This is a genomic window from Streptomyces sp. NPDC031365 (genome assembly GCF_055569765.1).
In genome coordinates, this window is sequence record NZ_JBVIIM010000007.1 from 115,344 (window position 1) to 165,412 (window position 50,069).

Below are 50,069 nucleotides of genomic sequence, written 5' to 3' on the forward strand. Positions count from 1 at the left end.
TGAAAACCACGCTGGGGCTGCTGCGCTACAACAGCGCCCCGGCCTCGGCATCACTGGAACCCTCTCCCGGCCTCGCCCGCCTGCCCGAGCTGGTTTCGACGTGTTCATCCGCAGGGCTCACCGTCACGGTCACCACGAAAGGCGAGCCCCGTCCGCTCACCTCCGGGGGAGACCTGACCGCGTTCCGGATCGTCCAGGAGGCACTCACCAACGCCACCAAGCACGCCGCCGCGGACTCGGCACACGTACATCTCGCCTACGAAGAATCCCGTTTGCTGATCACGGTCACCAACGACGAGCCGTACGGCACCGCCGATGTTGCCGCAGCCGCGCCGGGCCAGGGCTTCGGCATCATGGGGATGCGCGAACGAGCCCACACCGTCGGCGGCGAGTTCCGCGCGGGACCCCGCCCAGGAGGCGGCTTCGAAGTCTCCGCCTGCCTGCCGCTGCCACCCACCACACCCGAGGCGCCTTCGGAGGCCACGGATAATGCGACAGGAGAAGAAGCATGACCATCAGGGTGTTGCTCGCCGACGACCAGACCTTGCTACGGGCAACCTTCCGGATGCTGGTCGACTCCTGTGCGGACATGACCGTGGTCGGTGAAGCCTCCGACGGCGCGGAGGCGGTGGCCCTGACGCGCACCCACCACCCCGACATCGTCCTCATGGACATCCGTATGCCGGGCACGGACGGCCTCTCCGCCACGTCCGCCATCTGCGCCGACCCGGAACTGTCCGCCACCCGCATCCTCATCCTGACCACCTTCGAGACCGAGGACTACGTCGCCCAGGCCCTGCACGCCGGTGCCAGCGGCTTCCTCGGCAAGGACGTCACCACCGACACCCTGCTGGCCGGCCTGCGCACGGTGGCCTCCGGCGAGGCCCTTCTGTCCCCCACCGCCACCCGCACCCTCATCGCGAACTTCCTGCTGACACCCGCCCCCGACGCGCAGCTCACATCTGCCCACCACCTGTCGGAACTCACCGCTCGCGAACGCAAAACGATGGCCATGGCCGCCGAGGGCAAGTCCAATACCGAGACCGCCGAGACACTCACCCTCAGCCCGCTGACCGTACGCACCCACATCTACCGCGCGATGGCGAAACTGGGCGCCCGGGACCGCGCCCAACTGGTCGTGATGGCCTACCAGACGGGCCTGGTGCAGGTGAATCCGCTCACACCCTGACCCGCGACCGGCACCCGGTCGAACACCGGGCGGGCAAGCCCGAATGGCGTTGTTCACGAGTTTGGGCAGCATTTGTTCACCACTTAGGACGGCACCTGCCTTGGCACTGTTCGATTTGCCGCTTGGGCCTTGGTACTCCTTTACGGACGGAAGGTGCGGCGGTAGGTGTCGGGTGGGACACCGACGCTGCGGTGGAAGTGGCGGCGCAGGGTGGTGGCGGTGCCCATGCCGGTGGCCGCGGCGATGGTGTCCAAGGTGGCGTCGGTGGTCTCCAGCAGTTCCTGGGCGTGGCGAATGCGCTGGGTGTGGAGCCATTGCAGTGGCGTGGTGCCGGTGAGGTACTTGAAGTGGCGGCCGAGGTGACGCGAGCTCATGCGCGCCTGACGGGCCAGGTCCTCCACGGTCAGCGGCTGGTCCAGCCGCTCCAGCGCCCAGGGGAAGAGCTCGCCCAGGGGGTGGTTGCCCGGGGCGGGGAGGGGGGTGGAGATGAACTGGGCCTGGCCGCCGTCGCGGTGGGGTGGGGTGACCAGGCGTCGGGCGATCTTGTTGGCGTTGGCCGAGCCGTGGTCGAGGCGGACCAGGTGCAGGCACAGGTCCATGGAGGCGGCTTTGCCCGCGGAGGTGAGGACATCGCCGTTGTCGACGTAGAGGACGTCCGGATCGACGGTGGCCGCCGGGTGGCGCCGGGCCAGTTCCCGCGTGTGGGCCCAGTGCGTGGTGGCGCGCCTGCCGTCGAGCAGTCCTGCTGCGCCCAGGACGAAGGCGCCCGTGCACAGTGAGGCCACGCGGGCGCCGGCCTCGTGGGCCGCACGCACCGCCTCGACCAACTCGGCGGGCGGGTCGCGGTCGGTGTCGGCCCAACCGGGGACGATCACTGTGTCTGCGTGCGCGAGGTGGTCGAGTCCGTGGTCGGGTTGCAGGCGGAAGCGGTCGACGAGCACCGGACCGCTCCCGCAGAGGGAGAAGTCGTACCAGGGGTCCACGATGTGGGTCAGGTCGGCTCCGAAGACCTCGACGGCCACGGACAGTTCGTAGTGGAGCATGCCGTCGGTGACGGCCAGTGCAACAGCGGGCATGTCCGAAACTGTACGGGACATGTCGTTTCCGACGCTCGTGCGGGGCGTTGCCGGAGGGACAGGATGTGGATGTCAGGCCGCAGCGGATCGACCTCGCAGCGGGCGTTCGAGTACACGGGAGAGTTTCATGGGGTCAGGTCAGCTGGTGACGGTGTTCGGCGCCTACGGTCACACCGGGAGATTCGTGGTCGCGGAGCTGGTCGCGCGTGGGTTCGTCCCGGTGCTGTCCGGGCGCAACATACAGATTTTGGAGGAGATGGCCCACGAACACGGGCTGGAGGCCCGGGTGGCGTCGGTCGAGGACCCGGCTTCGCTGGAGCGGGCCCTGGCGGGCACGGCGGCGGTCATCAACTGCGCCGGCCCTTTCGCATCAACCACCGGCCCCGTCATCGAAGCCGCGCTCCGCGCGAAGATCCCCTACCTGGACGTGGCCGCCGAGCTCGAGGCCAACCTCGACACCTTCGCCCGCTACCGCGAGCGGGCCCGGGACGCGGGAGCGGTGATCGTCCCGGCCATGGCCTTCTTCGGCGGCCTCGGCGACCTGCTGACCACCGCGGCGATGGGCGACTGGACCGAAGCCGACGAGGCACACATCGCCTATGCGCTCAGCAACTGGCACCCCACCGCCGGTACCCGACTCTCGGGCGCGGTCTCCCGCGAGCGGCGCGGCGACCACCGCCTGCGCTACAGCGGCGGACAGTGGGAGCGCCGCACCGACGCCGCGCCCACCCTGGAGTGGACCTTCCCGGAACCGGTGGGACCCCGGCCGGTGATCGGGGAGTTCACGATGGCGGACGTCGTCACCGTCCCCCAGCACCTCTCCATCCCCGATGTGACCACCTACATGAGCGCCGAGGCGGCCCGAGACGTCGCCGCCCCTCACACGCCGGCCCCGGCCGCCGCCGACGAGCGCGGGCGCTCGAATCAAACCTTCCTCGTCGACGTCGTCGTCCGCTCCGGCGGAGCCGAACACCGGGCCACGGCCAGTGGCCAGGACATCTACGCCGTCACCGCGCCCCTCGTCACCGAGGCCCTCGAGCGCGTCCTGACCGGCCGCACCAAGACCGTCGGCGTCGTCTCCGCCGGCGAGATCTTCGACGCCCTCGACTTCCTGCACGCGCTCGACCCGCACATCACACTCGACCTGCACCCGCAGAAGCAGAACGCCTGACCCAAGCCGACCATCCTGCCGGGCACGTGCCCTCAGCGAGCCGCGGCATTGGTGTCGGAGTCCTCGTTCGATTGCCTCACCTGCACGGGTGCTGCCCGAAATCCTGAAACGCTGCCTGAACTGGTGAACAAAGCCACCCGAAGACGACGCACCCCGCCCGAGAAGCCGACCTCACCTCGCTACGTCTTCGCAGCCGGCTCCAGCCCTGAGAGCGCGCAACACGATCATGACCGGCACGTTAGCCGGTCATACACCCGGACCGGACCGGCTGACTCGAGCAGACCGGGCGCGGCCGATACGCGGCGTCTCCGGCCACAAGGCGTCACCCTTCCGGTGGCGGATCAGCCCCTACGGCCCGTGGCGATGGTGATGGTGATGGTTCACCGCCGCAGACGCTCGTCGCTGTCCCCCGCAGCCGCCATGCCCCGGGATACACTGCTCCACCCTGACTGGAGGTCACCTGAGTGTTCCCCGCACGGGTACTTGCCGGTGCTCCGTCGGCCCTGGTGATTCTCGCCCTGACCGGCTGCTCTTCCCACTGGGGCTGCACCGACACGACTGCGGAGCGCGGTGAGGCCGGTTTCAGGGTGCAGGTCGAGGACACATCCGGGCGTCCTCTCGGCGTCACCGCCGAGGTCGTTGACTGGCGCCTCGAACCCCACCCGCAGGTACCCTCCGAAGGTGACAAGGTCCGCTTCCACTACCGCTTCGACGGCGCCGATGAGGGATTGGACCCCGCAGTGGACGCCTGTGCGGTCGATAAGGAGCGCGTGGCGCTGGGGTGTCGGACGGTCCATTCGTCCCAGGCGTTCTGGCCGGACGGTGACCGCACGGGCGACGACTGGCTCGCCGTCGAGCACCCTGAGCAGGTCGCCGGAGTGCTATTGATCCCCAATGACCAGTCCCACAGCAGACGAACCTGCGCGCAGGACATCAAGGACGGTGGCGGGCCGCATCCTCCGGAACCAGCCGGCAGGGGAGACCAACTGTGAGCCGTCATTCATTTGGTGAGCCGACGAGGGCTGCGTCAGGTCGTACGGGTCCACCCCGACCTGGTCACCGGCATCAGGTGTGACCGGCCCCGGTGGCACGCCCAACCGTGAGAACGCGATGTGGCCCCGGCATGGCGTCCGCGAGCAGTGCCGCCAGAATGGGCCCGGGACCAGGACAGGCCGGTCTTCTGGTCCGTGCGGTCCGAGAGGACCGGCGTCGGGGCGTCCCCGGCCCGCAGACCGGACACTCCCTCGGACCGCACATGTTCGGCAGTCAGTCGGCGAGCCTCCCGATGCGGACCTTCCACACCTCCGGGCCCTCCTCCAGGTACTCCCAGGTGAACTGGCCGGCGTGCTCGGCGGCGAGCTGGTAGTACAGCGGCTTCGGGTCGTGATCGTTGACCAGGACGAACTGCTCGTCGGCGGCGAGCGCGCCGTAGGTGGTGAAGATCAGTTCGTGTCGGCGTGCGGGGATCTCCTGGCGGACGTCCAGTACGGCACTGGCCATGTTCTTCTCCTCGATTGACGGGACGGAAACAAACGGGACTTCGCCCCCCGGCAGGCGGGCGAGGTAGTGGAGCAGACCGTTGATCCGGTCGGCGGCGCGTGGGTGGTCGGTGTGCAGCGCCGCCCACGCGTGGCCGGCCAGCCGGCCGGCGGGTTCGACCTGGCCGGCTTTGCCGAGGGCCCGCAGTCCGCGCACCAGCAGGTCGACCGCCTCGGCCACCTCCGCCTCCGCACTCCCGCTCCGGGGCGCGGACGGCCCGGCGGCCGTCCTGGCGTGCTGGGCGGGCACCTTCGGTCCGGTCATCGTCGGCTCCCTCTTGGCTTTGCACAGCTCCAACTTGTTTTTACAATATCACCTGTCAAAACTAACCACGCCGGCCGGCGTCATGGAACGACGGCAGAAGACAGGAAGGTGCCGCCCGATGAGTGTGGAGACCGTGGCCGAGGCGCTGGAACGCGAGCATCACGAGATCGACGAGGGCATCGAAAGGTTCGCCGCCGGGCTCGCCGCCGGCAAGCCCGACCTTCGACCGCTCACTCGCGCGGTGGCGGCCCTGCGCCGGCACATCTATCTGGAGGAGGAGTTCCTCTTTCCGCCGTTGCGGGCGGGAGGTCTGGTCATGCCCGTGTTCGTGATGGTGCGTGAGCACGGGCAGATGTGGAACATCCTGGACGCGCTCGGCGGCGAAGCGGGCGACGGCCCCGTCGCGGACCTCCTGCGGGAGCTCCAGGAGCAACTGGACGCTCACAATCAGAAGGAGGAGCGGATCCTCTACCCGCAGACCGAGCGGGTCCTGACCGAGACGGAGAAGGCCGGGTTGCAAGAGCTGCTGGAGACGGGGCGAACCCCCGAGGGATGGGTCTGCGAGGCGCTCCGGCCCTGACCACGCACCACGCCGTGGGGGGGGGGGGGGGGGGGGGGGGGGGGGGGGAGAGGGAGGGGGGGGGGGGGGGAGCTCTCCCCCCCCCCCCCCCCCCCCCCCCCCCCCCGCCCCCCCCCCCCCCCCCCACCCCCCCCCTCTCCCCCCCCCCCCCCCCCCCCCCCCCCCCCCCCTCCTCCCCCCCCCCCCCCCCCCGCCCCCCCCCCCCCCCCCACGCAGGCTCACATCCCCTTCACTCCCCCTGTGGCGGAAGGGCGGCGATCAGAGGATGGTCGCGCTCGATCAACCCGATTCCTGCCGCACCGCCCGGCGACCCGAGAGCGTCGAAGAACTCGACGTTCGCCTGGGTGTACTCCTGCCACTCGGCCGGCACGTCCTCTTCGTAGAAGATCGCCTCGACCGGGCAGACCGGCTCGCACGCCCCGCAGTCCACGCATTCGTCGGGGTGGATGTACAGCGACCGCTGCCCCTCGTAGATGCAGTCAACCGGGCATTCCTCGACGCAGGCCTTGTCCTTCACGTCCACGCACGGCTGCGCGATCACGTAAGTCATGGGCGCACCTCCTCATGGCCTGAGGCCACTAGTTTTTACCAATGATATCTGTAACAAATAAGATGGCCCGTTCGGGGCACGATCAAGAGTGTCCGATCGATCCGATGTCGGCACCCCAACAACGGATCGTCCTCGTTTACACCACATACGTTGGGTAGAATCGATCTCATGAGTGAGCGGACGTTGCATGATCCAGTAGGCGCTCCCGCCGTGGGCGACAGCCGGGGCCGCGTACTCGACGTGCTGCGCGCCACGCCCGGAGGGGTCGGGGTCCGGGAGATCACCGAGCAGACGGGGCTGCATACCAACACGGCCCGGTTCCACCTCGACACCCTGGTCAAGGAGGGACTCGCCGAGCGCGACACCGGGGCGCGGGGCCGGCCGGGCAGGCCCCGCAGCGTCTACCGCGCCACCACCTCCCCTCAGGCTCCGGCAGGCCGCCGCAGCTACCGGCTGCTCGCCCTTATGCTCACGGGCCTCGTTACCGAGGCGCTCCCGCAAACGGCGGAGGCCGGGGTCAACGCCGGTGAGGCATGGGGCCGTTATCTCGCCGACACACCCTCGCCCACCCAGCCCGTCGACACCGGGGAGGCCCTCCGGCGGCTGACCCAAGTGCTCGCGGACGTCGGCTTCGCCCCCGGCCCCGTCGAGGACCGTCCGGGCCCCGTGCTCCCGCTGCACCACTGCCCGTTCCGGGAAATCGCTGTGGAACACCGCGACGTTGTGTGTTCCCTCCATCTGGGCCTCATGCGAGGTGCGCTGAAGGAAGTACGTGCCCCCCTGGACGTGGACCGGCTGGACCCCTTCGTCGAGCCCTCACTGTGCCTGGCCCACCTCACTCCCACGAAGCAACGCCGGCCGGATCAGGGTGCCTGACCACACGTGGGGCGGCTGCCCTGCGGCCCTACGCACACGCCTCCCGCGGGAGCGCTGTCCTCGGCCGAACCCTCCTCGTCAGGCCTGAGCGGGCCGCCCTCCCACTCAAGGACACGCCACCGCCTGGCGAAGGGAAGCGGAGAGGACGACAACACCGGTGTCTGCGCAGCGCACAGCTCGATGCGCAAGCCCCGTCGAGGTTGACCGCTCGCGCGGCCACCCAATGCGGAGGGCCGCGCCATGACCGGCCATCGCCACTGTCGCCGCTCCCGTATCGGCGACCACGGCCATCACGAGGATGTCCACCGTGTGGTGGAGAAGGGCTGGACCCCGGCCGAGCATCGTTCGCGCTCCTCCGGGCCCGGACACCCAGCCGTGATCGCGGAGTCCGGGCACCGACTCACGACGGCATTCCGGTGAGCAGTGGATCTGGTGGAGTCGGGGGTTCACGGTGAAGGTGCCCTCGCAGATCGGGCAGGTGTGGGCAGCCAGGCCGCCGGTGGGCGGCGCTCTTCTCTTGCAGCGGGGAGAGCAGTAGATCCGTCTCGGGCTCGGCATGACGTCGCCTTCGGAGACTGGGCGGTTGGCGGGTCTGAGGGCGAGCTGTTCGTCGTTGTGGGTGGGGTCAGGAGACTCGTGCGTTGACTCCCGTGCTCATGGCGGCGGCCTGGTTCCGGGAACTCGACCCGCGCCACGGTGCCGGACCTATCGGCCGGTACGAGGGCGCCAACGGCACGCAGCACCTGCGTGCTCGGCCGACGCGGGTCGCCTTCCCGGTCCAGCCGGACACGGCCATCCCCCTCGCGACTGGCCGGGAAGGCACGGGCACGACGGTGCCGGAGCCGACCCTCCGGGTGGATACAGCTGAGGAAGCCGTGTCCGGTTTCTCGAGCTCGGATGAACCCGCGGCGCCCGCTTCACGTCATGGGGAAAGGACAACTCGGTACCTGGGAGGAACTTCCGGCATGACGGAACCACTTACGATCGTGATCACCGGTGCGAGTTCGGGCATCGGGCTCGCCGCCGCGGAACAACTCGCCGCCCGGGGTGACCGGGTCGTCCTGGTCGGCCGCGATGAGCGTCGTCTGGCGGTCGCCGTCGAGCGGGTTCGGGCAGCCGGGCGCGGGCCCGAGCCGGGGCATTTCCAGGCCAACTTCGAACGGCTGGCCGACGTACGGGCACTCGCCGATCACCTGCTGTCCACGTACCCGAAGATCGACGTGCTGGCTAACAACGCCGGCATGGTCGCGATGTCCTATCGGCGCACCGTGGACGGCTACGAGGCCACCATCCAGGCCAACCATCTCGGACACTTCCTGCTCAGCAAGCTGCTGCGGGAAAGGCTGCGCGGGGGCAGGATCGTGAACACCTCGGTGCGTCCCGGCCCCCAAGTGCGGCTCGAACCGGATCAGTTGGACCGTGACGGGCAGCGTTACCGCGGCATAGCCGCCTACCAGGCGTCCAAGGCGGCCAACGTGCTCTTCGCGATGGAGGCGGCGCAGCGTTGGCCCGACATCCTGAGCCTCAGCCTGCATCCCGGCCTGGTCCGGACCGACATCGGCCGCGACACGGCACTGCGCTTCGTCTTCCGCTACGCGCCGTTCCTGATCAGCCCGGAGAAGTCGGCCCGACGCCTGCTACGACTCGCCACGGCGCCGGCCGACCAGCTGAGCAACGGTGCACTCCACGGCCCAGGCGACCCCATCCGGCCGAACCCCCGTATCTTCAACGCGGACAACGCGGCGCGGCTCTGGAAAACCTCGGAAGCCGCCATCGCCGATTCGGCACCGTAGCCGTCTCGTACCGGACGATTCCCGGGCACCGGGAGGCCGACCTCATCCTTGGCAGGGTCCACAGGTCCTCCCATCGGCAGGCTCGTCGAGCGATCCAGCATTTCTCCTCCCTCGTGCACCTGCCCCTTCCCCCGGACATGAAGAACTGGACGCTCCGGCCGCCGATCTGAACTGCCGACCACGCAAAACACTCGGCGGGGAAAGCCCCGGCCGAGCGCCTTGCCGAGCTGCTGGTCACCGCCAGTTGATCACTTGTGTTGCGACGACCCTGGAACGCACCCAGGAGACACAGGGGCCGAACGCTGCGTGGGCGGAGGTCAGTCGTCGTACGACAGGCCGTGCCCGGAGCGGAAGAGGACCCTGGTCGGGTCGTCGACCCGCTGGATGGGCACGGGCAGTTTGCCGCGCGGCTCGACCCGGCCGGCGATCACCCGGGCGGCGGCACGCAGTTCGACCTCGGTCCAGCAGTAGGAGACCAGTGAGGCCGGGACGTCGCCGAGGTGTGCGATGTCGTAGGGGTTGCGCACCGCGAGGTGGACGACGGGGATGCCCGTCGCGAGCAGGCTGGACACCAGGGTGCGCTGGGCGCTGGTGGCGCCGACGTTGTCGGTGGTGACCACCACCGCGTCCCGTCCCCGTGCGGCGGCCACGGCCTCGTCGATCTTCGCCGCGTCGGGCGTCCGGCCGGTGGCGAGGTGGGTGGTGCTGTAGCCCAGTTCGTCGAAGGCCTTGGCCAGCTCGGGCACCGTGGTGCGGGTGTCGTCGGTCGGGAAGGCCGGGCTGGCGCCGACCACGAGCAGCTTCCTCTGCCTGCGGCGCAGCGGGAGCATCTCGTCCTCGTTGACCAGCAGGGTGGTGGTGCGGGCGGCGATCCGGGCGGCGGCGAGCCGGTGCCTGCGGGCGCCGACGACCCGGTCGACTTCCTTCGGGGAGACGTAAGGGCTGCCGCCGAGCAGGCCGACCTTGTCCTTGACCCGCAGGATGCGCAGGACCGACTCGTCGAGTCGGTCCTCTGTGATCTCTCCGCTGCGGACGGCGGCCAGGACACCGTTGTAGGCGACGTCGATGTCCGGCGGGAACAGCAGTTGGTCGGCGCCGGCCTTGAGGGCGAGGACGGGCACGCGGTCGTCGCCGTACTTGGTGCGTACCCCGCGCATGTTGAGGGCGTCGGTGACGATCACGCCGTCGAAGCCGAGTTCGTCGCGCAGCACGCCCTGGAGGATCGTGGGTGACAGCGTGGCGGGTTCGTTGCTGGGGTCGAGCGCGGGAACCTGGAGGTGCGCGGTCATGATCGAGTCGACGCCGGCGGCGATCGCGGCCTTGAAGGGCGGGGCGTCGATACGGTCCCACTCCTCGCGAGTGTGGGTGATGACGGGCAGTCCGGTGTGGCTGTCCTCCCCGGTGTCCCCGTGGCCCGGGAAGTGCTTGGCGCAGGCGACGACGCCGGCTTGCTGGTAACCCGTCACCTGGGCCGCCACCATGCGAGCGACCTCGCGGGCGTCGGCGCCGAAGGAGCGGACGTTGATGATGGGGTTGGCCGGATTGACGTTGACGTCGGCGACCGGGGCGAAGTTCTGACGGATGCCCAGGGTGGCGAGTTCGCTGCCCGATATCCGTCCGGCGGTGCGCGCGTCGGAGAGCGAGCGGCCCGCGCCGAGCGCCATCGCGCCCGGCAGCTGGGTGGCGCCGCTGCCGATACGGACGTTGGCCCCGTGCTCCTGGTCGATGGAGATCAGGGACGGGATGGGGGTGGGCAGGGCGAGCGAGGCCCGCTGCACACCGTTCGTCAGGTCCGCGATCTGACGGGGGTTTTGGATGTTGTTCGTCCAGCCGGAGAAGTAGATGACACCGCCGATGTGGTACTTGGCGATGAGCTCGGCCACGGTGCGGACGCCGAGTTCCCTGAGGTTGCGGTCCTGGTCGAACTGGCTGGGAGAAGTCGCCGACGTGCCGTAGAAGTACGGCACGAACAGCTGGCCGATCTTCGCCTCGACGCTCATCCTGGAGATGATCTTCCTGAGGCGGCTGTCGCGCTTGTGCGCGACCGCCGGGGTGGCCGTCCCGCCCACGACGCCCGTTGCGCTCGCAGCGACCACGGTCGCGGAGGCGAGAACGGTTCTTCTGGACAGACTCCGGTCCTGCATGCGGACATGCTCCTTCCAGCCTTGCTCAGCAAGGGAGTTGAAGGAAACGTGAAGTACTCCGAACAGCGGGAAACCTAGCCCGCGGATCCTGAGGCGTGCAAGAGGTCTAGACACAATAGGTCTAGACAAACAGAGGGGTCTCTCCTGCCGTATGCGGGGGATTCCCGTGCTGGGTGATACGGGAAGACACGCCGCTTCCGGTGTTGCCGTGCGACGCGCCCGAAATCCAGGACAGGGTCAATCCGGCGACAACGGCGTCGCGGTCGATACCGGCTGCGAGGGTGCTGGACGCCGTCGCTGCGGCCCGGCCCGCCCCGGATCTCGTACGCGGCCTCGTCACCTCCGGCCCTGCGCGCAGCTCAGTTCCCCGCATCCGTCAGTACGGATTCCAGCAGGCCGAGGTTCGCCAGGACCTCGGCCTGCTGGGCTGCGCTGAGGCCCGCGGTGGTCAGCCGCTCCATTTCCGCCCACGCACTGTCCACCTTCTCCCGCAGCGCCCAACCGGCTTCGGTCGCCTCGACGATCACCGCGCGCCCGTCCGTGGGCGACGGGCTGCGGCGTACGAGCCCCGCCTTCTCCATCCGGGAGATGCTGCGCGCCATCGTCGGAGCATCCGAATCGACCGCCTCGACGAGGTCGACCTGCCGCTGCGGACCCTGGCTCCACAGGACCATCAGCACGAGTTCCTGCCCCGGATGCAGCCCGCTCTCCCGCAGCAGCCTGCCCGCGAGCGCCTTGTGAAGCCGGGCCACCCGGAAGATCGCATGGCTGACCGGTCTCGCTCCCAGGGACACGACCTGCCCTGTCGCACGTTCTCGCATGCCGTGATCGTACCCCCGAGAAAAGTTGGCCGGACAAGGAATAGGCTCCGTGCGGTCAGTTGTTCGGCTAACTGTCTGACTGTTCCGACTCATCAGGAGAACCCCATGTCCACTGCGTTCGAGCCCGTGGTCGCCGGCAGCCTGAAGCTGCACAACCGGGTCGTGATGGCCCCGATGACCCGCAGCCGCGCGAACGGCACACTGCCCACGGCCGACACGGCGACCTACTATGCCCAGCGCGCCTCCGCCGGTCTGGTCATCACCGAGGGCATCCAGCCGTCCGCGATCGGCCAGGGCTACCCCTTCACACCTGGTCTGCACTCGGCCGAGCAGGTCGCCGCGTGGCAGCAGGTGACCGACGGCGTTCACGCGGCCGGCGGGACGATCGTCGCCCAGCTCATGCACACCGGCCGCATCGGCCACCCGAGCACCACGGAGGCCGTCGGTCACGGGGCGCTCACCCCCGTCGGCCCGTCGCCCGTCAAGGCGGCCGGCCAGATCTTCACTCCGACTGGGCCGCAGGAGCATGTCGTGCCCGACGAACTGACGGAGGAGCAGATCACCGCGACGATCTCCCACTTCGCCGACGCGGCAGGCAACGCCGTCGCCGCCGGATTCGACGGCGTCGAGATCCACGGCGCCAACGGTTACCTGCTCCACCAGTTCCTGGCCACCAACGCCAACCAGCGCACCGACCGCTGGGGCGGTTCGCCCGAGAACCGGATCCGCTTCGCCCTGGAGGTCACCCGGGCCGTCGGGGCGGCCATCGGCGCCGACCGCACCGGCATACGGCTCTCCCCCGCCAACGGCCTGGGAGACACCACCGAGGACGACCACTCCACGCTCTATCCCCTGTTGGTCACCGAGCTCGACACGATCGGACTGGCCTACCTCCACCTCGTGGAGGCGGGTGACACTTCCCTGACGCCGGCGCTGCGCGCCGCTTGGTCCGGCACCTTCATCCTCAACGCGGCCGACGGCGACACGGCCGGGCAGACACGCCGCCTCGGCCTCGTCACCAGCGGCCAGGCCGACGCCGTCTCCTTCGGCCGGCTGTACATCTCCAACCCGGACCTGGTCGCCCGGCTCGCGGCCGAAGCCGAACTCGCCGAACCTGATCTGAGCAAGGCCTACGGCGGCGACCACCAGGGCTACACCGACTACCCGACGCTCGCCGGCACCCTGCCGGTGCTCTGAACGACGACGCCGGCGCCTGCGCACAAGGCGACACGACCCTGTGCTCCTGCACCCTCAACGCCCACGAGGCCAGGCTCTGAGCCTGACGGACATACCCGAGCCTGAGGTGGGACCTCGGTCAGATCAAGGTCCGCGTCGAGCAGATCGCCGTCACCCACTCGACCGGAAGATTCGCAACGGCCATCTCGCCGAGATGCTGCCCCTGCCACTGCCCGTGGTCATCGGCAGGGGTGGCGCCGGACCGCTTCGCCGACTCCGAAGCCTTCGCCGCCGTCGCGGTCACCCTCACGACGGTGCCGGTCGGGGTCGGCCACCGGCTCGCCGCGACCCTCGTCACCTCGGCCGAGATCGCTCAGCGGGTCATCGTTCCCGAGCCATGAGCGACGCGGTAGTGGAGGTGGACGAATCTCGAGCTGAAGGTGCGGGTCCCGACGAGTTCGAGATCCACCCGGCGCTCGTGCCGGGGGAAGAACGGAATGCCACCGCCCACCAGCACCGGGTAGACCATGGCCCGGTACTCGTCGATCAGACCCGACGCGGCCGCCTCGGCGGCGAGAGTCGCGCCGCCGATCGCGATCTCGCCCTCCCCCGGCTCGGCTCGCAACCGTTCGATCTCCTCGGCAAGCCCGCCGGAGGCCAGGCGGGCATTGCCCTGCACCGCCGACAGCGTGGTGGAGAACACCACCTTGGGGAGCGGCTTCCAGAGCGCGGCCCACTCGAGCTCCGCGTCGTCGAGCGGTGCCTCCTGGCCGGCGGTCTCCCAGTACAGCATCGTCTCGTACAGCCGTCGTCCCAACAGGTGGACGTCGACCTGTCGAATCTCGTCGATCCAGAAGCGGAAGACCTCCGGATCGGGCGCCGTCCAGTCGAAGCCGCCGTCCGGTCCGACGATGTAGCCGTCGAGCGAGACGTTCATCGAATAGGTCACGCTGCGCATCAGTCGTCCTCCTTGGTACTGGCTCGACAGTACGACCGCCGGACACGGCAGGACTCATCGCGGCACGCGAGCATCCGTCGGTTTTCCGCCCGCGGGCACGAAGGCGAGGGCGACGAACCGCGTGGCCGGGTCCGGTCACCAAGCACTGATGACCGGCGGGCACGTCCGCCTCGGCCTCCGTGTCCGGCTCCCTCCGTGGTGGCGAGGTACCTCACCGCGCCCCGGCGGAAGCCGACGGCGCCTTCAGACGACGCGACCGAAGTACGTGGCCGGTCCCCGCGCCCGATGCCCGGGGCCGGCTTCCGCCCGGTCGGCGGCTCCCACCCGGGCGACGGCGGGCATTCCGTTTTGTCCTCTGGCCGACGCGCGTAGACCGCGGGCATCATCTGTCTGCACCGCCTGCACAGCCGTCCCCAGGAATCATGGCCCACGCCGCAGGAAGGTCCCACATGAAGACCCTCAAGGCCCTGAAGCTCCGCTCGGTCCTGACCGCTCTCGCCCTCGTCATCGCCCCCGGCGTCGCCGTGGTCGGCACCGCCGGCGAGGCCTTCGCCGTCACCAAGATCAGTCACGCCACCGCGACCTCGATGTTCCGTGAGGTCGGCATCACCTGGTCGTCGTCCGGCAACTGTTCCAACCGCAACAACTCCACCTGCACATCCTTCGAGCAACTGAATCTGGCCACGGCCCAGGGCGCGCAGACCCTCAAGCGGGCCAGCGGCTGCGCCTTGAACATCACCGGCGGCACCGAAACCGGGCACGCCTCCGGTACGTACTCGCACTGGAACGGCTACAAGCTCGACTACAGCAAGTACACCTGCGTCGGGAACTACATCAAGAACAACTTCACCTACATCGGCCTGCGTGGCGACGGTTCCCCGCAGTGGCGCTCCGGCTCCGGCAACATCTACGCCGACGAGGGCAACCACTGGGACGTCCTGTACTACAACTGCGGCGGCTGCTGAGCCCGTCCGGCGTCCGGCTCCGAGGCTCCTCCGGCGGCCGGCATCGTCCCGCCGGAGGAGCCGTCCCCGCCGGGTTCACACTGCTCGGCGGGCGCTCAGCGGTGTTCGTACGGTACCCGCGGGAGTGGATCGCCTGGCCGCGGTGCGAAGCCGTTGCTGCCGACTCGTCCGGTCTCCCCCCTGTCGGTGAGCCCGGCAGCTGACCGTTCGTGGCCGGCGACCGTCTGCTGCTGTACACCGACGGCGTGAGCGGAGCCCGTGACCGCGACAACGAGTTCTTTCCACCGGCGCATGCCACGGAGCGGGTGGCATGGACTGTGTCCTGGCGATTGGGCATCGTGGCCAGGGGAACCCGGCACGACATGATCTTCCGAGGCGTCCTGCGGGTCACGCAGTCGGGGCGAGCAGAGTGAGAGGGACTGGGATGACGGAGCAATTCGCCGTTGGAGACCACGTGCGGTGGAACTCCGAGGCCGGATTCGTCGAGGGCGTCATCGTCAGGAAGCACACGCACGACGTGCAGTACAAGGGGCACACGCGTCGCTGCTCGAAGGAGGATCCCCAGTACGAGATCAAGAGTGACAAGACCGACCACGTCGCCATGCACAAGGGGGGAGCCCTGACGAAGGTGTAGTCGGTACGGGTCTCCCTGGCGGAATGTTCGAGGCGGCGGAATGTGCGGGGCAGAGCGATGACGGACCGCGTCTTCACGATCGGGCACTCGACACGCAGCTTCGACGAGGTGCTCGGCCTGCTGCGAGGGAACGGGGTCACCTGCCTGGTCGACGTCCGGTCGTTCCCTGCGTCCAGGAAGCACCCGCAGTGGAACCAGTCGGCCGTCGTCGACGCCTTGCCACCCGACATCGGGTACCGCTGGATCCGCGAACTGGGGGGCCGACGTCACACGCCGAAAGGTGTGCCGAGCGTGAACGGAGCATGGCAGGTCAAGGCGTTCCGTGACTACGCCGACTACATGGGCACCGACGCGTTCGCGAAAGGGCTCGCCGAACTGCGGGAACTGGCTGGGCACGAACGGCCCGCGATCATGTGCAGTGAAGCGGTGCCGTGGCGGTGCCATCGTCGGTTGATCACGGACGCGTTGATCGTCTCCGGCGTGGAGGTCGTACACATCATGTCGAACACGTCGGCGAAACCGGCCGCCCTGACTCCCCATGCGCAGGTCAGCAACGGCTCTCTGACCTATCCCCCGCCCCGCTGATGCCCGCACGGACCTGGCCGAGAATGTGCGGACCTGCACGAGACGTCCTCGGACGCGGCGCTCAGCGCGAATCTCCGGTTGCGCGACGTCCCGTGCCCCGGGCTCAGCCCGGGTCCGTGAGGTTCCGGCTCAGCCGAGGGGGTTGCTGGTGTCGCGCAGGGTGGTCAGGACGGGCGCGTACATGCGGGTCTTGATGGTGCCGAGGGTGTCGCCGGCCTTGTTCACCTGCGCCTGGGCGATCTCGATGGCGGTGGAGCGCACGGCGTCCTCGCTGACCGCCTGGTCGACGATGCCGGCGGCGGCGGCGTCGGTGCCGCCGTAGCGGCGGGCGGTGAGCATGGACTCGTGTGCGGTCTGCGGGGCCAGCCGGGACTGGATGAGCGCGGCCATGCCGGGGGTGAAGGGGATGTTGATGTCCGCTTCGGGCAGGCACCAGTAGCCACGGTCGGCGCGCATCACGCGGAAGTCGTGGGCGAGGGAGAACATCGCGCCGGCGGCGAAGGCGTGCCCTTGCAGCGCTGCCACCGTGACGACCGGCAGCGACAGCAGCCTCGCGAACAGTCCATGAACGGAGACGACGTAGTCCTGGTGCTGGTCGGCGTGGGCGAACAGCCAGTCCAGGTCGAGCCCGTTGGAGTAGAACTTACCGGTGGCGGTGGTGACCAGGGCGCGGGGGCCTTCCGCCTTGTCCACCTCGTCGAGTGCGGCATTGACGCCGGTGAGCCAGTCGGGGTGGAAGCGGTTCTCTCCGTCTCCGAGGTCGAGGACGAAGACGTTGTCGTGGCGGTCGAGCGAGTGCATGGTGGCTCCTTCGAGCTATGGAGGTGAAGCGGCGGGGCGGGCCACGGCCGGGGCTCGGGTTCGGCACCGCGGCGGTCGCGCAGGGCGTAGCGGAGCAGGTCGTGGATTTCGGCGGCAGTCGCCTCGATCGGCGCGGTGCTCTGATCGGCCCGGCACATGATCACCGCCTTCGGCCGCGGCGACGATGAACGTGCCGAACCGACGGCTGCGTTCCCCGGTCAGGCCGTGCCGCAGGAAGAGGGCCGTGAGGGCCTCCCCCTTCCTCACGGTTGCGTCGGCGACTCTCCCCACAAGATACCTGCCGGTAACTTATGGTGTAAGGCATAGCACATACAAGAGGGCCGGAACGGGTCGTTCCTTCGGCTCTGACAAACACCGCTCCGGCGCTGCCGCGCGCGCCGCTCTGACGGCGCCGCCGGGCGCGGCTGGGAGTGCAGCGGCGCCTCCTCGCCTCACGCGGCAGTGGCGGTCTTGTGTGCTCGACCGCCGGCGCACCCCGGCGTGAGCGGTCAGGTCGAGGTGACGGCCGCTCTGGCGAGGGCGGCGGTGTCCTGGGGCGTACCGTCGACCGGAATGGCCGCGCCCGCTTCGTCGTCGCCCAGGGGGTCGAGGTCGGCGAATTGTGTACGGAGCAGGTCGGGCGTCATGAAGTGGCCCTGTCGTGCGGTGATCCGTGCGGCGATCAGCTCAGGCGAGCCTTCGAGGTGGAGAAAGAACACGTTCGGCGCGGCAGTGGTCAGGCGGTCACGGTAGCGGCGCTTGAGCGCCGAGCACGTCACCACTCCTCCGCTGTCCGCATGTCCGGCCAGCCACCGCGCGACCTCATCCAGCCAGGGACGGCGGTCCTCGTCGTCGAGAGGTTCGCCCGCTCGCATTTTCGCCACATTGGCTGCGGGGTGGAAGTCGTCCCCTTCGGCGTACGGGACATCTAGGTGCCGTGCGAGCAGCTGGCCCACCGTGGTCTTTCCCGAGCCCGACACCCCCATGACGACGACCAGGTGAGCGGTGTGGTGAGACATCCAAGTCCTTCCTTCGGATGAGTGCCGCCTAGAGGTCGACGACCACCTTGACGTCGTCGGGTTGTGGTGTGAACGCCTCTGTCGCGCGCTCCAGCGGCACCCGCCGTGTGATCATCCGTTCAAGCCATGACAGGTCGGCTTCGGCCAGGGCGTCAGCGGCCTGACGGTAGTGACGCAGGTTGGCGTTGACCGAGCCCACCACAGCGTCGTTCTGCAGCACGATCTCCCGGTTGATGGCGCCGGCGTCCACGGTCATCCTGCGGCCGGCGGGTGACACACCGGTCAGGCATACCACTGCGTAGGGTGCGGTGCCCGTCAGCGAGGCGAGGACGGGCTCGTTCGCGCCCGTGGCTTCGATGACGACGTCCGGGCAGACGGCGGAGACGACCCGCTCGGCCTCCTCCGTGTGGTAGGCGGCACCCAACTCCCGGACCAGTACAGGCTTGAGTCCTTCGGTCACCCGGTCGAGGACATGCACCTCCAGCCCGCGCTGTGCCCCCAGGAGGGCGGCCAGTAGACCGATGGGCCCCGCCCCCATCACCAGTGCGCGTCGCGGCTCGAACCACGAACGGCCTCCGACTCGCTCCACCTGCTCCCACGCCTTCGCCACCACGGTGGCCGGTTCCATGAGTACGCCGACGCGCCGCAGATGCGGCTCCAGCTTCACCGCATAGTCGGCTTCCACACACCACACCTGTGCGCCATAACCGTCGATGTCCTTGATACCGCGTTCGGTGTAGCGGCCGTTGCGGCACATGTCGAACTCACCCCGGGCGCAGGCCCCGCACGGCTCGGGGTCCGGCCGACGCACCACCCCGGCAACGAGGTCACCGGCCGAGAACCCGCTGCCGTGCGGCGCCTGCCGCACCCGCCCGAGGGACTCGTGCCCCAGGACCAGCCGTTCGCGGCCCGGCGGAGCCCAGCCGTACTCCCCCCGGACGATCTCCCTGTCCGTTCCGCACACCCCCACTGCCAGGCCCTGCACCAGCAGCTCGCCGACAGCCGGGGCGGGGTCAGGCACGTCCCGTACCTCCAGGGAGTCCTTCTGGCCGGGCCGCACGGTCACTGCACGCATCACCCACCTCGTCCCTTCCGTCACGCGACGTCATGTCGTGCGCGCCGTCGAGTGAACCTGTCCCGCCTTACGTGTGTCCCGCTCAGACGTTTTCAGCACCCGTCAGGTGGGACGGAGAGCAGAGCGCGGCCCGGGACAGCGGCGCCCAGCGGGTGAGGCTCCTCCCGCGTTCTCCTGCGCTTCTGGGTGGAAGCTCGTCATGCCAGGTGGCCTCCACCGTCGGCCGCAGCACTCGGATCAGCCCTTCCGCGCCCCTGACCTGCATGAAGACGGCGGAGACGGGCAAGCGGTTGGCCTGTGACCGGGAGGGGTGCCATGACAACGACGGATCAGTCGGCCGGGCCGGCAAAGGAGGAGGAAGCCGCTTGCTGCGCACATCACGGCGGCCACGGCCCGGGGTCCGGTGCCGAGGTGCCGGAGTCCCCACGTGAGCGGGTCAACCGCCGCTGGAACGAGGTCCTGCAGGAGACGCGGGTCACCCAGACCGGCGTGCAGATCCTCTTCGGCTTCCTGCTGAGCGTGGCCTTCACTCCGCTGTTCCGGGAACTGGGGACGGTGGACCGCGTCATCTACGTCACCACCGTGGTCCTCGGCGCTTCGGCCACGGGTTCACTGATTGCACCCGTCTCCATCCACCGCTTCCTGTCGGGCCAGCGCATGAAGGACGACGTGGTGGAGGCCGCCTGTCGCCTGATGATGTGCGGCATGGTCCTGCTCGCGCTGACCATCGGCTGCACGCTGCTGCTGATCCTGCGTTTCGTGGTTCCCGGCGTCCTCGCCGAAGGACTCGTCGCCGGGGTCATGCTGTGGTTCGGCCTCTGCTGGTACGCGCTGCCCTTGCGGCTACGACGGCGCGCCGCTCGCCGTTCCGGAGGCGACGACGGACGGCGCACCTGAGCGCGGGTGGGCAGGGCGACGTGACCGAATGCCGGACTGCGCACGCGGGGGTACCGGCCGGAGTCCCTGGTCTGGCTGGAGGACTACCGGGCCCTGCCGCGGCAGCGATGGGCCTTCCCCGACCTTACCCAGATGGTCCGCTACGGCCACCTGCTCTTGCCGCCAGCCCCACGACCAGGGCCCATAGCGATCCACGACTGGAGTACCAACTGAGCGGCTGTCGGGTCGAGGGAGCGAGTTGTTGGAGGACTTCGACGGCGTCCGCTCCACCGTCATTGGGCCGACGAATGACGACGTCCTGACCTGGTTGACACGCGTTGACCCACGACACCACACTCGGTCAGGTGCACGTCAAAATCGGGGGGTCGGGTCAGACCGGTACACAGAGGCAGGTTCACTCCGCCCGTGGCGGGCTGAACACCCGCGACATCACCTGGGAGCGCCCTTCCTCGGCGCCTCCAGAGAATACGGACCGTCATCTCTGGGTGACCGTGACCCCGCCGGCCCCGGCGTCGGTCCGCACTCGCTCCCCCAGCTCGCCCGGCAAGCCCGGAAGCAACCAACGGCGCGAACGGCTTCTTCGGTCCCGGTCGTCCGCCCGCCCGCCGACAGGCCTTTCTCCCTCGCGGAAGGAACACCGCCCATGCTGTCCGCACTGTCCATGAGAATCACCGTCACCGCCCTTGCCCTCACCGGTCTGCTCGCGACCGCGCCTTCGGCGCCGGCGGCCGATCGGGACTCGTCCACGATTCCCGTAGCCGCCGCCGAGTCGCCGTCCCCAGGTGTCACCGCGAAGATGTCCGGCATCGTCGCCGACCGTCTCGGCACCGACCGCGAGGCACTGGTCGACGCCGTCTCCATGGACGTCCTCTCCCGGTCCCACGACGCACGGGGACTCGCCCCCGACGCCGCCGTCGCCAAGTTCGCCGACGAGGGCCGCAAGGTGGTCGTCGACGTACGCACCGTCTCGCGTGACTGGGCCCGTGGCGTTGCCTACGTGGAGGCATCGCGCGCGCAGCACGGCGAGCCGGAGGGCTGGCTCTACATAGCCCACCGTAAGGACGGGCGGTGGATCTCGGGCCTCGAAGGCGACCCCGAGTTCGCGGACCACGTGGCCCGGTCCCCGCTGGTCGGCAAGGCGGAACGGCGAACCATGACGGCGTACGCCGAGCACAAGGCGACACCTGAGACGCAGGCGTCGCCGACTGGGGCCCTGGCCAACACCAACGGGCTGCTGTTGCCCTGGATGCCCGACTACTACATGACCCTGACCGGTGGCCCGCACTCCCACGACAGCGCGACCGGCTACTGGAGCGCCCTCGACTTCGCCGGTGGCAACGCCAGCGGGCGAGTCCGTTCGTCCCGTGAGGGCACGGCGACCTCGATGTGCGGCCCCGGCGGCGGCTGGACCCGGGTGATCCACCCCGGCGGCTTCTCCACGGACTATTACCACATGTCGAACGCGACCTACTACAACGGCACGGCGATCTCCAGCAGTGCCCTGCTCGGCACCATCGGTACCGACACGTGTGCCGGCGGTTCCGCAACCGGGGCCCACGTGCACTGGAGTCTGCGCACGTACGACGCCAACTATGTCGGCAACTACACCTGGCTGAACGGCCGCACCATCGGCGGCTGGACATGGTGGAACGGCTCCAGCCAGTACTCCGGCTGCGCCACCCGTCTCGGCTACACGGCGTGCCCCGGCACGGCGATCTACAACCGCACCAGCTGACGAGCGCCCAGGCGCCTCCGCAGTGGGGGCGCACAGGGCTCTCAGCAACGCCAGCAGTCGCCACCCAGCCTGCTCGTCCGTCACGGCGTCACCTTCCAGCCCACCCATACAGGGAGTGAATCCCTCGGGTTGAACCGTGACGCCGTGATCACACACGCGTTTCCTCGGGTGGAGGGCGTGGCCCTCCAAGAAACTCCTGTGCGCCGCCTCGTACACGTCTGCGATCATCCCCGCATGGCGCACCGTCTCGAGTCGCTCGTCATCCGGCACACCCACCGCATTCCCTCTCCCCAGGGCCCCGCGGGCGAAGGGGCAAGCGCCGCACGGCAGTTCGACGCGGCGTTGACTTCCGTGGGCTTCAAGCTCTCGGCGGAGCTGCTGGAGCGGCTGTCCGGGCTGTCCCGGGCCGCGGTCGTGCACACGGCCGAGCGGACACTGCGCACCGTGAGCGAGATGGTGGGCGACCACGTCCGGCACAACTCGTACTTCATCGACTTTCCGGCAAATGTGCCGGACACCGAGGAATTCTGGATGCGGTGTGTGACGGAGGCGCTCGGCGACGACACGTCGCGGAAGAACGTGCTGACGCAGCTCGCGCACGGGGCGCTGGACCTGCTCCGCCTCCCCGCGTACGGCCGCTACCAGCACACCTACGAGGAGATGCTCGCAGCGCAGGACGAGCTGATCGCCTCGGCTGGCGACCGGGTGACCGTCCTGCACCTCGGGCGGGAGATGGACGACGAACTCACGTGCCTGTACCTCGCGTTGGCGGGCAGCACGACGCCACTGAGCGAGGACCACCTGAGCCACCTCAAGATTCTCGCCGAGCGGTGTGCGCTCGGCCCCCAGCCGGAGTCGATCCCGGTCCGGGAGAACCGGGCGGTCGTCAACGAGGCCCGTCTCGCTGCCGGCGCCGACCTCTTGCTGGACACCGTCACCGATGTGCTGCGGCTCGCCTGCGCGCTGTCGGGTGGCGACGTGACGCTGCGGGAGCCGACCCGGTTCGGGGCTCTCTCGCGGCCGGCCCGTCGTGCGCTGCTCGCGGGCCTCGACGCCGTGGTCGCGGCGAACCCCGCCAAACTGGCAGATGTGCACGCGCACCGCGAGCCCTTCAAGCGGCTCGGTGAGCGTCTCCACCCGCACGAGTACCCGCGTTGGCCGCACGCCGCCGATGTGTTCGCCGTGGCGCGGGGCGAGAAGGAAGCGCGGTCCTTCGACAGCCGCGTCGAGAAGCTGCTCGACGCGTTCGACGTCCTCGGTGCGGTACGCGTGCTGAAGTCCGCTCCCGGCAAGCTGTTCCGCGCCCTGGACCTCCTGCTGCGGATCGCCGCCGACCAGGAGCAGCGCGACGCGGTGGTGGCCGCGGCGGTGCAGGTCGCCCCCGAGGTCTCCGGCCGGGTCGTGCTGTCGGTCCGTGAGCACTTCCAGAACCGGGAGCGGGAGACCGGCGAACCCCGGATCTTCGTCAACCGCCGCGGCCGCGGCTGGGTCTCCACCGACGTCCGGCCGCCGGTCCCCGCCGCCGACCGCGATCGTCTGATCGGCGCCCTCGACGCCGAGATGCGCCGCAGGCTCCCCGCACCGGGTCGGCTGCTGCTCGACCCCGACATCCTCGACGTGGCGCTCCCCCTCAGCGGCAGGGCGACCGCGGCCGGGCTCGGTGTACTTCCGCGAGGCTCGCTCTCGACGGTCGACGGCGAGCAGTTGCGCTTCTTCGTGTACTGGAAGGAGACCGGGGACCGCACTGACTACGACCTCTCGGCGCTGCTTCTCCACGCCGACTACAGCACCGACTCCTGGCTCTCCTACACCTCTCTCACAGCTGTCGGGGGAGAGCACTCGGGCGATGTCACCGGAGCGCCCGACGGGGCCTCGGAGTTCATCAACCTCTCCCTGGACCGGGTACGCGGCGCATTCATCGTGCCGCAGGTCAACATCTTCGCCGGCGAGGGTTTCGAGGAGGCCGAGGAGTCGTTCTTCGGTTTCATGCTGCGTGACGGTGAGCAAAGGGGCCGGCCGTTCGAGCCGCGCACGGTACGTATGAAGTCGGAGCTTCGCGGGACGGGCCGAGTGGCGCTGCCCCTGGTGTTCCAGCGCGAGGACGACGGCCGGTGGCGCGCGAAGTGGCTGCACCTGTATCTGACGGGCATCTCGTCGGCCAACCGGGTCGAGGAGAACCAGGTGTCGGTGTCCAAGGTGGTACGCGCCGTCGTGGAACGCGAGTACCTGACGGTGCGGTACCTGATCGACCTGATGTCCGGCGACACCACGGCCCCGGAACTGTGGAGCGGCGGGCCGGTCCCGGACGCACCCGTGCTGTACATCGGTCTCGAACCTCCCGAGGGGCTGCATCCCGGCTCCCAGGTCATCACCCCTGGCAATCTGCGGGACTTGATCCCGGGCTGAGTGCTAGAGTTCACCCCGGCGAGGCCATGAAAGGGCTTCCTTCTCAACCTCTCCGACATTAGTTCTTTCGCTTTCCTCGCCCTCGACGTTCGCTTCGGGCGGCGCCTTCGGGCGCCGCCCGAGCCATTTCTCGCGACCTGTCGGCCCAGACCCGTGGCGCAGTGGACCGTCGCCCCTCGGAGCGGGTCTGAGGTCCCCCCGGGATGCGCGGAGTCGTCCAAGGCTGCGCACGCCGCACACCGTTCGATCGCCGCGCGCGACCATCTGCGTCGGCTTGTGCCTGGAGCACGAGGAGCAGCCCTGTCCCATACTTCCCGTCGCCGCCCGTAGCCCGTCCAGGGGTGCCTCACGTCGCTGACCGGCGTCCACGGATCGCCACCTCGGCGGGCCGCGGACCATGCTCGGCCACCACTACGCGGCGTATCCTGCCCGGGTGGGACTACGGTTCGAGACGCGCCGGTCCGACTCGCCGTGGGTCGACACCGTGTGGACGTGCACAAGCGATCAGGTCACGACGATGACATCCGTGGCAGGGGTTCGCCTTGGTCTGGTGTTCTGGCAGCAGGACGGCCGGGCGCACGCGGGCCTCACCGGTCCCGAGTCCCGGACCGGCACCGCGCCGGTTCCTGAGGGCGCGACATTCACGGGTATCGAGTTCGCCGTGGGCGCCTCGGTGCGTTCCGTGCCCACGGCGGCGTTGATCAATGACGGCATCGAGCTCCCCGACACCACGCGCCGTACGTTCCGGTTGGGCGGCGCGCGTTGGGAGACACCTGGCCCCGACCATGCCGAGGCCCTGGTCGGGCGGCTCGTCCGGGCCGGGATCGTGGTCCGGGACCCGCTCGTCACCGACGTGCTGCGGGGTTACCGCCCGGCCGTCTCGGAGCGCACGCTCGAACGCCGGTTCCGCGCCGCGACCGGGCTGACGCGGGGCACGGTCCGGCAGATAGAGCGGGCCCGAACGGCGGCGGAACTCCTGGCGGCCGGCGCCCCGGCCGCCGACGTCGTCGCCAAGGTCGGCTACTTCGACGAGCCGCACCTGGCCAGGGCCCTGCGATGCTACGTGGGACGTACCGCCGGTCAGCTGCGCGAGGGCGCCGGCGGCGCGATCGCACTCGATGTGGATCAGCGCTTGACGTCGTAGACCAGCCTGAGGATTCCGTTCGAGTAGCTCTCGGACTCCCGCAGCGTCAGCATCTGCTTGTCCCGGTCGGCCCGGCCGAACAGACTCTTGCCGGCACCGAGCAGTACGGGGAAGACGAGCAGGTTGTACTGGTCGATCAGGCCCTCGTCCGACAGCCGCCGGGCCAGCTCCGCGCTGCCGTGGATGAAGATCGCGCCGCCCTCGCCGTCCTTGAGCGCTGCGACATCCTCACTCGAGCGCAGGACCGTCGTCGGCCCCCACCCGTCGACGAGGGCGTCGTCGGTCAGCGTGGTCGACACCACGTACTTGGGCAACTCCTTGTAGGCGGCATGGTCATGCGAGCCGGGCCAGACGGGCGCGAACGCCTCGTAGCTATGGCGGCCGAACATCAACGCCGTCGTGTCGGTGAGCTCCTCGGCCTTCAGCGACCAGGCTTCTTCGACAAACTCAAGGTCCTTGAACACCCAGCCGCCACTGCGGTGCTGCTCCCCCGGCCCGCCGCCGGGCGAGTCCACGACACCGTCGAGCGACATGAAACCGGTGTAGACCAGGCTGCGCATGATGCTGTCTCCTCGTACTCGGGTGGTGAGCTGCGAGGCTGACGCTAATGCACGGCCACGGCGGCCGTCTTGGACAGAAGCGACAGCAGGTCGTGGGCTTGTGGCCGCCGCCGCCGACGACACCCACGGGCTTCCGATGTCGATGAGGCGCAGCCGCAGCCGACACGGCGACCGCTGCGCGATGCCGGATCCCGTTCCGCCCCCGCTCCACGGGCTGTCACGGCCAGTCCGACCGCCTTGGCGACGTTGACCGCCGCGGTGATTTCCCGGTCGGGACCGCCCCGCGCGCTCTGCATGTCCGCCTGCGGACGTGCGAGGGCTCGGGGCCGTCCTTGACGCCGCACGCGGAGCGCACCCGTGAGGTTGCCCGAAGCGGCCGGTCTTCACGAGGGTGCGCCCGTACCGGGCGGCGTTGCGTCGGTCGCCCGACGGTCAGGCCGAGGCTTGCCCAACGGCTCGGTCCGGTACGGGGAGCGTCGCCAACGGGACATGGTGCTGACCGGAGTGGACGTCGCGGTCACGGAGCGATCCCTGAGGCACAGGGCGAGGGAAGGAGATCTTGACGACGTTCAGGGACGGGATGCGGAACATCTGGACATCGGCCTCGTCGAGTCCGTAGAGCCGGGCGATCGTGCGCTCGTCGAGGAAGGCCTCATCAGCGGCGATCCGGTAGCCGTCCGCGTCACGCATGAACAGCTCCATGGTGACCCAGAAGGGCCCGGCGTTCTTGGACCGGACCTCGTACGCCAGGTCACCCAGGACGGTGGGAGCGGTCTCAGCCATGGTGGGAGGCCCCTTCGATCTCGGTGCGGAACATGTCGGTGGGGGTGATGCTGTCGACGACGTGGTGGAGCACGAACTCGTAGGCGGGCCCGCGTTCGGTCTCGGCCGGTGAGGTGGGGAACGCCAGGCTCGGCAGGAAGTCCATGTCGGCCGTCGGCAGATGCAGCATCAGGGGATTGGCGATCTTCGCGACGGCGGTGGCCGTGTTCTGGTCCGGTGCGTTGACGAGGAGCATGACTCCTACCTCGCGAGGCGGACCCGCCGCCGGTTCGAGATCACCGAGGATGGCGTTGTGGCCGTAGAGGCGCAGGTCGAAGGCGTACTTGTCCTCGCTCAAGCCGATCGTCTGCTCCACCCGCTGCCGGATCATCGTGCGCATGAGGTCGGCCCAGCCGTCGATGTTCGCGAGGATGTGCGGATCCCGGATCGCGCTGAACGACATCGTCTCGTAGCCGGTGATCCGGGCGCCTTCGAGCTTGATGGTGTGCTGGTCCGCGACGTGGAACTGCGAGCCCTCGACCCGCACTATGCGTTCGTCCTGGGCGGTGTAGACGGCCTCACGGACGTCCAGGGTGCCGTCCGGCTCGCGCATCTCGAACGGGTTCACCGTCTCGTAGAGCATGTGGGCGGCGACCAGAATCGGTGTGCAGGCGACGGTCGGGTCCAGCGGCTCGATGGTGAAGCCTTCGGCGTCGATGGTGGCCAGCACCCCGCCGGCGCGCGGATCGCTGGTGCACTGCCCGCCGCACTCGATGATCTTCGCGGCGTGCCACGTCGGTCCGGCCGGCATCCCCTTCATCATCGGATAGGCGGCGGCGATGGCGGTGTCGGTGGCGCGTCCGGCGAGCACGACCTGGGCGCCGGCCTCGAGCGCGGCGACGATCGGCTCGTGCCCCATGACGCCCACGATGCGCGTGCAGCTCTGCACCGTCTGCGGCCGCAGCTCGCCCAGAGGCGGCAGGGCATGGACCCGGCCCTCCTCCATGGACTTCAGGAGGGCGTCCTTGTCCTGCTCGCTGTAGATGCGCGCCACGCGCAGATCGAGCCCCTCGTCGGCCAGGACGTCGGCGACGATGTCGGCGACCCAGTCGACACCGGAGTCGGTTCCGCTGGTACCGCACGAGCCTACGATCAGCGGAATCTGGGCGCCTGCCGCGGCCTTGAGCAGGACACGCAGGTCACGGGCGACCGCCGCACGGGTGGTCTTGGGCTGGGAGGCGCCGAGATAGTAGGGACCGGAGTCGGTACTGCCCGCGTCGACGGAGATGACGTCGGCGCCCAGTTCCAGACCGCGCTCGATCGTGGCTTCGGGGAAACCGGCTCCGAGCATGCCGGTCGGTGACAGGACTTTGACCTGGTCCACCCGTTCGTTGTGCATGGATTCCTCTTCCTTGTCGGTACGGGCTGGGAGGGGCGGGTTCACCCGTCGCGCCGGGCCGTGGGGGTGTGGGGCAGAAGGTGGGCGTTCACGGCGGACCGGGGGTGGCCGGCGAGTGCGGCCACCAGTTCTGCCGCGCCCTGGATGCCGGCGGCGGCCCGGGCTTCGGCAGTCTGGCCGGCGAGGTGGGAGAAGACGGTGATTCCGTCCACGTCGCGCAGCGGGCTGTCGGCCGGGAGCGGCTCCTCGCTCACCACGTCGAGGGCCGCCGCGGCGATCTCGCCGCTGCGTACGGCGTCGGCGAGGGCCTGTTCGTCGACGACGGCGCCCCGCGCGGTGTTGACCAGGACCGCTGTCGGCTTCATCCGCCGGAAGGCGGAGGTGTCGAGGAGACCGCGTGTCCGCTCCGTCAGCGCGGTGTGCACCGATACGTAGTCGGAGGCGGCCAGCAGTTCGGGAAGCTCGACGAACCGCACCGACGCATCGGCGCGCTCGGCCTGTGGCACGCCGGTCGTGCAGAGCACCCGCATGCCGAAGGCCCGCGCCAGCGGCACGACGGCCCGTGCGGCCGCGCCGTATCCGATCAGGCCGAGGGTCGATCCGCGCAGTTCGTGTCCGTCTTCCCTGGGCCAGCCGCCGGCCGCGACTCCCACGGCGCTCTGCACCAGTCGCCGCGCCGTCGCCAGCAGCAGACCGATGGTGTACTCGGCGACGGCGCCCGCGTTGACGCCCGGCAGGTTGCTCACCGTGATGCCGAGCTCCGCGGCGGCGGCGACGTCGATCGAGTCGTAGCCCACCCCGGTGCGCACGACGGCGCGCAGGTGGGGCGCGCGGGACAGGACGTCGGCGGACAGGGGCTCGTGCGCGACGAGTGCCCCCTCGATCCCTTCGAGTGCGGCCACGAGCTGCGCGGGGTCGCGCCGGCCGGTCATCGGTGCGTGGACCGTGGTGTGGCCGTGTTTCCGCAGGTACCGGTCCGCCTCGTCGCCGGGGCGCAGATAGTCCGTCGTGATCAGGATGCGGGGCACGGGTCGTTCCTCATTTCTGGCTGCGCCTTCACTCGGTTCGGGGAGCGCGGGGCGGGGGCGTCACTGGGCGAGGGCAGGAGCGGGCCGGCGCTGCAGCACGGTGATCCTGACGACGACGGCGACCGCCAGTGCGGCAACTACGGCGATGTCCATGAGCATCAGGGGCCAGCCGGTGACGTCGACCATGGCGCCCACCAGCGCCGGGCCGAGGAAGCCGCCGCCGGCCCAGGCGACGGTGTACAGGCCGGCGTAGGTGCCGAAGACGCGGGCCGAGGGGGCCAGGTTCCACAGGACCACCACCGCGTTGACGAGGAAGCAGGTCGCGCCCGCCGCACCGATGCACAGGATCACTACGGTGCCGGCCGGTGTCCGGACGAGCGTGCCCAGCAGCATGGCCGCGGCGAAGACCGACATTCCCCCGGCCATGACCCGGAGCCGTCCGTAGCGCTCGGCCAGGACCGCCGCGGGGTAGGCGGCCAGGATGAACGCGATACCGCCGGGCAGCGTGAGGCCGCCGGCGGCTCCTCGTGACATGTCGAGTGCTTCCATCCCGTACGGCGTCATCAGGGACCGCGACGCGGCCCATGCGCCGCCGAAGAGCAGGATGGCGGCGAGGACGAGGAGCCGGCTGCGGTCGGTGTCCTTGAGGATCTCCAGGAAGGTGTCCCGCACCCGTGGGTCCGTGTGGTCGGCGTCCTTCGCCTCCCGGCTTTCCGCGAGCGCGGCCTGGTAGCCCGGGGAGCGGCTGTCGCGCACGGTGGCCGCGAGCACCAGGATGGAGATCAGCATGATGATCGCGGGAATGGCGAACGCCAGATTCAGGTGGTGGTCGACCAGGAAGATGCTGATGAGCGCGGCGACGATGGCCGTGATACTGGAGGCGATCTTGACCGCGGCGTTGGCGCGGCTGCGCCTCCCGGGAGCGATGAAGTCGGGGACGAGCGCTTCCGCGATCGGTTTGAAGGTGTTGGCCACGAGCGCGTAGGTGAACATCACCGCGATGAGGAGTGGCAGGGACGCCGCCGTGTGCGGGATGACCATGAACAGCACGGCGGCGATCGGCATCCCGACCACCAGGTAGGGCATCCGCCGGCCCCAGGAGGTGCGCGTGCGGTCCGACCGGTTGCCGATCCACGGCTGGATGAAGATGCCCAGCAGGTTGTCCATGCCCATCAGCAGACCGATGACGGCCGCACTGGCGAGGTGCTCCTTCAGGAGCGGGGGTACCTGTGATTCGTAGAAGTTCCACGTCGACTCTTGGGCGAAAACCGCGAGAGCGACCAGGAGTGTGATGCGCCGAGTCCCTTGGCGCTGCCCTGCCGACATCGTCGTCATAGGGGTCGTCCCTTCGCACCGCCACCGTACTGGAGGCTGCTGGATGAGGTGATGTGTGCGGGCGTTCGGTGAGGCGTCGAACGGGCTCGCGCCCGGCCGGCACGGCTCTGGCCCGCTGGTTTGCAGGTCGCGGCGGTCGGACGAAGTGGGTCGGTCGCCCGCGCGCTCGGGCCACGAGGACGACTCGGTGCGCGGGACGGCTCCCGGTACGCCGTCCCCGGTCGGGGCGGGTGCTCGCCACCCCATCGCCGACCGGCTTCGGTTGTGCGGACGCGGCCCGGTCCGCGTCGTTCCCGGCGGGTCAGCGGCCGGCCCGGGGCACCGTTCGGCCTCGACCACGAGGGTCAGGTCGTCCGCGAACCCGATGTGGCACTCGGGTCCGAGGGAGCAGGAGCACGCGCGCTCCTCGCAGGGCGCGGGGCCGGCCATCCCGGTGCCCGCCGTCAGTGCGTACCGGTTCGGGACGGTGTCCTCCCGCGTGCCGGGTCCGGGGAAGCGGAGCGATCTGACCGGAGACGGGCCTGGTCATGACGCTGCCGCCGTTCCGGCCATGCCGCCGGCAGTGCCGTGCGCGCCCGGCTCTCCGGGTGGGCTCGCGGCGATCCGGTCCGCGATCGCCTTGCCCAGCCCCACGGTGGTACCCGAGCCGCCGAGGTCGGGAGTGACCGCTTCGGGCTGCTCGTCGAGCACGCTCTCGATCGCCGCCACGACGTCTGCGGCCGCCTGTGGCTCGCCGAGGTGGTCGAGCATCATGGCACCGCTCCAGATCTGGCCGACGGGGTTGGCGATGCCGAGCCCGGCGATGTCGGGGGCCGACCCGTGGACCGGCTCGAAGAGGCTGGGGTGGGTGCGGTCGGGGTTGACGTTGGCGCTGGGTGCGATGCCGATGGTGCCGGTGCAGGCGGGGCCGAGGTCGGAGAGGATGTCGCCGAAGAGGTTGCTGGCGACGACGACGTCGTACTGGTCCGGCCGCAGCACGAACTTGGCGGTCAGGATGTCGATGTGGTCCTTGTCCGCGGTCACCCCGGGGTACCGGGCCGCCATCTCCTCGGCGCGCTCGTCCCAGTACGGCATGGAGATCGAGATTCCGTTGCTCTTGGTCGCCCAGGTCAGGTGCTTGCGCGGGCGGGAGGAGGCGAGGTCGAAGGCGTACCGCAGCACACGGTCGACCCCGGTGCGCGTCATCACGGTCTCCTGCAGCACCGTCTCGCGGTCGGTGCCCTCGAAGATGCGGCCGCCGATACTGGAGTACTCGCCCTCGGTGTTCTCCCGGACGACGAGGAAGTCGATGTCGCCGGGCCGGTGGTCGCGCAGCGGACTGCGTACGCCGCGCAGCAGCCGTACCGGGCGCAGATTGACGTACTGGTCGAAGCCCCGCCGCAGTTGTAGCAGGCTGCCCCACAGCGAGACGTGGTCCGGGACGACCTCGGGCCAGCCGACCGCCCCGAAGAAGATGGCGTCGAAGCCACCGAGAAGATCCCGCCAGTTTCCGGGGAGCATCGCGCCGTGCTCCAGCCAGTAGTCCGCACAGGCGAAGTCGAACTCGGTGACGGCGAGCCGGAAACCATGAACCCCGGCGGCGGCGCGAAGACTTCTGAGCCCTTCGGGGACCACCTCTCGTCCGATCCCGTCACCCGGGATCACGGCGATGCGGTAGGTGTTCGGCACGGTCCACTCCTAGGGCCACATGATCACTGCGCTCTGTCCGTGGTGCGCGCCCGTTCAAGGGGCAAGCCACCGCGTGCACCCACCATGGCCAGCGATGACGTGCTGAACAAGACATGGGCGGGCAAGGTAGCCTTTCCCTCATGGAAAGCCCATCGCACTCCGGTCGGCGACAGGTCAAGAGCCGTTCACTCGTGGACGACCTGCACTTCTTCCATGTGGTGGCGTCGAGCGAGACCCTCACGGCCGCTTCGCGGGAACTCGGCTGTTCCCTTCCGGTGGTCAGCAAGCGCCTCAGCGCGCTGGAGCGCCGTCTCGACATCCGGCTCGTCCAGCGGGGCGCCCGGCGGCTGAAGCTGACCTCGGAGGGGAAGCTCTACGCCGCGCGTGTCGAGGCCATCCTCGACCAGGTACGCGAACTGGAGGACACGGTCACCGAAGGTTCCGGCGGACTGCGCGGCTCCGTCGTCGTCGAGGCCACGATCGGGCTCGGGCGTGCTCACATAGCGCCGCTGCTCGGGGAGTTCGCGGCCGCCCATCCCGGACTGCACATCCGTATACAGACATCCGCACTGCCGCTGCGGCCACACCGGCGCGAATTCGACGTGGCCGTCCATGTCGGCACGCCCCCCGACTCCTCTTTGCGCATGAGACGTCTGGCCGAGAACCGGCGGCTGCCCTGCGCGGCTCCGTCCTACCTCGCCGAGCACGGCTCCCCGGCCGGCATCGAGGACCTGGCCGACCACAACTGCATCGTGCTCCGCGAGAACGAGAGCGACTACGCGCTCTGGCGGTTCGGGGACGCGGACCGGCCCCGGCACGTACGGGTGCACGGCAGTCTGTCCAGCAACGACGGTGACGTGGTGACCGGTTGGGCGCTGGAGGGCCGCGGCATCATCATGCGTTCGCAGTGGCACGCCGGTCCGCATCTCGATCGCGGCGAACTCGTACGGGTCCTGCCGGACGTGCCGACGCCTCCCGCCGACATCTACGCCCTGATCGCGGACGACGCCCATATTCCCCAGCGCGTCAGCCGGCTCATCGACTTCCTCGCGTCACGGCTCCCGCATCGGCTGAGCCGGCCTGCCGAGGGGCGCGCGGCCGGCACCCGTGAGCCGCTCCCCCAGGCCTGGGACGGGACCACCCGGACAGGCTGAGGGCCGATCGGCGCGGCGCCCGGCCACTCGCGTGCCGCCGGCCACTCTTCCGCCGTGCCCACGGCCGCGCTCGCCTGCGCGACCGGAGCGCCGTCGAGGTCGGCGGGGGACGTGGATCCTCACCGTCAACGCGGCCCCCGTCGCCGGCCTGCGTCGTGCTGGGCGCACCGCTGGGCCGCCGGTGCTGCGCAACCGGTGCGGGTCGTCTTCCGGCCAGTTCCGCGCCGGCGGATGCCGAGCCTGAAACGCGGCGCCCCTCGCGTCCGGCAACCGGCGCGAACGCATGACGGTCATGGGTGCGCCGCCTCGGCGAGGTCGTTCGCCGAAGCGGGTTCACCGCGGGCGGGCGGTCCGCGACTGCCCGCGAGGGTCGGTGCGCACATGCGCGCGTACCCCTTGAAGGCCGTAGAGAACGAGAAGTTCCACCACCGCGCCGTCGGCGCTGCCCAACCAGTGGGGCACGGAGGTCTCGAACTCGGCCGCTTCGCCGGCGGACAACGTCAGGTCGCGTTCGCCGAGCACGAGCCGCAGGCGGCCGTTGAGCACATAGAGCCACTCGAAGCCTTCGTGAGTCTGCGGGGTCGGTTCGAGCGGCTCCGACCGGGCCGGGATGATCATCTTGAACGCGTGCACCCCGCCCGGCCTCCGGGACAGCGGCACGAAGGTCATCCCGAACCGTCTCATCGGCTTGAGGTGGATCCGGGGGTCGCCGGTCCGCGGGGCGCCGACGAGATCGTCCAGCGGGACGTCGTAGGTACGGGCCAGCGGCAGCAGCAGCTCCAGGGTCGCCCGACGCTGCCCGCTCTCCAGTCGGGACAGGGTGCTCTCCGACACGCCGGTTGCCGTCGCGAGGTCGGCGAGGGTGATGCCGCGCTCACGGCGCAGCGCACGCAGCCGCGGCCCCACGGCTTCAAGTACGTCGTCGTCCGTCCTGCCGTCCATCCATGCATCTTGCCATAGCCGCAAGATTCCCTGCCAAGTCGGCAGGCAGCCCTTCGGCCCTCTCAGGTGCCCGGCGCACCGCGGCGTGCTGTGTGAGCGCACGCATCCGGCGTGAGTGTGCTGCCTCCCGGACCGCAGCCGGGCGGCACAGAGCGCTCGAGGCGGTCGCCATGACCGGATCCTGCCGGACATGAAGGAGCCCCGAGCGGGCACGAGGGCTGCGAAAGGGGCTGATCGCGATGACTCAGGTGGCGCCGCAGCGTGGCGGCGGAGGTTCCAGTGGCCTCTACGACGTGCTGGAGCTGATCCTCGACCGAGGGCTGGTGATCGACGCGTTCGTGCGGGTGTCATTGGTCGGTATCGAGATACTCAAGATCGACATCCGGATCGTGGTGGCCAGCGTGGACACCTACTTGCGCTTCGCCGAGGCGTGCAACCGTCTGGACTTGGAGTCGGGACCGCGCAAGCCGACCGGTCTGACCGAACTCCCGGGCGAAATGCGCGAGTCGGGCTCCCGAGGAGCGACCAAGGGAGTGTTGTCCGGTGCCGCGCAGACGGTCTCCGACGCCTTCCAGCAGGCTCGCGATCAGCCACGGCGGAAATAGGGCACCGCGCACGCGGCGGCTGGGCTGCGCAACCGTGTCCCACACCACCGGCAGTGACTCGGCAGCATGCGTCCGGAGGTGGCGTGCCTGGGATCGCACCGTAACGAGCAATGACCGTGCCGCCAGGTGTGTCGTTGCCCCTGCGGTCGACTGTCGGGAGCAGGCGGCGGACGATGCGGCCCGTGCGTTCTCCGGTGGTCCATGACGGCGTGGTCCCGCGTCACAGGACCGGTGCCCCGCGAGCGGGGCTCCGCCGGTCGGCGTGGCGTGCCGATCACCCGGTGCGTTGCCACCCGGATCACGGCGCCGTCGGTACGCGGGCCTCGTCCCGGCGTCCGCGGCGACATACCGGGTGCGGGGTACCGGACAGCGGGAGGCGGGTCTCGGGATCCTCGCCGGCACGAGCCGCGTGATCGGTCCATTCCCGTGCGCAGGTCGGATGAGCGTATGAGCGTCGTCATCGCCTGCCCCTGTCTGTTCGTGCGGGTACCCAAGGTGGCCACCCGGTGGGTGCCGGCACCGTGCCCCCGGCGGGGGATCCCCTGCCGGCCGTCCGCTCTGTCCTGCCCGGGTGAGGCCGTCCGCGCCCCGGGCACTCGGGAGCCATGAGGCTGACACATCTCCACCTGGCCCCTTCCCGCTCCGCGCCCTGGCGGCGCTATGGCGCGACGGCGACAGCGGTGGCCGTCACAGCGGCAGCCGGCGCGCGGGCGGTCGACGCGGACAGCGACTGGTACCGCACGCTGCGGAAGCCGCACTGGCAACCGCCGCCCTGGACGTTCGGAGCCGTGTGGACGCCGCTGTACGCCAGCATCGCGTACGCGGCCGGCCGCGCTCTCGGCCGCACCGACGACGCACGGCAGCGCAGGCGACTCGCGGGAAGTCTGGCAGTGAACCTGGGCCTGAACGCGGGATGGAACTGGCTGTTCTTCACCCGCAGGAGCACCGCGGCCGGGCTGGCCGGCACCCTGCTGCTCGACCTGAGCAACGCCGACCTGCTGCACCGCACCGCGCGCGTCGACCGCACGGCCGCGCGCGCCCTCCTGCCGTATGCCGCCTGGTGCTGTTTCGCGACCGCCCTGAACGCCTCCCTCGCCCGCCTCAACCGCTGAGTGGCCGGCGGCGGCCATCCGCAGGGCCCGTCGTGCGGACCGTCCGGCCGTCCGCGGGCCTGGCGCCTCCCAGCCGGCGCGTCCGCCCCCGCCCATGACGCCCCGGTGCCGGCGTCGACTCCCGACCCTGAACCTGACGGTTCCCCTCGGTTGGCCAGGAGGTCCGGCCCGGCGACCGGATCGGTTCCGCCGGCCCTCCGTCCTGCGTGCGGCGGTCGACCGGATTGCCGAGCGCTGCGTCGCGTGGCCGGCATCGGCCCGGGGACGGGAACCATCCGGCCGGAACGACTCGTCACTGATCATTGCCGCCGCCCGAACGGCGGGAACGATTATGGTCATGACAGCAACGGGGGGATTCGATGAAGTGTGCTTCTGCGGCGAGAGTGGGCCTGACGGCCCTGGCCGTGACGGCGATGCTGACCGTGAGCGCATGCCGGCAGGGGGATGCGGGGCTTCCCGCCGCCTCCCCGAGCGCGTCGGCCTCGGAGCCCGCGTCGCCGACTCCCTCGGCGGAGCGAAACGGTCCGCGCACCTTGGTGGACGCTCCCAGAGCGGGTGGTCTGGACAGGCTGACGGGGGACGGCGCCCTGGCAGACACCCCCGTCGATCCGGGCGAGATGCGGGACGGCATGACACTGGTCACCGGCAACTACGGAAAGCCGGGCGGGACGCCGGTGCTGTTCGAAGGCGTCGATCATGTACCCGAGGACACCAGCAAGCGTCGTGAGCACCTGTTCCGGGGCATGCTCGAGCACATCCGGTGGGACCCGGAACTGGGACGTCCCGAAGCTCAGCCGGTGGAGCCGGGACCACTCGGCGGCTCGGTGGAGTGTCTGCTCGCCTCGCTGAGCGAGAACGGCAACGTCGTCTGCGGCTGGGCCGACGAGGGCACGGCGGCCGTGGCGCTCTTCGAGGACAGCACGATCGCTGATGCGGGGAAGCTCTTCGTCGAGATGCGCGGCGACCTGGAGCGCTGACCGGCCGGCAAGCGGGAACGACGCCGCGGACCGGGGCCGGGGGACGGCGACGCTGCCCGGTGTTCGGCCGTCGCTCCGCGGCCGGCCCGGCCTCCTACACTTCACCGGGCGCGGGACGAAGCGTGCGCGGCGACAGTGGCGGCCCGGAACCGGGACGGCGGCCTCGGCCCCCTCGGCGGCGGCGATGACGTCCTGCTGGCGGATACGGCCGCCGACCTCGGTGCCCTTGACCGTGGACAGGTCGACGCCGTTCCCGGCGGCGCGCTTGCCACCACGGGCGAGCGCAGCGTCCATCCACGGGTGGCGGCTAACCCGCCGACGCGGACGCCTTCGTCGTCGGCGGCCGCATCACGGTACTCGCCAAGCGGGAGCCGGCCGGCTGCCGTGGGCAGAGCTCGGCGTCGACATCGTGCTGGAGGCGACCGGCCGCTTCACCTCCGCCGGGGCCGGGCTCGGGCCTTCCTCGACGCGGGCGCGAAGAAGGTCCTGGTCAGCGCGCCGCCGGATCCGTGAGGCCACGTCCGTGCCTGGGCCGTGGTCGACCAGGGCAGGCGGCGCGGGTCACGGTCAGCATGTGCTCGTGCTGTCGGGCCCTCATCCGCCGCGGCACTGGTGTGCAGGGCACACGCCGGATCAGACCGTCGCCGTGCCCGTCCGCTCCGGAGCCATGGCCCTGAGCAGATCGGCCGTGGCGGCATCGGCGGGGAAGAACGTCTCCACGGCGATCTCGTCCAGGGTCACGTCTCTCGGCGAGCCGAAGACCGTGGTGGTGTAAAGGAACGCCAGGTCACCGTGGTCCGAGGAGAGGAGGAGCGGGACGGCGAGGTCGTCGCGGTTCTCCTCGTCGGTGCGGTCGGCTGGTGCGGGGTAGGACTCCAGTTCGGCCAGCAGTTCCGCAAGCCCTTCGGCCGCTGTCCGGGCGAGTTGACGACGCAGACGGCGCAGCAGGTGCGCGCGCCACTGGGTGAGGTTGCGGATCCGCCGGGCCAGGCCGTCCGGATGCAGCGTGGCTCGCAGTACGTTGACCGGCGGGGTGAGCAGCGAGGCGGGCAGGTCCGCGAAGAACGCCGTCGCGGCCCGGTTCGCGGTCAACAGCTCCCAGCGCACATTGACCACGAGCGCCGGACTGGGCTCCTGGCCGGCAAGCACGGCCTCCACGGCGGCGCGGGCCGCGCCAAGGTCCGCAAGTGGCCGCTCGGGGTGGACGGGTGCGAAACCCGCAGCCAGGTGGAAGGCGTTGCGCTCCCGAAGGGGCACGTCGAGTTCGTCGCAGAGCCGCTCGATCATGTTCCGGCTCGGTGTCGCACGCCCGGTCTCAATGCAGCTCAGGTGCCGCGTGGACAGACCCGCTCCCAGTGCCACGTCCATCTGCGACCGGTTGCGGCGTTGCCGCCAGCGTCGTACGAGCAGTCCGACCGGTTCCAGGGTGACCATGCTCCGAGGTTGTCCCATCGACCGTGGTTCGGCAATGACCTCGCAGGTCATCGACACGGTACGGATGCGCGCCGCACAGTCGGAGCACGGACCGCGCTTCACCGGACGGCCCCGGTGACGATTCGCGACGACGGAAGACGAAGGAGCCGGCCATGTCTCAGACCATCGAACCGACCACCGCCCACCACCAGGAGAACCTCGACCGGTATCTGCGGTTCTGGAACACCTCGGCGGCCGACGAGGGACACGACCTGCTGTCCGACGTTCTCCGGGACGACGTCCGCTACTGCGCACCGATCGGCGTCCTCACCGGACGGCAGGCCCTGATCGACTTCCGTGAGCGGTTCCTGCGACACATGGAGACCGTGGCGTTCCGGGCGCGCCGGGAGCCGGAGATTCACCACGGCCACGCCCGGCTGCTGTGGCAGCTCGACGCCCGCGATGAGGAGCTCGCCACGGGAACCGACGTCCTTGCCTTCGACCGTGACGGCCGCATCGCCACGGTCACCACCTTCCTGGACAAGGCGCCCGAGGGCTTCGACCCCCATGCCCACGAGTGAGCCGTGGTGCTCACCTCCTGGAGGGCTGCGTCGTCGGCTGACGCAGCCCTCCGGGCCGCACGGGACGCCGTGCTCCGGGCGCCGTTCCGGGTAGCGGTACGCGGATGAGTGGGGAGTGGTGGCCGGCCGGAGAGACGGGCGGGTATCAGCCTGGGCCAGACCTATTGACAACGATGTCAGGTGCATGATCTAGTCCGCTTCCACCCGGCCAGGTGCCACCGGTCCACCACCCGAGCACTGCACGTGCGACCGATCGAATGTGCCCACTCCGTCCGTCGCTTGGAGATCGCCTCTCTCGTCGCGCAGCACATGTGGGCCGGCGCACCCGCCAAGACCGCCACCGTGGTCCGCGCCGCGATGACGCTCTTCACGGACGGGCCCGACGGGATGACCGGCAATGACGACCTGGGCACCATGTCCGCCTGGTACGTCTTCTCCTCCCTGGGCCTGTACCCGACGACGAACGGCGGCGACTTCCTCGCCGTCTCCAGCCCGCAGTTCCCGTCGGCGGTCATTCGCATCGGCGCCCACGGAAACGAACAGGGCGGCACTCTGACGGTCAAGGCACCGGGTACGAGCGACGCCCAGCGCTATGTGAAGCGGGCCACGTTCGGCGGGAAGAGCCTGCGCGCCACCTGGCTGGACTGGGACGCGGTCGCCAAGGGCGGGAACCTCGTCCTCGAGATGGCCGACAAGCCATCGGCGTGGGGCAAGGGCACGGAGCCCCCGTCCGTGAACCGCGCGGCCGCCGATTCCCGCCGGAACCTCGACGCGTCGCTCCGCACCGGTTCCGACGTCGTGCCGGCGGCCGACAGCGCGCAGAGCGTCCGTCTCAAGCTGGACGTGCTGGGCCAGTCCCCCGGCACACTGCGGGTGGGCGTCGGCGCCGAGGCGCCCAGCGGCTGGACCGTGAGGACCTCCAAGCCCTTCTCCCTCACGTCCCAGCGGCTTCCGGTCCAGCGGACCGCGGCGGTGGACGTGACCGTGCCCGCCGGAACCGCGCCGGGTTCGTACACCGTACGGATCACGGCGGCCTCGAAGGGGGTGAAGAGCGTGGAACGGACCGCGGTCATCGAGGTGCGCGCCCCAGCCCGCTGCGCGGCGGACGTCGACGAGGAGTGCGCCGTCGACCTCGGCAAGGAGGTGAACCACGACGGCACCGCGACCGTCGCGGCCTCCGGCGAGGGCGACTTCGACGGATCGGGCTGGAGCTACGACGGTGACCTGCTGCCCGTGGCGGGTCCGGTCGTCTGGGGCGGCGTGGCCTACGACGCTCCCGACCCGTCCGGGACGGCTGCGAACTTCGTCGAGGCCCGCGGTCAGGCCATGCTGCTCCCGGCCGGGTCGTACAGCGCGCTGCGCCTGGTCGCCGCCGCCCACCACGGCCCGGTGACGACCATGCTCACCGTCCGCTACGCCGACGGAACCACCGCCGATGTGCCGGTCACCGTGGGCGACTGGGCGGGAACGGCGCCGCAGGGCGGCTCCGTGGCACTGGAGATGCCGCATCGGATCAAGCGCGGGCAGGGCGTGGACGGCCCGCCGGTACGCCTGTTCGGTTCCTCCGGGGGCCTCGACGCCTCGAAGACCGTGCGTTCCCTGGGCCTGCAGGACGATCCCCGGGTGCTGGTCTACGCGATCACCCTGAGGTAGAACTCCGTGCCCTTGCCGGCCCCCGCCTCTCGATCGGCTGGTCGTTCGGTGGCAGCGTGACCGTGGCGGTCACGCTGCCACCTGTGGACGGGCGGCCCCGGACCGGGTCGCGCCCAGGCCTTCTCGCCGCCGGGTCACGCGGAGTGGCGCGCAGGGGGCGCCGTCATGGCCCAGCCGGTCTGCGTCGATTGCCGTGCCAGTCCAGTATCAGCACCGTGGCGTCGTCCTTGAGGTTGCCCTGGCAGGCATCGAGCACCGCGGCGGTCAGGCTGCGGACGGCTTCTCTTGGATGCAGTGGACAGGTGTCGTGGACGAGCGCGGCCAGGTCGACGGCCGCGGCACCGCGCTCCTGCATTCCGTCGGTGAGCAGGACCAGGCGGTCCCCGGGCCGCAGTTGCAGTTCCTGTAGACGATACGGGGTCGGTGCCGCCACGCCGAACGGCAGGTTGACGGCGAGCGGGACCTCTTCGACGGCGGCGTCGCGCAGCAGCAGGGGCCGGGGATGACCGGCGTTGACCAGTTCGCAGAATCCTGTTTCGAGGTCGATGCACAGCAGTTGTCCGGTGGCCAGGCCGCGGCTGTGGCGCAACAGTGCCTGGTGGGCGTGGTTGGCTTGCTTGAGGGCGTCACAGCCGCCGCGGCGTGCCCGTCGCAGTGCGCCGACCAGCAACGTCGCCAGCAGGGCCGAGTCCGTGTCGTGGCCCATGGCGTCGGTGACGGACAGATGCAGGGTGTCGCGGTCGAGGGTGTAGTCGTAGGTGTCGCCCCCGATGTCGTCGGCCGGGACCAGCCCGGCGGCGAGGGTGAACTGGGCGGCCTCGCAACAGGGGGCCGAGGGAAGCAACTGGTGCTGGATCTCCGCGGCCAGGCTGGTCTCGGTGGTACGTCCGCCCAGGTGGTAGAGGTCGGTGAAGCGGCGGTCCGTGACGATGATGTAAGCCAGCGTGTGGGCCGCGTCGCGGACCTGCCGGAGCACCATGTCGTCGGCGGACTGCAGGGTCACCTCCAGCACGCCGATGCAGTCGCCCCGGTTGGTGACCGGCGTGATGACGCGCCGCCCGCCCTGGCCGTTCGCTTCCACATGCTGGCGCTGGCTCCGCAGTACGCGGTCGTAGACGCTGCCCTGCAGTTCGATCGACTCGTCGGAGTCGGGGACGTCATCGTCGGCGGCGGTGAGCCGTACCAGCCGCCGGCCGACGAGGTCGACGAACAGAAAGGACACCCGCTCCGCACCGAACCGCTTCTGCAGATCGTGTGCCACCACGTCAACGGATTCACCGGGCGGCGCCGCCTCCGCAGCGGCCAGCAACTCGCCCAGTTCCACATCTCCACCCTTCACAGCAGCCTCCCGTCAGCTGCCGCATCTTTTTCCCCAAGTTTCGGCCACCTCACCCAAAGCGACCGTCGTACCTGGTCAGAGCAGGGACAGGGCGCTGTACGGCAACTCCTGGCCCTGCCACTGCCTCATGGCCGGGCCGGACGCCGTCCTCGGAGCGGCGCTGAACGACCTCATCCCATTCCCATGACGTCCGGCTTCACAGCCTCCGGGCACGCAACACTGCGGTCAGCATGGGGAGGCGGAACTCGCCGCGGGTGGTCTCCGAGTTGCCCGAGAGGAAGGCATGGATTCGGCTCAGCGTGGCTTCCCGCTCCTGCTCCGGCATGACCAGCACCCCCGCACGCGTCGCCAGGGTCGTGACGAGGGAGCGGGCGGTGCGGCACTGGCCGTGCGGGAACCCGGCCTGTTCCGGCGAGCCGAACCGGGCGGCCACGCCAGTCTTCGGAAGGTGGGCGCCGGCCGTCTCGGTGCGCCAGCCGGCGGGCGTGTCACGCGGTCCGATGACCGCGCTCCCGCTGACCCGTGCGAGCCCGGCGACCCACTCGACCCGGTCGTCCATGACGTTCCACAGGCCCGCCAGGATGCCGCCGGGCGGGAGGACCCTCGCGATCTCGGGGCCCGCGACGGCCATGTCGAACCAGTGCAGCGCGTTGCCGGCCAGCACGGCGTCGACGGACGCGTCCGGAAGCGGAATGGTCTCGGCGCTGCCTTCCAGGGCACGGACGGCCGGCAGCGAGCGACGCAGCTCGGTCAGCATCGCCCGGTCGGGCTCGACCGCGACGACTTCGGCACCCAGCGCGGCCAGTGTGCTGGTCAGCTTGCCGGTTCCGCTGGTGGTGTACTCGGCGGACCTGCGCGACTTCTTCTTCGACTTGAACCGCGGATATGCCGCCCGCTTGCCGAAGAAGTGCGTGAACGCCATCTGCAGGTGCCGCAGACACTGCTGGAGCGGCACCGAGGACACCTCATTGAGGTAGGCGAGCTCCCCGGTCTTCTTCCATGCTGTCAGCATCGCGGATGTCTGGTTGTAGTTGACCCGCTCCTGCCGCGCCCACGCCTCGGTGCGGGCCGCGAGCGCCAGGTTGTAGACCTTGCGGACACAGCCGAACGTACGGGCAAGCTCGGCGGCCTGCTCGTCCGTCGGATGGAAGCGGTACTTGAACGCCCGCTTCACCTGCCCCTCAGCCATACTCACAAACTAGCGAGCGTACAAGTGAAGCACAAACCTGCTGGTCAGAGCACGACCTTTCGCCTTGGCGGCGAAACCCCGCTCCCTAACCTGCTCCGCAGGAGTCCGTTTCCTCACCGCCCTGAAGGGCGGCGCATCCACGGAGGAATCTGATGAAGAACGGTCGCGTCATCGACGGTCAGGCCAAGTGCTGCGGCGGTCGACACGGCTGCGGCCACCGCACGCGGGGCGTCGGACGCCTGCATCGTTGACCGCCCCTCTCTGGTGCGTTCTGCCGGCACTCCAAGCAGCACGATGTGCGCACGATAGCAAGGTGCCAACGGCATGCCCGGCCGGACGGTGCTCCCCCGCGCTCCGGGTGTGCGAGTGTCCGCGCGGGGCATGGCGGGCGAGGAGGCCGTCGCCGCCGGGCGTGGCGTGTCCTGTCGTCCCGCCCGTGCTCCGATGAGTTTCGGCCGGGTCCACGGTCTCTTCCGGTGAGCGACCCGGGAGCGCCGTGCGACGCCGCCCGGCACACCACACCTGGAGGCCCGCGATGACGACCACGCCGGAAGATCCGACCACCGTGCCTCCAGGTCGCCCGCCCGTGGTCGACCTGGCCGCCTGGCAGACCGCCCGTGACGAGCTGCTGGTCCGGGAGAAGGCGCACACCCGTGAGGGTGATGCCCTCGCCGCGGCCCGCCGCCGGCTGCCGATGGTGGAGTTCGACGGGACGGCCGAGGTCGTCGGGCCCGACGGCCCGGTTCCGTTCCTGGACCTGTTCCAGGGCCGCGACGAGCTCGTGGTCTACAAGCACATGTGGTACGACGACACGCCGCACCAGGGACAGTGCGAGGGCTGCACCACCACCGCGTGGCATCTGAAGGACGCCGTCTACCTCAACGCCCGCGGCGTCTCGTTCGCCGTGGTGACCACGGGCCGGTGGGACGAGGTGGCCTCCTACGTCGAGTTCATGGGCTACGCCGGCCCCTGGTACTCGGTCCGCGGCGTGGACGCCCCCATCGGCGGCGACATGGGGTACCTCGCCTGCTACCTGCGCGACGGCGACCGCGTGTTCCTCACCTACTCCACGACGGGTCGCGGCAACGAGCGGGTCAACGGATCTCTCGGCCTCCTCGACATGACGCCCTACGGCCGCGGTGAGGCCTGGGAAGTCACACCGGACGGCTGGCCGGAAGGGGACGTCCCCTGCTGGTACTGGCGCTCGGACGCGGACGGCACCGCCACCTGGGGCCCCACCAGCCGTCCCGTCCCGCAGTGGACCCGCCCCGGTGCGACCGCCGTCCAGACCCTCGGCCGGCATCGCCACCACCACTGACACGCGTGCTCGACGGCATCGGCAGGTCCACGAGGAGGAGCATCGCATGAGCAAGGTCATCGGAGACATCACGATCTCGATCGACGGCTACTCGGCCGGTCACCACCAGACGGAGGAACGCCCGTTCGGTGACGATGGCGGCGACGGATCGGGGGCCGGGCTGCACGCCTGGATGTTCGACATGCCTGAGGAGAACAGGGCCGAAGTCGAGCGCATGAGCGCGGCCGGTGCCTTCATCATGGGGCGCAACATGTTCGGCCCGGTGCGCGGTGCGTGGGACCGGCCGTGGCACGGCTGGTGGGGTGCGAATCCGCCGTTTCACGCGCTGGTGTTCGTGCTCACCCACCACGCGCGCGAGCCGCAGCCGATGGACGGCGGCACCACGTACCACTTCGTCACCGACGGCATCGACTCGGCCCTGGAACAGGCGCGTGAGGCGGCCGGTGACGGCGACGTCCTGATCCTGGGCGGCGCGAACACCGTCAACCAGTACCTCGCCGCCGGCCGGGTCGACGAACTGCGGCTGCACATCGTGCCGTTCACGCTCGGTGCCGGAACCCGGCTGTTCGAGGGCGTGCCGCCGCTGAAGCTGGAACAGGTGGCGTCGCGGTCGGCGACACAGGTCACGCACATGACGTACCGCGTACTGCCCTGAGCCGTACCGATCCGGCGGATCGAGACCGGCCGTCGGTGAATCCGCTCGTCTGCGACCTGCGGGCGTCACGTCCGTTCCTGTAGACGTCGGCGCCCGTCGACACCCACGAAGGACGCTCCGGAACGGTGCTGCCCGGTCACCGGACGCGGAGGGTGTGGCTGCCGTGGGCGAGCCAGGGCGAGCCGTGCGCCGGCGTACCGCACCGCCTCGCCGACGGGAATCGGGCCTGGAAGTCAACGCACCGAGCACCTTCGCCCAGCCGCCCCGGGGACCGCCGGACATGCCCTCCGCTGAACGCATGGGCTACGACGGCGCGGCGCCTCGGCGTGCGAGTCGCGGCGCCCGGCGCCTCGCGGAACAATGGCTTGCAGGCCGTGATCTGCCGTTCCCCGGCCCGGAAACCGCGCCGTGAGACGTGGTCTCACGTGCTGGAGTCACCAAGGAGACGCTCATGTCCTCGAAGAGGCGCCGCAAGAAGAAGGCACGCCGCAATCACCCGGCGAACCACGGGAAGCGACCTCAGTCCTGACCCTCGGCACGGACGTGCGGGTCCGTGCCGGACCCGCAACGACACCTGCGGCCCGCTTGGGCGCTGAGCCGTAGCCGATGAGGCTCGTGGGGGCCATGCGCCATGGGCGGGGCATACGCCGACCCCCGGACGGCCTGGTGGGCGGTCAGGTCCGTCGGGGCGAGCTGGGTGTCAGCAGGCGCCGAGGAACGTCCTGATCTCCTCGACGACGCGTTCGGGGGCGTCCTCCATGAGGAAGTGGCCGGCGTCGGGGACGGTGAGGAGGGTGGCGTCCGGGATGGCGCCGCTGAGCCGCCTCGCGTAGTGGAGGGGCTGCCATTGGTCCTTCTCGCCCCAGAGGATGCGCACGGGCATGGTCAGGCGTCCGAGTTCGTCGCTGATCTCCTCGGTGTACTTCGCGTCGTAGTGACGCACCTGGTGTTCGAAGAACGACACGCGGCCCAGGGCGGAGCGGTGTGGTGCAAGGTAGGCCTGGAGCACGTCGCCGCTCATCAGCGCATCGTCCGCGACGGTCATCGTGAGCTGGCGGGTCAGCAGGTCGTCGAAGGCGTCCTGCGGCATGCTCATGAAGTCGTCCAGGTTCTCGTCGATGACCCGGCGCCAGGTCGGCGAGGGCCACGAGTCGTAGCTGACCGAGTCGATGACCATCAGTCGCCGCACACGCTCGGGGTGTGCGACAGCGAAGCGCAGGCCGATGGCGCCGCCGATGTCGTGCGCGACGATGTCCGCCCGGTCGATGCCCAGCGCGTCGAGAAGGTGCCCGAGGAGTGCGGTCTGGGCGGCGACCGATGTGTCGCGGTCCACCGGCCGCTCGGAGCGGCCGTATCCCAGCAGGTCATAGGTAACGACCCGGAAGCCGTCCGCCTCGATGTGCGGCACGACGTCGCGCCATTCGTACGCGTGCGAGGGTGTGCCGTGGATGAAGATCACGGGCCGGCCCCTGCCCTGGTCCCGGATGGCGAGGCGTACCCCGTCGACGATGAGGTGGTCGGTCAGGAGGGACATGGTGACTCCATGACGGTGCTGGACGGCGAGGGCGGCACGGGTCAGCGGCGCAGGTCTGCCACCGCGACCTATACTGAGTAGACCAGTCTACCCAATGAAGTCGAGGTGTGTGATGAGCGAGGCAGAGCGGACACCTGCCGCCAGGAGGCGGCGGCCGGCCCGCGAGCGGGTCCTGGCCGCCGCGGCGCGGCGCTTCTACGCCGACGGGATCACGGCGACCGGCATCGACACGATCACCACCGAGGCCGGTGTGGCGAAGATGAGCCTGTACAACAACTTCTCCTCCAAGGCCGATCTCGTCCTGGCCTATCTGGACGCCCGGCATCAGGAGTGGCTGACGCGGTACCACTCACGGCTTGAATGCGCCGAGAGCCCTCGCGACGGCGTGCTCGCCGTCTTCGACACCTACATCGACAGTGCCGACTCCGCCCACGAGGAGGCCTTCCGCGGGTGCGGCCTGCTCAACGCCGCCGCAGAGTTGCCCGTCGGGGACGAGGGGCGGGCGCTGGTACGCCGGCACAAGGAAGAAGTCCAGCGTCTGCTGGCCGCCCAGGTCGAGGTGTTGCTGCCCGGGCGTCCCGACGCCGCTCGCACCACGGCCGAACATCTGGCGTTCCTCCTGGAGGGTGCCATGGTGCGTGCCGGCCTGGAGGGCGACAGCAGTCGTCTGCGGCAGGCCCGCGCCATGGCGACGCGTGTGCTGGAGTGGTGCTGACCGAGCCGCATCGCAGCGGGATCCCCCCTTCGGGCCCCAGTTCCTCGGGGCCCCGGCGAGTACCGCCTTCCGGGCCGTCATCGGGGTGCGACGGTTACGGCGGCCTCGGTGCCGTCGTCATCCGGCGCCGGTGCGGGGTCCCCCGGTCCGCGCAGGGCGATGTAGACGAACAGGGCGCCCATGACGGCGACGCCCGCCCACATCGCCTGCTGCCAGCCCTCCACGAAGGACTGCTGGGCGGCGAGGAGCAGGTCCTGCGCGTGCGCGCCGCTGCCGGGCGCCACCTCGACGGCGTTGGCGATGCCTTCCCGCGCGGTGTCCGCGGCGCTCCCGGGGATGCCCGCCAGCCTGCCGTCGATGGAGTTGCGGTAGCCGGCGGTCAGCAGCGCGCCGAGCAGGGCGACGCCGAGCGCGGTGCCGAACTCACGGGTGACGTCGTTGAGGGCGGAGGCAACGCCCTGTTTCCCGCTCGGCAGCGACCCGGTGATGGCCTCGGTGGAAGGAGTCATCGACAGCCCCATGCCGACACCCATGGCGAGCATGCCGGGGAGAATCGTCAGGTAGCCACCGTCCGCGGAGACGAACAGGGCCATGAGCGCGAGACCGGCGGCCCCCAGCGTGATACCCACCATCATCGTCGGCCGGGAGCCGATGCTCGCGGCCGCCCTGGGAGCCAGACCGGACGCCGCCATCATCATCACGGCCATGGGCATCAGGGCCAGTGTCGCCAGCAGCCCGGACCAGCCGAGCACCGCCTGGAAGAACGGGAACAGAACCACGGCGATGCCTGCCTGTACACCGAAGACCACCAGCAGAGTGATCGAACCGCCGGCCAGGCCGCGCTCCCGGAACAGACGCACGTCCAGGAGGGAGGCGTCGCGGCGGTGCAACTCCCACGCCACGAAGCCGGTGGCGGCGACCAGACCGCCGACGAGACCGATCAGCGCCGCAGGGGCGGTCCAGCCCTTCTCCGGGCCCTCCTGCAGGACGAAGATGAGGCCGACCACGGCGACGGCCGAGAGCAGTGCGCCAAGGGTGTCGAACGAGTGGGCCGACCGTTCGCGCGAGTCGGGTACCGACTTGAGCGTCATCGCCAGGGCCACGGCGACCACGACCACGGGCAGCACGAAAAGCCACCGCCAGTCCGCGACATCGACCAGCAGGGCGGAGAGGAACATCCCCAGGATCCCGCCGCCCCCGGCGACTCCGGTCCACACCCCGATCGCCTTGCCCCGCTCCCCCTCGGGGAAGGTGGAGGTGATGACGGCCAAGGTGATCGGCATGATCACCGCGGCACCGACGCCGCTGACCACGCGCGCGGTCAGCATCGCCTCGGCGCTCGGGGCGAGGCCTGCCGCGGCACTGGCGACACCGAAAACGGCCAGACCGGCGATCAGCATGGGCTTGCGGCCCAGCCGGTCACCGACCGCACCGAGCGGGAGGAGCAGGGCCGCCAGGGCCAGGGTGTAGATGTTGATGATCCACAGCACCGTGCTCTGCGAGGCGTCGAATTCGACGGCCATGTGTGTCTGGGCGACGTTCAGCCCGGACACCGACGCGATGACCGCCATCAGGGCCACCGAAACCGCGATCAGGATGGTGCGCAGCTGACGTGCGTCCGGTACGCCCCGGTCCTCGACGGGGGCCGCCGGCGCGGGCTGACTCGTACTCATGGTTCTCCTTGGGAGGGTGATGCGGCAGGGGGCCGGTCCCCGGGGTGTGGGCGTGCGGATGGCACGGGCTCGCTGAGCGCGCTCGTGGATCCTCTGGGAACTCGGTTCCGCTCGGGTGCGGCCTCAGTCGTTCCGGGCCGCCGTCCATGAGTGACCGTAATCACCCTTTGCGACATGGGCATACAATGTTGCCCATGACGCAAGATGATGGCGAGCTGGACAGCCTCGTACGCAAACGCATCCGCGCTCTGCGCGTCGCACAGGGCTGGTCGTTGGAGGAACTGGCCACGCGCGCCAACATGAGCCAGTCGACACTGAGCCGCATCGAGAACGGGCAGCGGCGCCTCGCACTGGATCAGCTGGTCACTCTCGCCCGCGCCCTGGACACGTCGTTGGACCAGCTCGTGGAGACCGCGACCGACGACGTCATCACCAGCCCGATGATCGACGGCGCCCACGGGCTGATGCGCTGGCCGGTGAAAGGCGACCCGGGCATGACCGTCGTACGTCAGCGCATGACCGAACCACCACCGGACAACCCCGCGCGCATGCGCGCCCACCCGGGCCGCGAATGGCTGGTCGTCCTGTCCGGAACCGCGATCCTCATGCTGGGACACAAGCGCCTGCGCGTCGAGACCAACCAGGCCGCCGAGTTCCCCACCATGCTTCCGCACGCCATCGGAGCCGAGGGCGGCCCCTGCGAGATCCTGGGCATCTTCGACCGTGACGCCCGGCGCGGCCACCAGCGCGACAGCGGCAAGGGCGCGGGCGCCTCCACCACCTGACCTTTCGCCGCGGTTCCGTCTACCCGGTCGCGTACCGTGCTCGGCCGTGACGGGCTCCACCGGGGTGCTCGGTGAGCACGAAGCCGTATACGGCGTTCCCGGCGAACAGGTGACCGCAAGCGCCGATGTCGCATCCCGGAGGCGGCGGAAGACAGCTGCGGTACTGGGGGGGGGGGGGGGGGGGGGGGGGGGGGGGGGGGGGGGGGGGGGGGGGGGGGGGGGGGCAGCGTGGGGGGGGGGGGGGTTGTCCGCATGGTGTAGGGTAGAGGTGTGG

General features: G+C 70.1%; 48 protein-coding genes and 2 pseudogenes (1 of these 50 only partly in view). 28 read left to right on the forward strand and 22 right to left on the reverse strand.

What is annotated here, in order from left to right; translation table 11 throughout:
- Both ACZ5C2_RS13535 and ACZ5C2_RS13540 read left to right on the forward strand, forming a co-directional pair.
- Positions 1–512 carry the end of a sensor histidine kinase gene (locus ACZ5C2_RS13535; protein ID WP_468789735.1) on the forward strand. The gene continues 754 nt to the left of window position 1, outside the view, so 512 of the gene's 1,266 nt are visible here — the last part of the coding sequence; its start codon lies beyond the left edge, outside the window; its stop codon occupies positions 510–512.
- A complete protein-coding gene (locus ACZ5C2_RS13540; RefSeq protein ID WP_468789737.1) occupies positions 509–1,189 on the forward strand; it encodes a response regulator transcription factor in 681 nt (226 codons plus the stop codon). Before ACZ5C2_RS13535 ends, ACZ5C2_RS13540 begins: the two co-directional genes overlap by 4 nt.
- Positions 1,190–1,329: 140 nt before the next feature.
- Here the strand turns inward: ACZ5C2_RS13540 and ACZ5C2_RS13545 are convergent, their stop codons facing one another.
- The gene (locus ACZ5C2_RS13545; RefSeq protein ID WP_468789739.1) at positions 1,330–2,265 is read right to left on the reverse strand and encodes a helix-turn-helix domain-containing protein; all 936 of its coding nucleotides are present in this window, start codon (positions 2,263–2,265) and stop codon (positions 1,330–1,332) included.
- Between the two features lie 127 nt (positions 2,266–2,392).
- Between ACZ5C2_RS13545 and ACZ5C2_RS13550 the strand changes: the two genes are divergently transcribed.
- Together ACZ5C2_RS13550 and ACZ5C2_RS13555 are read left to right on the forward strand one after the other, a co-directional pair.
- Positions 2,393–3,436 carry a saccharopine dehydrogenase family protein gene (locus tag ACZ5C2_RS13550; RefSeq protein ID WP_468789741.1) on the forward strand — a complete coding sequence of 348 codons (1,044 nt, stop codon included), beginning with the start codon at positions 2,393–2,395 and terminating at the stop codon, positions 3,434–3,436.
- 464 nt (positions 3,437–3,900) lie between these two features.
- Entirely contained in the window at positions 3,901–4,428 is a 528-nt protein-coding gene (locus tag ACZ5C2_RS13555) for a hypothetical protein (RefSeq protein WP_468789743.1), read from the forward strand.
- Positions 4,429–4,702: 274 nt separating this feature from the next.
- On the opposite strand, the gene ACZ5C2_RS13560 is transcribed toward ACZ5C2_RS13555, so the two are convergent.
- Positions 4,703–5,239, reverse strand: a complete 537-nt coding sequence (locus ACZ5C2_RS13560) for a DUF2249 domain-containing protein (protein WP_468789745.1) — start codon at positions 5,237–5,239, stop codon at positions 4,703–4,705.
- A 118-nt stretch (positions 5,240–5,357) separates the two neighbouring features.
- On the opposite strand from ACZ5C2_RS13560, the gene ACZ5C2_RS13565 reads away from it, so the two are divergent.
- Positions 5,358–5,819 carry a hemerythrin domain-containing protein gene (locus tag ACZ5C2_RS13565; protein ID WP_468789747.1) on the forward strand — a complete coding sequence of 154 codons (462 nt, stop codon included), beginning with the start codon at positions 5,358–5,360 and terminating at the stop codon, positions 5,817–5,819.
- A gap of 229 nt (positions 5,820–6,048) precedes the next feature.
- Here ACZ5C2_RS13565 and fdxA read toward each other — a convergent pair whose 3' ends face one another.
- Entirely contained in the window at positions 6,049–6,369 is a 321-nt protein-coding gene (gene fdxA / locus ACZ5C2_RS13570) for a ferredoxin (RefSeq protein ID WP_468789749.1), read from the reverse strand.
- Between the two features lie 168 nt (positions 6,370–6,537).
- Here fdxA and ACZ5C2_RS13575 point away from each other — a divergent pair, with 168 nt between their 5' ends.
- Both ACZ5C2_RS13575 and ACZ5C2_RS13580 read left to right on the forward strand, forming a co-directional pair.
- Positions 6,538–7,245 carry a helix-turn-helix transcriptional regulator gene (locus tag ACZ5C2_RS13575; protein ID WP_468789751.1) on the forward strand — a complete coding sequence of 236 codons (708 nt, stop codon included), beginning with the start codon at positions 6,538–6,540 and terminating at the stop codon, positions 7,243–7,245.
- Positions 7,246–8,210: 965 nt separating this feature from the next.
- Positions 8,211–9,038, forward strand: a complete 828-nt coding sequence (locus ACZ5C2_RS13580) for an SDR family NAD(P)-dependent oxidoreductase (protein WP_468789753.1) — start codon at positions 8,211–8,213, stop codon at positions 9,036–9,038.
- A 317-nt stretch (positions 9,039–9,355) separates the two neighbouring features.
- On the opposite strand, the gene ACZ5C2_RS13585 is transcribed toward ACZ5C2_RS13580, so the two are convergent.
- On the reverse strand, positions 9,356–11,182 hold the full coding sequence (locus ACZ5C2_RS13585; protein WP_468789755.1) for a glycoside hydrolase family 3 protein: 1,827 nt from the start codon (positions 11,180–11,182) through the stop codon (positions 9,356–9,358).
- Positions 11,183–11,541: 359 nt separating this feature from the next.
- Positions 11,542–12,003, reverse strand: a complete 462-nt coding sequence (locus ACZ5C2_RS13590) for a MarR family winged helix-turn-helix transcriptional regulator (protein WP_468789757.1) — start codon at positions 12,001–12,003, stop codon at positions 11,542–11,544.
- A gap of 105 nt (positions 12,004–12,108) precedes the next feature.
- Between ACZ5C2_RS13590 and ACZ5C2_RS13595 the strand changes: the two genes are divergently transcribed.
- Positions 12,109–13,200: an alkene reductase gene (locus tag ACZ5C2_RS13595; RefSeq protein ID WP_468789759.1), complete on the forward strand. Its 1,092-nt coding sequence runs from the start codon at positions 12,109–12,111 to the stop codon at positions 13,198–13,200.
- Positions 13,201–13,430: 230 nt separating this feature from the next.
- Positions 13,431–13,580 (forward strand): hypothetical protein, encoded by a 150-nt coding sequence (locus ACZ5C2_RS13600; protein WP_468789761.1) that lies wholly within the window; start codon positions 13,431–13,433, stop codon positions 13,578–13,580.
- Here ACZ5C2_RS13600 and ACZ5C2_RS13605 read toward each other — a convergent pair.
- Entirely contained in the window at positions 13,553–14,137 is a 585-nt protein-coding gene (locus tag ACZ5C2_RS13605; RefSeq protein WP_468789763.1) for a dihydrofolate reductase family protein, read from the reverse strand. The two genes, ACZ5C2_RS13600 and ACZ5C2_RS13605, sit on opposite strands and share 28 nt — an antisense overlap.
- Before the next feature lie 449 nt (positions 14,138–14,586).
- On the opposite strand from ACZ5C2_RS13605, the gene ACZ5C2_RS13610 reads away from it, so the two are divergent.
- From ACZ5C2_RS13610 to ACZ5C2_RS13620, 3 genes are all read left to right on the forward strand, one after another.
- Complete coding sequence (locus ACZ5C2_RS13610; RefSeq protein ID WP_468789765.1) at positions 14,587–15,102, forward strand: hypothetical protein; 516 nt, start codon at positions 14,587–14,589, stop codon at positions 15,100–15,102.
- 424 nt (positions 15,103–15,526) lie between these two features.
- Positions 15,527–15,736 (forward strand): hypervirulence associated TUDOR domain-containing protein, encoded by a 210-nt coding sequence (locus ACZ5C2_RS13615; RefSeq protein ID WP_468789767.1) that lies wholly within the window; start codon positions 15,527–15,529, stop codon positions 15,734–15,736.
- Between the two features lie 57 nt (positions 15,737–15,793).
- Positions 15,794–16,321, forward strand: coding sequence for a DUF488 domain-containing protein (locus tag ACZ5C2_RS13620; RefSeq protein WP_468789769.1), 528 nt, complete (start codon positions 15,794–15,796; stop codon positions 16,319–16,321).
- Between the two features lie 129 nt (positions 16,322–16,450).
- Here the strand turns inward: ACZ5C2_RS13620 and ACZ5C2_RS13625 are convergent, their stop codons facing one another.
- The 3 genes from ACZ5C2_RS13625 to ACZ5C2_RS13635 form a co-directional block, all read right to left on the reverse strand.
- Entirely contained in the window at positions 16,451–17,122 is a 672-nt protein-coding gene (locus tag ACZ5C2_RS13625; protein ID WP_468789771.1) for an enoyl-CoA hydratase-related protein, read from the reverse strand.
- Positions 17,123–17,631: 509 nt separating this feature from the next.
- A complete protein-coding gene (locus ACZ5C2_RS13630; RefSeq protein WP_468789773.1) occupies positions 17,632–18,141 on the reverse strand; it encodes a gluconokinase in 510 nt (169 codons plus the stop codon).
- 28 nt (positions 18,142–18,169) lie between these two features.
- On the reverse strand, positions 18,170–19,216 hold the full coding sequence (locus tag ACZ5C2_RS13635; RefSeq protein ID WP_468789775.1) for a glucose 1-dehydrogenase: 1,047 nt from the start codon (positions 19,214–19,216) through the stop codon (positions 18,170–18,172).
- A gap of 315 nt (positions 19,217–19,531) precedes the next feature.
- On the opposite strand from ACZ5C2_RS13635, the gene ACZ5C2_RS13640 reads away from it, so the two are divergent.
- The 4 genes from ACZ5C2_RS13640 to ACZ5C2_RS13655 all read left to right on the forward strand — a co-directional run bounded on the left by ACZ5C2_RS13640 (position 19,532) and on the right by ACZ5C2_RS13655 (position 25,398).
- Positions 19,532–20,113 carry a DUF6328 family protein gene (locus ACZ5C2_RS13640; protein WP_468789777.1) on the forward strand — a complete coding sequence of 194 codons (582 nt, stop codon included), beginning with the start codon at positions 19,532–19,534 and terminating at the stop codon, positions 20,111–20,113.
- A 643-nt stretch (positions 20,114–20,756) separates the two neighbouring features.
- Complete coding sequence (locus ACZ5C2_RS13645) at positions 20,757–21,848, forward strand: M23 family metallopeptidase (protein WP_468789779.1); 1,092 nt, start codon at positions 20,757–20,759, stop codon at positions 21,846–21,848.
- Positions 21,849–22,082: 234 nt separating this feature from the next.
- On the forward strand, positions 22,083–24,254 hold the full coding sequence (locus tag ACZ5C2_RS13650) for a TerD family protein (RefSeq protein WP_468789781.1): 2,172 nt from the start codon (positions 22,083–22,085) through the stop codon (positions 24,252–24,254).
- A 433-nt stretch (positions 24,255–24,687) separates the two neighbouring features.
- Entirely contained in the window at positions 24,688–25,398 is a 711-nt protein-coding gene (locus ACZ5C2_RS13655; protein WP_468789783.1) for a helix-turn-helix domain-containing protein, read from the forward strand.
- Here the strand turns inward: ACZ5C2_RS13655 and ACZ5C2_RS13660 are convergent.
- The 6 genes from ACZ5C2_RS13660 to ACZ5C2_RS13685 all read right to left on the reverse strand — a co-directional run bounded on the left by ACZ5C2_RS13660 (position 25,380) and on the right by ACZ5C2_RS13685 (position 32,150).
- The gene (locus ACZ5C2_RS13660) at positions 25,380–25,958 is read right to left on the reverse strand and encodes a dihydrofolate reductase family protein (protein ID WP_468789785.1); all 579 of its coding nucleotides are present in this window, start codon (positions 25,956–25,958) and stop codon (positions 25,380–25,382) included. The two genes, ACZ5C2_RS13655 and ACZ5C2_RS13660, sit on opposite strands and share 19 nt — an antisense overlap.
- A 432-nt stretch (positions 25,959–26,390) precedes the next feature.
- Complete coding sequence (locus ACZ5C2_RS13665; protein ID WP_468789787.1) at positions 26,391–26,741, reverse strand: DUF4387 domain-containing protein; 351 nt, start codon at positions 26,739–26,741, stop codon at positions 26,391–26,393.
- Complete coding sequence (locus ACZ5C2_RS13670; RefSeq protein WP_468789789.1) at positions 26,734–28,119, reverse strand: acyclic terpene utilization AtuA family protein; 1,386 nt, start codon at positions 28,117–28,119, stop codon at positions 26,734–26,736. The genes ACZ5C2_RS13665 and ACZ5C2_RS13670 overlap by 8 nt, the downstream gene beginning before the upstream one ends.
- Positions 28,120–28,160: 41 nt before the next feature.
- Positions 28,161–29,147: a phosphoglycerate dehydrogenase gene (locus ACZ5C2_RS13675; protein ID WP_468789791.1), complete on the reverse strand. Its 987-nt coding sequence runs from the start codon at positions 29,145–29,147 to the stop codon at positions 28,161–28,163.
- A gap of 60 nt (positions 29,148–29,207) precedes the next feature.
- A complete protein-coding gene (locus ACZ5C2_RS13680; RefSeq protein ID WP_468789793.1) occupies positions 29,208–30,482 on the reverse strand; it encodes an MFS transporter in 1,275 nt (424 codons plus the stop codon).
- 525 nt (positions 30,483–31,007) lie between these two features.
- The gene (locus ACZ5C2_RS13685; RefSeq protein WP_468789795.1) at positions 31,008–32,150 is read right to left on the reverse strand and encodes a tartrate dehydrogenase; all 1,143 of its coding nucleotides are present in this window, start codon (positions 32,148–32,150) and stop codon (positions 31,008–31,010) included.
- 140 nt (positions 32,151–32,290) lie between these two features.
- On the opposite strand from ACZ5C2_RS13685, the gene ACZ5C2_RS13690 reads away from it, so the two are divergent.
- The gene (locus ACZ5C2_RS13690) at positions 32,291–33,304 is read left to right on the forward strand and encodes a LysR family transcriptional regulator (protein WP_468789797.1); all 1,014 of its coding nucleotides are present in this window, start codon (positions 32,291–32,293) and stop codon (positions 33,302–33,304) included.
- Between the two features lie 333 nt (positions 33,305–33,637).
- Here the strand turns inward: ACZ5C2_RS13690 and ACZ5C2_RS13695 are convergent, their stop codons facing one another.
- Complete coding sequence (locus ACZ5C2_RS13695; RefSeq protein ID WP_468789799.1) at positions 33,638–34,246, reverse strand: helix-turn-helix domain-containing protein; 609 nt, start codon at positions 34,244–34,246, stop codon at positions 33,638–33,640.
- Between the two features lie 239 nt (positions 34,247–34,485).
- On the opposite strand from ACZ5C2_RS13695, the gene ACZ5C2_RS13700 reads away from it, so the two are divergent.
- From ACZ5C2_RS13700 to ACZ5C2_RS13710, 3 genes are all read left to right on the forward strand, one after another.
- Entirely contained in the window at positions 34,486–34,851 is a 366-nt protein-coding gene (locus tag ACZ5C2_RS13700) for a gas vesicle structural protein GvpA (RefSeq protein ID WP_468789801.1), read from the forward strand.
- Between the two features lie 605 nt (positions 34,852–35,456).
- Entirely contained in the window at positions 35,457–35,963 is a 507-nt protein-coding gene (locus ACZ5C2_RS13705; protein ID WP_468789803.1) for a TspO/MBR family protein, read from the forward strand.
- Between the two features lie 536 nt (positions 35,964–36,499).
- A complete protein-coding gene (locus ACZ5C2_RS13710) occupies positions 36,500–36,940 on the forward strand; it encodes a hypothetical protein (protein WP_468790160.1) in 441 nt (146 codons plus the stop codon).
- 198 nt (positions 36,941–37,138) lie between these two features.
- On the opposite strand, the pseudogene ACZ5C2_RS13715 reads toward ACZ5C2_RS13710, so the two are convergent.
- Positions 37,139–37,234: pseudogene (locus ACZ5C2_RS13715) on the reverse strand (E3 binding domain-containing protein); the annotation flags it as partial.
- A 38-nt stretch (positions 37,235–37,272) separates the two neighbouring features.
- On the opposite strand from ACZ5C2_RS13715, the pseudogene ACZ5C2_RS13720 reads away from it, so the two are divergent.
- A pseudogene (locus ACZ5C2_RS13720) lies at positions 37,273–37,447 on the forward strand (glyceraldehyde 3-phosphate dehydrogenase NAD-binding domain-containing protein); the annotation flags it as partial.
- Between the two features lie 126 nt (positions 37,448–37,573).
- On the opposite strand, the gene ACZ5C2_RS13725 reads toward ACZ5C2_RS13720, so the two are convergent.
- Complete coding sequence (locus ACZ5C2_RS13725) at positions 37,574–38,374, reverse strand: helix-turn-helix transcriptional regulator (protein ID WP_468789805.1); 801 nt, start codon at positions 38,372–38,374, stop codon at positions 37,574–37,576.
- A 152-nt stretch (positions 38,375–38,526) separates the two neighbouring features.
- Between ACZ5C2_RS13725 and ACZ5C2_RS13730 the strand changes: the two genes are divergently transcribed.
- A complete protein-coding gene (locus tag ACZ5C2_RS13730; RefSeq protein ID WP_468789807.1) occupies positions 38,527–38,934 on the forward strand; it encodes an isomerase in 408 nt (135 codons plus the stop codon).
- Between the two features lie 279 nt (positions 38,935–39,213).
- Entirely contained in the window at positions 39,214–40,587 is a 1,374-nt protein-coding gene (locus ACZ5C2_RS13735; RefSeq protein WP_468789809.1) for a glycoside hydrolase domain-containing protein, read from the forward strand.
- 163 nt (positions 40,588–40,750) lie between these two features.
- Here the strand turns inward: ACZ5C2_RS13735 and ACZ5C2_RS13740 are convergent, their stop codons facing one another.
- Positions 40,751–41,926, reverse strand: coding sequence for a PP2C family protein-serine/threonine phosphatase (locus tag ACZ5C2_RS13740; protein WP_468789811.1), 1,176 nt, complete (start codon positions 41,924–41,926; stop codon positions 40,751–40,753).
- 196 nt (positions 41,927–42,122) lie between these two features.
- Positions 42,123–43,115 (reverse strand): helix-turn-helix domain-containing protein, encoded by a 993-nt coding sequence (locus tag ACZ5C2_RS13745; RefSeq protein WP_468789813.1) that lies wholly within the window; start codon positions 43,113–43,115, stop codon positions 42,123–42,125.
- 535 nt (positions 43,116–43,650) lie between these two features.
- Here ACZ5C2_RS13745 and ACZ5C2_RS13750 point away from each other — a divergent pair.
- The 3 genes from ACZ5C2_RS13750 to ACZ5C2_RS13760 all read left to right on the forward strand — a co-directional run bounded on the left by ACZ5C2_RS13750 (position 43,651) and on the right by ACZ5C2_RS13760 (position 45,617).
- A complete protein-coding gene (locus ACZ5C2_RS13750; protein ID WP_468789815.1) occupies positions 43,651–44,433 on the forward strand; it encodes a DUF899 family protein in 783 nt (260 codons plus the stop codon).
- A 46-nt stretch (positions 44,434–44,479) separates the two neighbouring features.
- Positions 44,480–45,088, forward strand: a complete 609-nt coding sequence (locus ACZ5C2_RS13755; protein WP_468789817.1) for a dihydrofolate reductase family protein — start codon at positions 44,480–44,482, stop codon at positions 45,086–45,088.
- 451 nt (positions 45,089–45,539) lie between these two features.
- Entirely contained in the window at positions 45,540–45,617 is a 78-nt protein-coding gene (locus ACZ5C2_RS13760) for a 50S ribosomal protein bL37 (RefSeq protein ID WP_468790150.1), read from the forward strand.
- Positions 45,618–45,788: 171 nt separating this feature from the next.
- Here ACZ5C2_RS13760 and ACZ5C2_RS13765 read toward each other — a convergent pair whose 3' ends face one another.
- Positions 45,789–46,622 (reverse strand): alpha/beta fold hydrolase, encoded by an 834-nt coding sequence (locus tag ACZ5C2_RS13765; protein WP_468789824.1) that lies wholly within the window; start codon positions 46,620–46,622, stop codon positions 45,789–45,791.
- 112 nt (positions 46,623–46,734) lie between these two features.
- On the opposite strand from ACZ5C2_RS13765, the gene ACZ5C2_RS13770 reads away from it, so the two are divergent.
- Positions 46,735–47,337: a TetR/AcrR family transcriptional regulator gene (locus ACZ5C2_RS13770; protein WP_468789826.1), complete on the forward strand. Its 603-nt coding sequence runs from the start codon at positions 46,735–46,737 to the stop codon at positions 47,335–47,337.
- 77 nt (positions 47,338–47,414) lie between these two features.
- Here the strand turns inward: ACZ5C2_RS13770 and ACZ5C2_RS13775 are convergent, their stop codons facing one another.
- Positions 47,415–49,010, reverse strand: coding sequence for an MFS transporter (locus tag ACZ5C2_RS13775; protein ID WP_468789828.1), 1,596 nt, complete (start codon positions 49,008–49,010; stop codon positions 47,415–47,417).
- Between the two features lie 185 nt (positions 49,011–49,195).
- Between ACZ5C2_RS13775 and ACZ5C2_RS13780 the strand changes: the two genes are divergently transcribed.
- On the forward strand, positions 49,196–49,795 hold the full coding sequence (locus ACZ5C2_RS13780; protein ID WP_468789830.1) for a helix-turn-helix domain-containing protein: 600 nt from the start codon (positions 49,196–49,198) through the stop codon (positions 49,793–49,795).
- Positions 49,796–50,069: the final 274 nt, after the last annotated feature.

What these genes read in the sequence shown, in the direction of transcription:
- ACZ5C2_RS13540 (WP_468789737.1), top strand. Translation starts at nt 509, where the DNA reads ATGACCATCAGGGTGTTGCTCGCCGACGACCAGACCTTGCTACGGGCA.
- ACZ5C2_RS13545 (WP_468789739.1), bottom strand. Translation starts at nt 2,265, where the DNA reads ATGCCCGCTGTTGCACTGGCCGTCACCGACGGCATGCTCCACTACGAA.
- ACZ5C2_RS13550 (WP_468789741.1), top strand. Translation starts at nt 2,393, where the DNA reads ATGGGGTCAGGTCAGCTGGTGACGGTGTTCGGCGCCTACGGTCACACC.
- ACZ5C2_RS13560 (WP_468789745.1), bottom strand. Translation starts at nt 5,239, where the DNA reads ATGACCGGACCGAAGGTGCCCGCCCAGCACGCCAGGACGGCCGCCGGG.
- ACZ5C2_RS13565 (WP_468789747.1), top strand. Translation starts at nt 5,358, where the DNA reads ATGAGTGTGGAGACCGTGGCCGAGGCGCTGGAACGCGAGCATCACGAG.
- fdxA (WP_468789749.1), bottom strand. Translation starts at nt 6,369, where the DNA reads ATGACTTACGTGATCGCGCAGCCGTGCGTGGACGTGAAGGACAAGGCC.
- ACZ5C2_RS13575 (WP_468789751.1), top strand. Translation starts at nt 6,538, where the DNA reads ATGAGTGAGCGGACGTTGCATGATCCAGTAGGCGCTCCCGCCGTGGGC.
- ACZ5C2_RS13580 (WP_468789753.1), top strand. Translation starts at nt 8,211, where the DNA reads ATGACGGAACCACTTACGATCGTGATCACCGGTGCGAGTTCGGGCATC.
- ACZ5C2_RS13585 (WP_468789755.1), bottom strand. Translation starts at nt 11,182, where the DNA reads ATGCAGGACCGGAGTCTGTCCAGAAGAACCGTTCTCGCCTCCGCGACC.
- ACZ5C2_RS13590 (WP_468789757.1), bottom strand. Translation starts at nt 12,003, where the DNA reads ATGCGAGAACGTGCGACAGGGCAGGTCGTGTCCCTGGGAGCGAGACCG.
- ACZ5C2_RS13595 (WP_468789759.1), top strand. Translation starts at nt 12,109, where the DNA reads ATGTCCACTGCGTTCGAGCCCGTGGTCGCCGGCAGCCTGAAGCTGCAC.
- ACZ5C2_RS13605 (WP_468789763.1), bottom strand. Translation starts at nt 14,137, where the DNA reads ATGCGCAGCGTGACCTATTCGATGAACGTCTCGCTCGACGGCTACATC.
- ACZ5C2_RS13610 (WP_468789765.1), top strand. Translation starts at nt 14,587, where the DNA reads ATGAAGACCCTCAAGGCCCTGAAGCTCCGCTCGGTCCTGACCGCTCTC.
- ACZ5C2_RS13615 (WP_468789767.1), top strand. Translation starts at nt 15,527, where the DNA reads ATGACGGAGCAATTCGCCGTTGGAGACCACGTGCGGTGGAACTCCGAG.
- ACZ5C2_RS13620 (WP_468789769.1), top strand. Translation starts at nt 15,794, where the DNA reads ATGACGGACCGCGTCTTCACGATCGGGCACTCGACACGCAGCTTCGAC.
- ACZ5C2_RS13625 (WP_468789771.1), bottom strand. Translation starts at nt 17,122, where the DNA reads ATGCACTCGCTCGACCGCCACGACAACGTCTTCGTCCTCGACCTCGGA.
- ACZ5C2_RS13630 (WP_468789773.1), bottom strand. Translation starts at nt 18,141, where the DNA reads ATGTCTCACCACACCGCTCACCTGGTCGTCGTCATGGGGGTGTCGGGC.
- ACZ5C2_RS13635 (WP_468789775.1), bottom strand. Translation starts at nt 19,216, where the DNA reads ATGCGTGCAGTGACCGTGCGGCCCGGCCAGAAGGACTCCCTGGAGGTA.
- ACZ5C2_RS13640 (WP_468789777.1), top strand. Translation starts at nt 19,532, where the DNA reads ATGACAACGACGGATCAGTCGGCCGGGCCGGCAAAGGAGGAGGAAGCC.
- ACZ5C2_RS13645 (WP_468789779.1), top strand. Translation starts at nt 20,757, where the DNA reads ATGCTGTCCGCACTGTCCATGAGAATCACCGTCACCGCCCTTGCCCTC.
- ACZ5C2_RS13650 (WP_468789781.1), top strand. Translation starts at nt 22,083, where the DNA reads ATGGCGCACCGTCTCGAGTCGCTCGTCATCCGGCACACCCACCGCATT.
- ACZ5C2_RS13660 (WP_468789785.1), bottom strand. Translation starts at nt 25,958, where the DNA reads ATGCGCAGCCTGGTCTACACCGGTTTCATGTCGCTCGACGGTGTCGTG.
- ACZ5C2_RS13665 (WP_468789787.1), bottom strand. Translation starts at nt 26,741, where the DNA reads ATGGCTGAGACCGCTCCCACCGTCCTGGGTGACCTGGCGTACGAGGTC.
- ACZ5C2_RS13670 (WP_468789789.1), bottom strand. Translation starts at nt 28,119, where the DNA reads ATGCACAACGAACGGGTGGACCAGGTCAAAGTCCTGTCACCGACCGGC.
- ACZ5C2_RS13680 (WP_468789793.1), bottom strand. Translation starts at nt 30,482, where the DNA reads ATGACGACGATGTCGGCAGGGCAGCGCCAAGGGACTCGGCGCATCACA.
- ACZ5C2_RS13690 (WP_468789797.1), top strand. Translation starts at nt 32,291, where the DNA reads ATGGAAAGCCCATCGCACTCCGGTCGGCGACAGGTCAAGAGCCGTTCA.
- ACZ5C2_RS13695 (WP_468789799.1), bottom strand. Translation starts at nt 34,246, where the DNA reads ATGGACGGCAGGACGGACGACGACGTACTTGAAGCCGTGGGGCCGCGG.
- ACZ5C2_RS13700 (WP_468789801.1), top strand. Translation starts at nt 34,486, where the DNA reads ATGACTCAGGTGGCGCCGCAGCGTGGCGGCGGAGGTTCCAGTGGCCTC.
- ACZ5C2_RS13705 (WP_468789803.1), top strand. Translation starts at nt 35,457, where the DNA reads ATGAGGCTGACACATCTCCACCTGGCCCCTTCCCGCTCCGCGCCCTGG.
- ACZ5C2_RS13725 (WP_468789805.1), bottom strand. Translation starts at nt 38,374, where the DNA reads ATGGTCACCCTGGAACCGGTCGGACTGCTCGTACGACGCTGGCGGCAA.
- ACZ5C2_RS13730 (WP_468789807.1), top strand. Translation starts at nt 38,527, where the DNA reads ATGTCTCAGACCATCGAACCGACCACCGCCCACCACCAGGAGAACCTC.
- ACZ5C2_RS13745 (WP_468789813.1), bottom strand. Translation starts at nt 43,115, where the DNA reads ATGGCTGAGGGGCAGGTGAAGCGGGCGTTCAAGTACCGCTTCCATCCG.
- ACZ5C2_RS13750 (WP_468789815.1), top strand. Translation starts at nt 43,651, where the DNA reads ATGACGACCACGCCGGAAGATCCGACCACCGTGCCTCCAGGTCGCCCG.
- ACZ5C2_RS13755 (WP_468789817.1), top strand. Translation starts at nt 44,480, where the DNA reads ATGAGCAAGGTCATCGGAGACATCACGATCTCGATCGACGGCTACTCG.
- ACZ5C2_RS13760 (WP_468790150.1), top strand. Translation starts at nt 45,540, where the DNA reads ATGTCCTCGAAGAGGCGCCGCAAGAAGAAGGCACGCCGCAATCACCCG.
- ACZ5C2_RS13765 (WP_468789824.1), bottom strand. Translation starts at nt 46,622, where the DNA reads ATGTCCCTCCTGACCGACCACCTCATCGTCGACGGGGTACGCCTCGCC.
- ACZ5C2_RS13770 (WP_468789826.1), top strand. Translation starts at nt 46,735, where the DNA reads ATGAGCGAGGCAGAGCGGACACCTGCCGCCAGGAGGCGGCGGCCGGCC.
- ACZ5C2_RS13775 (WP_468789828.1), bottom strand. Translation starts at nt 49,010, where the DNA reads ATGAGTACGAGTCAGCCCGCGCCGGCGGCCCCCGTCGAGGACCGGGGC.
- ACZ5C2_RS13780 (WP_468789830.1), top strand. Translation starts at nt 49,196, where the DNA reads ATGTTGCCCATGACGCAAGATGATGGCGAGCTGGACAGCCTCGTACGC.